Origin of the sequence: Corticicoccus populi, assembly GCF_042686195.1 — a bacterium.
Classification (GTDB): Bacteria; Bacillota; Bacilli; order Staphylococcales; family Salinicoccaceae; genus Corticicoccus; species Corticicoccus populi.
In genome coordinates this window covers 56,753-114,423 of the sequence record NZ_JBHUOQ010000003.1, presented here as the reverse complement: position 1 = coordinate 114,423, position 57,671 = coordinate 56,753, and the positions used below count along the sequence as shown (strand labels likewise).

The window sequence follows — 57,671 nt, the reverse complement described above, 5'->3', positions numbered from 1 at the left end:
TTATTAATATCACACATTATAAATCATTTGAGAATAAACACCAACTGTCTGATATTCCCGGCATACTTCTGCTCAGATAAACAGAAAAACAGGCTTCCCCGAAGCGGGGCATACCTGATACTTGAATGATTATATTCATTTACTTCACAGTTTTACAGCTTCCCTCATCTCAGACAGTTCAATTGAACGGCCTTTAGAAAGACGGGACTCCTCAGCTGCAAAGGCCATTAAATGACTCTGCAGGGATTTTTCGATGGATGAATCCATTTCTTCACCGCTGTCCAAAGCCTTGATGAAGCCTCTCATTAAACGGTAGTCCCCGCCGCCGTGGCCGCCGACAGGTGACGGGAGCTTAATAATTTTTTCATGTCCGCTCAGGAAGTCATAAATACTTAATGTGTTGTCAGACATATTGCCTCTGATTTCACCTTTTGTCCCCATGATCTGGCAGATTCTTGTCTGTTCTCTTGTGAATCCGCACATACTGAACGTTGCGGTTGCGCCGCCCTCAAACTCCATATTGACTACCTGATGATCCACAACATTATTGTCATGACGGTATACACATTTACCGTAATCTGTATTCCACAATGCTTCAATAATTTCTTCATCTGTTGTTTCATTGGTGAACTTCCCGGCCCAGCCGCGTCCTTCCCCGAGATAATATCTGCCGGCATGGTACGGACAGCTGTCCGCTGCGGGGCAGCCTTCCAGACAGCGCTTCGGTGCACCTTCCGGTGCATTTTCTTCGTTGAAATGCATCAATGACCCGAAAGATGATACACGTTCACACTTTTTATCAAGGATGAAACTGATAATATCCATGTCATGGCAGGATTTCTGAAGAATCATCGGACTCGATTTTTCTTTATTTCCCCAGTTTCCTCTTACGAAACTGTGTGACATGTGCATGAATTCGACATTCTCATTCAGCTGCACACTCGCGACATCACCGATTTCGCCGCTGTCGATAATCTTTTTAATGGTACTCCAGAATTCAGTATACCGGAGCACATGACATACCGTGATACTGACACCGTTCGCTTCTGCCTTGTCTGCGATTTCAACACATTCCTTAACGTCCGGTGATATCGGTTTTTCGAGCAGGATGTCATAGCCTGCTTCAATGGCCTGAATTACCGGTGCATAGTGCATTTTATCAAGTGTCGTGATAATCGCGGCATCCGCAATTTTCCCTTTTGACAATAACGCTTCATAAGATTCTGCCGCATTTTCATCTTCAATACCGTGGACCTTCTGCATATCTTTTCTGATATACGGATTCGGCTCCGCAACGCCGACAATCGACATTTCAAGCGGATTATTTTCAGCAAACCGGCCGTATACCTTCCGCCCGCGGTCGCCCGCTCCAATGATAATCGCTGTTTTCATAATCTTTCTCCCCCTCGATGAATCTATTATATGCCGCTTCCGTCTGCAGGTGATGCGGTCCGTTCAACAACACTCATCACTTCTCTGATATTTTCGACACCTTTTGTCTCTACCCATTTTTTCGCTGCTTCTTTTCCTTCATTTAAAAATACAGCTGCAGCATCCTTCCAGATCGCTCTGCCGCCGAGAATACCGTTAAAGGAAGATCCCGACTCAGCCGCAAACTTTAATGTGTCGATAAACAGCCCGGTTTCAACACCCGCACTCAGGAAAATAAATGGAACATCCCCAGCCGTACTCTGTGCTTTAAAGAATTCCGCCGCTTCTTCTTTTGAATATACAGCGTCTCCGTCCACACCGAAACCTTCGACATACTTCATGTTTACAGGAACTTCGACCTTCAGCACATCCACATGATATTCAGGCTTTGCATATTCTTTCATCGCACCAATGACTTTCCCCGGCTTCACTGCAGCGTATTCCCTGCCTTTATCATCGGAAATTTCTGCATCATACGTCAGTATCTCAAGGAAATACGGAATATCTTCACCTTTACATTCCGAACCTACCCGGCTGATAAATGCTTTTTTCTCATCATTTACTGCATCCGCTTCATCCACATCGATATATACGAGCAGTTTTACTGCATCTGCACCCGCTTCTTTCAAGCCTCTTACTGACCACTGATTCAGTAAATCCGGTCTTCTGCCGGGTTCCGTTTTATCATACCCGGTTTTCTCATAGGCAAGAAGCACGCCGCACGATTCATCACGCACCTTTGCTGCCGGCAGTCCGTATTCCGGGTCCAGCAGTATTGAAGATGCATGTGCAGTTAAATTTTCCGATACAATACTTTTGAAAGATTCGATGTCTTCGTCCTTAATATCCTCATCCATCATTCGTCTGAGCGCCCCCCGCTGATCAATGGCAAGCGCTGTAATAATTCCTTTGTCATTGGTTAACCTGCTGATGTCTTTCATACTTTCCGTACACTCACTTTCTTAAGTAAATTATGATAATCATTTATATCTATATATCCTGTCGTTTCCTGAACCGCATTTGCTGTCCCTGCAGCCGCCATCGACTGCAGTGCCTGAGTCAGACCGCCCGCTGAATACCCGTGAATAAAGCCCGCCACCGATGCATCACCGGAGCCGACAGTGTTTTTCACTTCCTCCTGCGGAACACTCACCTTAAAACGCCCTGAACTGTTAAAACACTCCAACCCGTCCGCTCCAAGGCTCACTATTAAATGTTCTACGCCATGTGGTCGAACCGGTTCATCTCTGAACAATGCCGCCGCTTCTTCACGGTTTGGTTTAATCATAAATATTTCTATATCTTCTTTTAATACTTCCTTTAAAATATCTGCGTTCACATCCACAATGACTTTAATCTTTTTATCATTCAGCCGCCGGATAATATCGCCGTAAATACTGACGGGAATCCCTGCTGCGAGGCTGCCTGAAATCACAGCAAAGTCAATATCATCATACTGTTCAATCTTTCTAAGCAGTACTTCAGCATATTCAAAAGGAACAGTGTCACTTTCTTCAAGCAGTTCTGTATGACTGCCGCCGGACGCGATATTAATACAGTTACGGGTGTTCATCGGTACGTCGACAAAATCCCTGGTAATGCCGCTTTCTTCAAGCAGCGACTTAATAAACTCTCCATTCGGACCGCCGAGAAAGCCGGTCGCTGTAACGTTTAAACCGAGTATATCTGCAACATTCGATACATTCAGTCCTTTACCCCCGGCAGTCTTTGACACTTTGGCCACACGGTGGACATTTCCAATTTCAAAAGTATCTGTACAATATAAAATATCGACCGATGGATTCAATGTCACCGTTAAAATTTTATTTGTCATAGTCATACAGTGTCACGCCTTCAACTACTCTGTTGATAAAGCCGTCAGGACTCGGTTCGTCCGGATTAATTGATAATTGGTGGGACTTCATACATGCCAGAAGTTGGCCGAACAGTAAATATATCAGTGACAGTTCAAATCCTGAATATTCGGTCCCCGTCTCAAGCACCCTGCAGTTTTCATTTAAATCATCAGGAAGCAGAGATTTTGACGGTGTAATAATCACTTTATAATAATGATTAAATGCTGTAACCTCACTCGTGATATCCCGTTCATACTGATGAATATATGACTGATCTGTCTTCGAGTAGAGCTGGATAAACAACGCCCCTTCAGTCAACGCTGCTTTCGGACCGTGTCTGAATCCGAGGGTTGTTTCCCGGCTGACATCGATTCTGCCGCCGGTCAATTCATTCATTTTCAATGAAGTTTCCCGGGTCATCTCTGAATTCACACCGGTACCGACATAAAATATTTTCTTAAAGTCATCTTTTAATACTTCAGCCGCAAAGGTTTCTACTTTTGAAAAAGTCTCTTTAAGGTCATTGGTGAATGAACCGCTGAGCTCTGTATCAAACAGTGATGCCGCCGCAATCAGCATAGTAGAGAAACTGCTTGTCATTGCGAGAGAGCGGTCATTTGTTTCCTCTGGAAGAATGATTTTGACTGCCTCCCCCTCATACCGTGCAAGGTAGCCGTCTTTATTATTAGTCACAAATACGTGAGAAATATCTGCTGAAAGCTGGTCGGCAAGTGTTACTGTGCCTTTCGTTTCCGGGCTGTTACCGGAACGGGCAAAAGAGAATAATATAATATTATCTCCGTCCTTAAAATATTCTTCCGGTTCAGTCACAATATCTGTCGTCGCTGCAGCGTGGAAGGAAATATCCCCGGACGTCTTTAACATCCGTGACAGAATATCCCCGACATATGCCGAAGTCCCTGCACCTGAAAAATAGATTTTCAAATTTCCTTTTTTCTTTTTCTCCGAAACAAGTGCTTTAAATTTTTCTTTTACATCTGCTGCCTGGACAGCTTCAGGCCAGAATGTCTGCTGCTGCATGATTTCTTTATACGTATACGTGTCATATAAGTTCATCCTTTTAATCCTCCAGTGGTAATGTTGTTATAACCAGTATACTATAAATAAAAGTAGAACTAAATAAGCTCTACTGTATACTTATATTTATCTCCTGCTACAATGCTTCTTGTATACTCGATAATGTGCCCGTCCGCATATGCAAAACGCTGAATATACATCGCAATATCATCTATTTCTCTTTTAAGAAGACCCGCTTCCTCTTTATACACCTTTGTTGCTTTCAAAGTTTCATAGGACTTATCAATTTCAATACCGTATTCCCTTTTCAAAGTCTGATACAAAGACACTTTGCTGAAATTAAACCGGTCCATCTCCGGAGCAATGGCTGCCGGGATATAGCTGTACTCCAAAATGAGCGGTACACCGTCCGCCGATCGGAGCCTCGACAGTTTATATACCGCCGTATTGAGCGGCAGTGCCATCTTTTCATGCAGATATTCATCCACATGAACCAGCTCAATATCCAGCATTTTAGTCGTCGGGATCTCACCGCTCTTTTCAATTTCATCTTTGAAACTGTATAAATTATCAAGCAGCTGATTATACTGTGACGGCAGCACATAGGTCCCGACACCGTGCTTCCTGACAATGACCCGCTGATCCTGCAGCAGTTCAAGCGCCTGACGGATGGTGATGCGGCTCGCCTGAAATGCATTACATAAATCCCGTTCCGACGGCAGCCGGTCCCCTTCCTGATATGTACCATTATCAATCTGCCGTCTGATTTCCCGGGCTACTTTTGCATATAAATGAACACCGTCTTTCATGATGTCACCTCCAATTGGTTATTACCAGTTAAAGTTTAATAATTAACACTATTATACCAATTATCAGTACGCTGTAAAAATTAAAAAGTGACAATACTGTATTAAATTCTTTACAGCATTGTCACAATAATACTTAATGGTTAATCTGTGCATTAAACAGCATATCATTTTTCTCTGTAATCGCATATCCTTTTGAAAATATTCTGCGAAGTGTACGGTTAATGGCATTTTTAGGATAGCGTCCTTTGTAATTCGTCTTTTTCGCCCAGGTAAATGTATCTGTAAACTGGGGATGATTTTTATCTTTCAGTATTTCATACTTTTCTTCAAATTCAGTAATACTGCCGAGTCCCTCAATGACAATTGGTCCGCTGTACTCCACAACTTCCGGAATACTCTCTTCAACTGCCGCATAACCCATCAGCTCCACACGGTGCTTCCACTCACTGTTATAATCATAAAGATAAGTAATCTCCCCCTCTGTAGTCAAGAACATATCCACCTGTGTCATGCTGGCCTCAAGGAGCTGTTTCGACGTTACTACATCATCACTGCTGTATACTCTGACTTCATGATCATTCATTATGAATTTTGCCGGCGCTTTAGACTCCCAGCCGAATACATTTTGAATAATAATATGAAATTCATAGAAGTTTAACCGTGTCGGAATCAGTATTTCCCTGTAAATCGGCTCAATCGTTCCGACAAGCGTCACTTTTATCCGGAGCGCATTATAGCCTTCCTCCAGATATTTGCTGCCTGTTTCACGCATTTTACTTCTGCGTCTCGCTTCAATTTCCGTGAAGTTTGTTTCCCTGATAGTCTTCAGTACCTCATAAGGTGTCACACCAAAACTGTTTTCAAGTCTGATGACCAGTCCGGAATTAAATAAATCCTCATTCAAATCAGCGCCGTTATAAAGCGGAATATCATTTTCAGCATGTATTTTAATCAGTTGATAATTTTCATCCGATAATTGAATCAAAAGACGCGCCACCACACTCGTATTCGTCAGACTTTCAGATGCACCTTTTACAAATGCTTCTTTATGCAGTGCACTCGGTACATACGACAGTGCTTTTGATATATCTTTCAATTGATTAATCCTTACACTCCTGAGCAGCTCTTCAATCGGCAGTTCTGCATAGGATAAGAGAATCTCTCTTTTAACAGGACCAATACTGTCCGACCAGTCCATCAACTGATTATTTTTATTCAATTCTTTGACCAGATTTCTGACCGTACTTTCAAGGATAACCCCCCGGCCGTTTCCTGCTTCAATCAACAGCCAGTATTTAATCAGAAACGGATAGCTATTTAAATCATAAGGTACCGTGTAATATCCTTCTTTTGAAGGAAGCGATTTCAAATGATTGAGCAGCTCTGTCTCTTCTGCCGATAACTCTTCAACTGCCCATGATAAAAAGTACGGGTTTTCCATATCTCTTTTTCTATACAATGTGAATTCATCGACAGAATGGTAATTACGGCCTTGTTCCCGGCATATTTTCTCAAGTGCATCTGCAGTGATAAATTGACTATAGAAATGATTAACCTCCATAAAACCCCCTACTTTCCTCATTGTATTCCGCTTAATAATAATTTACCATAAAATCTGTATATTCTCTACAAACTATTGAAAATTTTCAGTATATTTAAATACTTATCGAATTTCCAATATTTTTAATAACTGTCACCTTTCTTTCAGAAATTAATTTCTGTCACTCAGTTTTCCGGTTCAGATGATATAATGTTCTAGACAAATAGAGAGAGGATAATAAATATGAACTCAGGATATACTTCGGAAAAAGAAATACAGGTACTTTATGCAGATACAGATATGATGGGTGTCATTTACCACGGCAGCTATATTAAATGGCTCGAGCTCGGCCGGATGCAGTTAATCGAAGATGTCGGATATGATTATATTGCTATGGAAAGAGAAGGATATTTTGCGCCGGTTTATAATGTGAATATCACTTATAAAAAATCACTGCGTTACGGAGACAGAGCTTTCGTCAAAACATGGGTGGCTGAAAACACCGGTATGAAAACGATATACGGCTTTCAAATAGTTAACGGTGACGGGGAATTATGTACAGAAGGTACGACCACTCATATTGTTGTAAAGAAAGTAAATGATGAATTTAAACCTGTCGCGTTCAAACGAACATTCCCGGAATGGTTCCAAAAATACGAACAGATCAAAATTAAATAATTTAAATATTCATATAAAATAGAATTTTTAATTGCTGATACAGGATTACGGTGTATAATTATAATCAGGTGATGTATAATGACAAATAAAAATTCTAGATCTACAGACAACGGTACTAAAGAATTCAGTGTTTTTTCCGCTTTAATACCATTATTTATTATGATTTCCGCAATGATGGTGGCAATTATTATTTTAGAAGCAGATCCTCACGTACCATTAATTCTCGGAACAATCACAGGAATCATCGTCGCACTTGTTCACGGCTTTAAATGGAAAGAGACAGAGGAAATGTTGTATAAGGGTATTACACTCGCCCTGCCTGCGATTGTAATCATTATGCTCGTCGGTCTCGTAATCGGCTCATGGATCGGCGGCGGCGTAGTTGCCACAATGATTTATTATGGATTAATGATTATTGATCCGACGTATTTTCTGCTCACTATCTGTATTATTTGTTCTATCGTATCTCTTGCGATCGGCAGCTCCTGGTCCACCATGGCAACCGTCGGTGTTGCCGGCATGGGTATCGGAATGAGCATGGGAATTAATCCCGCAATTATTGCAGGGGCGGTCATTTCCGGATCATACTTCGGTGATAAAATGTCACCGTTGTCCGACACGACTAACCTCGCGGCCGGTTTAACGCATACAGATTTGTTTGAACATATCAGACATATGCTGTATACAACGATACCCGGACTGATTATTGCTTTAACGGTTTTCTTTTTCATCGGCAGAAGTTCAGCAGCAGCAGGTGCTTCACCAGAAGAGATTTCTTCTATGATGACAGCTATGCAGGAGAACTTTGTAATTACACCCTGGCTGCTTCTCGTACCACTCGCTGTTATCTTATGTATCGTAATTAAGTTCCCGGCACTTCCGGCACTCGGCATCGGTATTACTCTCGGTTTTCTCGCCCAGATTTTCATCCAGGGCGGCAGCACGGCAGAAGCTATGTCGACATTAATGGACGGCTTTGTAATCGAGACCACCAATGAAATGGTTAACAGCTTATTTAATGCCGGAGGCTTAATGAGCATGATGTATACTGTATCACTGACCATTGTGGCAATGACATTTGCCGGAGTACTTGAATATTCAGGTATGCTGAAAGCATTAATGAACCAAATTTTAAAAATTGCTAAAGGTACATTCGGTCTTATCAGCGCAACGGTTCTGTCAGCCATTGCTACCAACGCGACGTGTTCAGAACAGTATATTTCCATCGTTGTGCCCTCGCGTATGTATTTAAGAAGTTTCATTGAAAACAATCTTCATACTAAAAACCTGTCACGTTCACTGGAAGACGGCGGGACACTTACTTCCGTATTCTTCGCATGGAACACATGCGGTGTATTTATCTACGGCACCCTCGGTGTCGCGGTTTGGGAGTATGCACCGTATGCCGTACTGAACTACTCTGTACCGGTCATTGCACTTATACTTGCTGCAACCGGTATCGGTATTCAAAAAACAACTGATGCTGAAAAGAAAGCACTGCTTGATGAAATTTACAATGACGAAACAAAGACAGCAGCAGAGTAAATTAAATGATAAAGCCTGTGTGACTGGTGAAATTCACTGCCGGAAATACAGGTTTTTTTATGTCTGAATCATTCTGCCGCCCGCTGCCATGTATAAAACTATCGGCATCATCTGACAACAAAAAGCGTATTTCAAGTGATCACTTGAAATACGCTTTTTCTGATATTACTTATATTATACCCTGCATTCTTAAAATAATTTCTGCAATGATTGCTGAACCCAGGTATGTACCGATGATGACAAACATACCAATGATGATTGTCTTCCATCCGAGTTTCGCAAAATCGGTCCACGAACGGCCGATTGAAATTCCAGCATAGGCAAGGATTGGTGTCGCGATTGCAAGTACATTAACATGTGATGTCCATTCGACAATTTTTTCCTGTCCCGGAACACCAGGGAGGGTGATGACAAGGGCGATGATACCAACATATGCGATACTCGGCAGTTTTTTGAAGCCTATCGCCTTATGAAGAATTAATCCAACTAAGCTTAATGCGATTAACACAAGTATTCCCGGCACTGCATCAAGCGGCATCACTTCATACCCGAGCCAGTTACCGATGATGACCATAAAACCGACAATGATAAATAATAATACCCATTCCTGTATACTTTTCAACATCGTCATTCCACCCCTTTACCGGCTTTTTTATTTCTGAACTTATCCAGTATCTCATACAGTTTCACTGTCAGCGGAAGTCCAACAAGGATACTCATATACAAACCTGTAACTGTTGTCAAAAGGTTACTCGCCCCTGAAAATGCAGTAATTGTATCTGCCATTTCAGGAAACCCTGCAACAAGCGGTCCAAGTGCAGCTGCCGTCATACTTCCGCTGCCGACGCCTGTCGCCATCGCAAATGCATACGGATGGATTGGTGTCACAGTGGCAAAAAAGCCTGACGCAAGTCCGATAAAAATAGATCCGAACACCGTACCAAAAATATAAATAGCCATCACACCGCGTCCCTCAGGTGATGATAAGCCGTATTTATCTGTAATTAAAGCCAGGTTCCCTTCACGTCCGATTGAATGCGTCATACCAATCGCTTCTCTTTTTAAACCGAGCATGACCGCAATCGGAAGGGCAACAAGTATTGTTCCAAGATTCCCAAGCTCCTGTAATACCAGTGCCGGTCCCGCTTCAAGAATAATACCGATTTCAGGTCCTGCCTGTACACCGAATTTCGCAATCAGCAATGTTACGGATATAAACACCAGCGGCTCTGCGTTCAATGACTGTTTCTCTGAAATGATCGGTGTAAAATATAAAATAATACCAATCACCACTGCATATAACATTGGTAATAATAAAATAACACCGGGTCCTACCTGTATTTGAAAGGTGCCTATATATTCTGTCAGTGCTACAATCCCAAGTACGATGATATGCAGCCGCCAGTCCTTCCATAATTTCGGTATCTGCTCTGCCATACTGTCATCCCCTTAAACTTTATGATTTCATGAATCATTATTATTATTATCAGAAAACTGATTCTTATAATATATCACAATAATCAGATAACTAAAGTGTTTTTTTAAATTTCTTTTATTAAAACGTTTTCTTTATTACATGGTGAATGACAGAACTGTCCAAACCGCCGAAGCCCTGCCGGGCACAGGATTCTACCAGATGATTCACTTCATCACTGAGGGCATCCCCTAAAGCTCCGCTGTCCTTAAGTCTTTTATACAACCCTGTGTCTTTTTTTAAATTGTCCAAAGAAAATTTCACATTGTCATATGATTCATCAAGCATATTAACGCCGAACACATCCATCACTTTCGATGCTGCCGAGCCGTTTTGAAATATACCGGCAAGCGTCCTCTCATCCACACCATTTTCTCTGCCGACAGCAAGTGCTTCACCGATAAGAGAAACAATACCGGCGACAACCATGTTATTGCACAACTTCGCCACCTGCCCCGAGCCGCTCTCACCTACGTACTGAATATTTTTCCCGATCACATCCAGAACCGTCTTTACTTCTTCAAACTGTGCTTCATCACCGCCTGCCATTACAGTCAGCTCCCCGCGTACAGCACCTTCCGGACCACCGCTTAAAGGACAGTCAAAAAAATGAACATCTTTTGCCGCTGCCGCCTGGTGCATTTCCCGAGTGTACTCCACATCATTCGTACTCATATCAAGAATAAAGCTTCCCCGCTTCATATGATCAATCAGTCCATCCTCCCCGGCAACAATCGTCCGAATTAACTCCGGCGATGCCAGTGAAAGTATGACAAAGTCAGACACACCTGCAAGTTCCTGAATGGACACTGCCCCTTTGGCACCTTTTTCTTTCAGCGCCTCAACAGCTGATGCATTAATGTCATAGACATAGACAGTGTCTTTATTTTTCAAATAGTTTCCGGCTATTCCGCTGCCCATCAGACCACAGCCGATAATTCCTATATTCCCCATTCCATAACACTCCCTATGCTTTAATATAGACTGTTTTATAATCCGTCCAAAAATCAAGTGCTGTTGAACCCTGCTCTCTCGGACCGAGGCTCGAGGCTTTTTTGCCGCCGAACGGATACTGATTCTCAAAATAGTTTGAAGGAATGTTAACATGTGTGACACCTGTTTCAATACGTTTAACAAAGTCCATCGCCTTATTCAAATCATTCGTGTAAATAGTGGAAGACAGACCGAACGCACTGTCGTTTGCCGTCTCCAGTGCTTCTTCGTAGGAATCCACAACAATGACCGCAATGACCGGCGCAAATATTTCTTCTTTAAAAATATTCATATCACGCGTCACACCTGTCAGTACTGTCGGTGCGACAAAATAACCTTTGTCCCTGCCGTCACTTAACAGCTGCTCCCCGCCGCAGGCAATAACAGCCCCTTCTTCCTTTGCAGACTGGATGGAGTTCAAATATAAATTCAGCTGGTTTTCATCAATATACGCTCCGTTATCCGCATCTTCATCAAAACCGTCCGCCACTTTAAGACTCTCCGCACGTTTAGTCAGTTTTTCAATTACTTCTTCTGCAATGGAACGGAGGATAATCAGGCGGCTCGTACCGGTACAGCGCTGACCGTTATCCATAAACCCGCTCACGACAAGATTTTCCACAGTCTCATCCAAATCCGCATCTTCAAGTACTATAGACGCATTTTTTCCGCCCATTTCCGCCTGTACTTTACCACCGCGGCCGTGAACCGCCCTGCCGAGTGCGAGACCAACTTCAGTTGACCCTGTAAAAGACACCGCCTTAATTTTCGGATGATCTCCAATCAACTTACCGATAATACTTCCGGAACCTGTGACCATGTTAATCACGCCTTTAGGTACGCCGGCCTTCTCAAACAGCTCAATAATTTTCACACTGATCAGTGAGGTGTTGCTCGCCGGTTTGAAAAGAACCGTATTTCCGGCCGTAATGGCAGGTGCAATTTTCCAGATCCCAATACCGAGCGGGAAATTATAAGGTGCAATCACACCGACAGTGCCTAAAGGCTCTCTGACTGTATAGGCAAAAATGTCCGCATCCTGAGACGGCACCGTTTCTCCCTTCAACCGTGTTGCTTCACCGCTGAACTGTTCCATGGCCTCAATCGTTTTATTTACTTCACCGAGTGCACTTTTATATGTTTTGCCGACTTCCTTAGTGATGATTTCTGCAAGTTCACCTTTGTTTTCTTCAAGCAGCTGAATCAGTTTAAATAAAACCTTCCCGCGTTTCGGTGCAGGTACCATGGACCATGATTTAAATGCCTGCTCACATACTTCAACTGCTTCTTCTACATCTTCAGCAGAAGAATATTGAAATTCACCGAGCACTTCATTTTTATCCGCCGGATTGATACTTGTATATGTCTTTCCTGACTTTGATTCTGTCCATTCTCCGTCGATATAATTATAATATGTTTTTGTCATATATATCCCTCCATTCAGTAATTATAATATTCTAAAAATTCAAAGTAAATAAAAGTCCTGACTCACACAAAGAAGCTCTGCACTTTACAGCAGAGCTTCTTACTTTTATTTTACGATTCTGTTTTTGCGGTCAATTCACCGGCAGTCTGTACCCGCTTCAGCTTAATCGCTGTAAAAATTAATATAAAGCTCAACACTGCACAAGCTGCCGTCATGTAAATGACACCGTTCCAGCCGGAATAATTCCAAAATACACCACCGAGTGTTGCGATGACTGCAGATCCGCTGTAATAAAAGAATAAATACAGCGAGGATGCCTGGGCCTTATGACCGTCTGCATTCTCTCCGACGAGCCCGCTCACAATTGAATGTGACAGGAAGAAGCCGTATGTGAAGAGACACATCCCAATGATAATGGCAGCCATATTCGGTATGAACAGCAGTATAATTCCGAGACTTAAAATACCGAGACCTGTATAAATCGATTTAACCTTACCGAGCCGCGTCACAATGGTGCCTGTCAACGCCGAACTCACTGTTCCGATGAGCAGAATCAGGAATATCCAGCTGACTAATGACTGGCTGAGACTGTACGGAGCTCCCAGCAGGACAAATGTGACATAACTGAAAAGTGCCATGTTGATTCCCAGTAACAAAAAGCCGATGCCGTATAAACACAGCAGAACAGGATTTTTCAAGTGATGAATTAAATAGCCGGCAAGTGCTTTAATATTCAATTCTTCTGCAGTGAAATGTCTCGACGGTCTCAGACTTTTGATGAATACGATTGTCGCAGCCATGCTGATCAGACCGATGACGAGAACTGCCGCCTGCCAGTTAATCATGTCACCGAGAATTCCGGATAATACACGACCGAAAACAGCACCAAGGGAGTTACCGCTGATATACAGACCCATCGCCAGTGCGAGACTCCGCGGATGAATTTCCTCACTGATATATGCCATGGCAATCGAAGGAACTCCGGCAAGTGCCACACCCTGAAGCGCCCTCAACACGAGCAGACTTTCAAAATTCGGACTGAATGCAGTCAAAATACAGAGTACAGACGCAGCAACCATTGAAATAATCATGATATTCTTTCTGCCGAGTGCCTCTGACAATGAGCCGAATATCAGCATGCTGAGTGCAAGAGTCAATGTGGTTAATGTCAGTGAGAGACTGGATACTGATGCATCAACATTATATTTTTCAACAAAGATAGGGAGCAGTGGCTGGGCTGCATACAGAATGGCAAATGTGTTAAAACCCGCTGCAAAGAATGCAAAGGCAGTACGTCTGAATTCCGGTGTTCCACGTTCTATATAATCCTGATACATTATAATGATTCTCCTCATTTATATTGCTTTTAATGGTAGCATCCGCTTATCATTAAGTAAAATGCATTATTTTTATATTATTCATGCATTAAACGCATAAAGGAGATGATTCATTGTGGATATTCAACAATTAAAGTATTTTAAAACCGTGGCGGAAATCGGACATATTACAAAAGCAAGCGAAAAATTGTCTATATCCCAGTCCGCCTTGAGCCGTTCTATTTCAAATTTGGAACATGAACTCGGTGTCCCTTTATTCTCAAGAAAAAACAGGCGGATAGAGCTGAATGCTTTTGGTAAAGTAATGCTCTTCAGAACGAATAATATGCTGTCCGAGCTTGCACAGGGGGAACGTGAAATTTCAGAAATGCTTGACCCGAACACCGGAAGCACCTCATTCGGCTTCCTTCACACTCTTGCCACAAGCCATATTCCTGAAATCATCTCAGAATTCCAAAAACAATTCCCGGATATTGAACTTCAGTTAAAGCAGGGACCTTCCCACTACATCAGCAGATTAATCGCAAAAGAAGAGGTGGATCTGGCACTCATCTCACCGATTAATCTTGAAAAATCTGTTGTATGGCAGAAGCTGTGGGAAGAACCTATGTATCTCGTGGTCCCAAAAGATCATAAGCTTTCAAAACGGCGTTCCGTAAAAATTAATGAACTGCAGGAAGAAAAATTTATTATGTTGAAAGAAGGATTTTCATTAAGAGAGATTTCCAACCGCTTATTTGAGCAGGCTGGAATACAGCCTGAAATTACATTCGAGGGAGAGGAATTGAATACTATCGCAGGATTAATTTCAGTCGGACTCGGCATTTCCATTATGCCTGAGATTAAAGAGATAGAAACAAACGGCCTTGTGACCATTCAGATTGAGGATGACAACAGCTTAAGAATGATCGGCCTCGGATGGAAGGAAAACCACTATCTTTCCCCGGCATCACGAAGATTTAAAGAATTTTTGATGTCCTTGAATGTAGAGAATTATTAAAGGTAAAGAAGCGTACCGTGAAAGCAGCACGCTTCTTTATCATTATATGTTATTTTTAAAACGGCCAGATCATTGGAACCACTATGACACAAATAATCAGCTGTATGACAAGGAACGGAAATCCGCACTTGATATAATCCATAAATGTATAGTTACCGGGACCGTATATCATAGTATTCGGAGGTGTTCCGATCGGAGATGCATAGGCAGCAGATGCTCCGACTGCTACAGTCATCATCACGGCTTTCGGATCTGCACCGATACTCACTGCAAGCACAAGACCGATCGGCGCCATCAGAGCTGCCGCTGCTGTATTGGACATTACCGACGTCAGTAATGCTGTAATACAGAATATAATACCTGTCAGTACATACGGACTGGCGTCACCACCGACTATCCCCAGTACAGAATCTGCAATCATGTTTGCAGCACCTGTTTCACCGAGTGCAGTAGCCATCGGCATCATTGCCGCTACTAAAATAATCGTAGAGAGGTCCAGTGAACGGTAAGCCTGTTTTTCTGTCATTGTTCTTGTGACTACCAGTACTACAGCCCCCATGATGGAAACGACATGAAGCGGTACACCAATCTGTTCCTCAAAAACCATAAAGATGATTGCAATAATGAGGACAGCTACTGACATGAATTGTTTAACAGGCGTGTGATTTTCGTTTTTTTCTTCATTTTCAATTTTACTAAGATCCAAATCACCAATCATTGTCCCGCCTTCACGGTCGGGAATTAATTTATAACCGATGGTCATCATATAAATAATACCGACAATCGTCAACGGTATACCGATATAAGCAAACTCAAAAAACCCGAATACCGGTACATTTTCATTTTCCATGACACCCTGCACCGCAAGGTTTCCATTTGTACCGACAAGTGTAATCATTCCTCCAAGAGCAGTTGCATAAGCCAGCGGCATCAATAATTTGGAACTTGAGAAACCGCTTGATGCAGCAATCATTATAACAATCGGCATCAGCACTGCTGTAGTACTTGTGTTGGACAGGAATGCAGAAAGACCGGCACCAATTAACATAATTGCAAGCAGCAGCTGTTTCTCGGTCTTGGCGAATTTTGTAATTAATTGACCGATTTTTTTCGCTACACCTGTTTCAAATAAAGATGCGCCGATAACAAACATCCCTGTTATCAGAATGACAACATTATTTGTAAATCCAGAGAATATTGTTTCTGCATCAACAACGCCGGTAATATACAGCAATAGCGCAGATAAAAGCGCCGTTACTGCTACAGGCAGTTTTTCCGTTAAAAATAATATTGCAGCCAGTAACAGAATAAGCAGTGTGATAACTGCTGGTGACATAGACATCACTCCTCAAATTTTATCGTTTACCCCATTTTTTCTCTACACGTTCAACATACTCGGAGCATAAACCAACATATTCTTTTGGATTTAAATGATTTCTTATTTCTTCATTTGACAAGTGTTCGGTAATTTTTGAATTCTCAAGAGCTACATCAACTAAATGTCTATCACTTTCAAAAGCCTCCATAGATGCCTCATACACAATATCGTGTGCCACCTGTCTGCCGACATGTTCACCAAGCTTTAACATTAAATTCTCCGATACTATTAGTCCTTTAAGAAGATTTAAGTTTTTTTCCATATTATCTTCATGAACAATAAACCGCTCCAAAATGCCCTGCATCTGTTCCAAAGCACCGCTTGTTAAAATAGAAATCTGTGGAATATACGACCATTCAGTTGTCCAGAATGTCATATCACGCTCATGTTCCTGAATCATCGCATCAAAACCGAGAGAGGCGCTCCGTTGAACCACTCTGACCAAACCAACCACATACTCGCAGATCATCGGATTTCTTTTATGCGGCATTGTACTGCTGCCGATCTGTCCATCCTTGAACCCTTCTTCAATTTCACCTATTTCTGATTTCTGCAGATTAATAATCTCATTGGCAATCTTACCTACAGTTCCTGCAATCATCGCCAGAGTGCTTGAATACTCTGCAAAACCATCTCTTTGTACATGCCATGTAATGACAGGCTGCTTCAATCCGAGATTCTTACTGAAAAATTCCTGAACTTTCAAACCGTCATTCCCAATAGATGCAAGCGTACCTGCCGCACCACTGAAAGAGCTCATCAAATACCTGTCTGCACCGGTTTCCAACCGTTCAATATGCCTGCCGATTTCATCTGCCCAAATTGCGATCTTATATCCCAGTGTGACTGGGAGTGCATGCTGGCCGTGAGTCCGTCCTGCCATTATCGTATTCTTATATTTTTCTGCATGATTTAACAATGTCGTTAAAAAACGTTTTAACTGTTTTAATAAAATACTGTGTGCTTCTTTAATCTGCAGGACAACCGCAGTATCCATAATGTCCTGGGTCGTTGCACCCCAGTGAATATATCCGCCTTCTCTCCCTCCGACAGCTTCTGTAAACTGTCTGATTTGAACAATCAGAGGATGCGTTGTATCCACAATCCCCTCACGGATAAGTGTTTTGTCAAACAACTCATAATCAGCTTTTTCCGTAATTTTTTCTGCTGCATCCTTCGGTATGAGCCCCGCCTCTGCTTCTGCCTGTGCAAGAGCAGACCATGAATCGAGCCATTTCTGCATTAAAGACTCATCAGAAAAAACTGAACGCATTTCTTCCGAGACAAATATTCCCCTGTAAATATCCGAATCAATGACACTTGATATCATAAAATCATCCTCCTATTCAGGAAATCGTTTTCCTTTAAAATAAAAATAAATAAGGAAATCGTTTTCCTTTGTGTATTTACACTTTAAAGCGTTTTCATTTATTTGTCAAATGTATTTTGAAAAAAACACATATTATTTATATAATTATATAAAGTGAAAAGATTGGTGGAATGTAAAAATGACTACAATTAAAGATGTGGCAAAAAGAGCCGGCGTGCACCCTACAGTCGTCTCCAGAGTGCTGAATAAAGACCAGACATTAAAAATTAAAGATTCCACACGTGAAAGAATTTTGGAAACTGTTAAGGAATTAAATTATTTCCCAAACCGCTCTGCTCAAAATCTCAAACGCAATGAAACAAAAATGCTCGGTATGGTAATTCCCGATTTTGCCAATCCCGTTTATTCCGAAATTATCCACGGGGCAGAAGACCAGGCAGCAAAAGAAGGATATAACTTAATGGTCTACAGTATGAAACAAAAAGGAACCGAACATAATAAATTTTCTCATTTAATTGAAGGCAGGACCGACGGGCTGCTGATTGCCATCTCGGAATCTGAAGATCAGGAAATAGTCGAATTACAAGAATCAAAGAAACCTTTTCTGCTGATTAACAGAATGATCCCGGGCATTAATCACTACGTTGTACTTGATGATGAATTTGCCGGAAAGTTAGCCACTGATCATCTAATCCAGCTCGGTCACAGAAAAATAGCTCATATTACTGGTCCGTTTGATACAGGGACAGGTAAAACCCGTTTTAACGGTTATAAACAGGCAATGCATTCGAATGAACTCGAAATCCTTAACGACTATGTTCAGGAAAGTTCCTACAGTATAGAAAGCGGCTACTCGGCAATGAAAAAGCTGCTTGCTTTAAAAGAACCGCCGACTGCAGTATTTGCAGGGAGCATCCTTGCAGCACTCGGTGCGATGCGGGCAGCATATGAGGCAGGAAGAACAATTCCAAATGATTTTTCTCTGGTGAGTATCCATGATGTGCCTTTTGCCGACGCACTGCAGCCCCCTCTGACAACCATAAAGATGCCTTTGTATGAGATGGGGCAGGAAGCAGTCAAAAACCTGGTCCAGCTTATTAAAAAAGATACCCAGTCCACCCACCTGACAATTAATGGTGCCGAACTGATTAAACGGAACAGTACTGCAGAGCTGCTGTCAGAGAAGTAAATATAAAAACAGACTGAGTACGACGGATTTATTTACCGTACTCAGTCTGCTTTTCTTAATAACTATGCTACTCTGCCACTTCATCAAAGTAGTAGTGTTCAAATCTAATCGCTTCTTTTTTATTAAAATCATACTTTCTCAGAGCATCTGCACTTTGAAGGTATGCATCCAGTGAGTCTGACAACATTAAATTTACAGGTGCTTTTTCGGGATCTTTTTCCTGATAGAGTACGACAAACTTTTCTTTTGCCTTCGCATACCCAATTTCAAATGCTGTCCCTGCATCTACAAATTTTTCTTCATAATCATGCACTGCGACAATAGCATCACACCACTCGACATGCTTAATATCATTATTATATACTGCCTCACGCCATTCATCAGAACCATGCTTCAAATGTTCAACCTGTTGCGTTCTTGGGGAGAATACTTCAGTCACTGTCGGATTTTCCGCCAATGCTTCCTCCACTCGTTTCACTCTTTCCACCTGTTCCTGATCAAAAAAAGGACTGCCTAAATAAATTTTCAATGTAATCACCTTTCCTAACGAATTTCTTCAGTATAAAGTTAATGATACTACATATCCCCTGCACTCCGAAATCCTATTTCTCCATGGTTTTCGCCATAATCGTACCGATTAGAAGTGCCCACACCGGTGCACTCACATAAAATATCGTCACACCGGATATTGAAATAATGAATGTAAATACTGCACTCATCATGTATTTCGGGTCTGAGAAGCTTGTTTTTAGGGTGGAGCCGAACACACCGAGCAGAACAAAACCGACAAGTATTGCCGTCAAGCTGTCAGGGAGGTCTAAAAGCAGCGGGACAATCGCCCATGCAAAAATACCTGCGATGAGAAGGATTCCGCTGCAGACTACAGCTGCGACATACCTTTTATCTTTATCCCCCGCTTCTTCATCCGACGCTATAATTGTCATCATTCCGGCTGCATTGGCAGACTGTCCGCCAAAGAAAGCAGCTGCGATTGAAGCAATTCCAGTTGCCGTCAGCATACGGTTCGTCGGCACTTCATATTCCTGTCTCTCGAGTGCACCGACAGCAGGTGTAATGTCATTGCTCAAAATAAGTATGGCAAGCGGGATTGATATGGACAAGGCGCCGATCAGTGAGAATGACGGGATCTCAAACACAGGCATAACTGCCTCTGTCCCTATACTCACACTTCCCCAGTCACTTAAAATAATGAATAACACAAGGCTCGTTATTACCGCACCAAGCATCGGTGGTATCCTTAAGTCCCATTTTATCAACATGAAAAATACAATTAATGCCGGGATGCCAATCATCGGCAGTTCCTGCACCGCCGGAATAAGACCGACGACATATGTAGTAATAATCCCTGCCAGCATGGCAGACAGTATCTCTTTTGGTATCCAGCTCATCACTTTTTTGAAAGCCCCTGATATTCCAAATAATAAAATAATCAGTCCGGTAATAATATATGCCCCGACCAGTTCCGGCAGTGTAAAGTGTGGTGTTACTGTCACTAAAAATGCTGCGCCTGTGATAGAGTGCGCCCCGACAACCGGTATTCTGTAATACATTGACATCACAATACCGAGAACAGCACCGAAAAACAGTACTGCATATGCCCAGGAAATTGTTTCAGCGTATGAAAATCCGCCGGCCGAAGCTGCTTCAATCACCATAATTGTCGGGCCGAAAATCCCAAGTGTACCCGCAATGATTCCGCTTGATATATTTTTCCTGCTGCTGTCTTTAATCAGATTTCTATCTGTACTGTACTTCATATAACTACCTTCATTCGTTAAATTCTGTAACCGGATATGACTTATTAAATATCTGTGCGAGCCTTTTATTAATCGCACGTTTCGGGTAGCGGGTTCTGTAGTTCAGACTGTGTGCTTTCTGATAAATTGGAATATATGACCCATGTCCGGGGTCATTAAGCACGTTTAACACATACCCGAGTTGATCTATACCGCCAATATTATCCACCGGTACCGGTCCGCTGTAGGCAGTAATCTGCGGCATTTTCCGGTCAATATTAATCAACCGCTTCAATGACACGTTCACACTGTAACCGGCACCCGGATTATACTCATAAACGAGCCGTCCGGAGTTGTCAAAAACCGCATCAATCTGAGTGTAACTCGCAATCATAGAACGGAACTCTCCGCTGTTCCGGGCTTCAAACTCCGTACTGTATATACGAATATTTTCTGCATCAAAATAAGAATCTGAATTAATTTTCCACCCCATGGCTTCTTTAATGACACGTTCGAATTCATAAAAATTCATGCCTGTCGGCATGTAGACTTCCCGGATAATATCACTGTCTTCAAAAGGGATCTTAAGTTCCAGATGGTAGGCATTGTAATCATCGACATGAAGATGCATTTCATGTGCTCTTTCCTGATCCAGTTTCTTAAAATCTATTTTTTTCAAAGTGTTCAATACATCCTCATGCATCGCCAGATAATCCCTCGACACTTCCACCAGAAGACCCGTCTTTTTCGCAGCAGCCCAGCGCGAATGCTTTCTGTAAATATTCAAGCTGTTTTTCACATGACTGCAGATGACCTGATATTCGTTTTCTTCAATCGTTAAAAGTGCACGCTTTAAATATTCAGGATTGGTTAAAAGCGGTGTTAACTGCTTAATATAATCTTCTTTGTAGCGGCCGTCCGGCTTCACATTCAGTCTGGACAGTATTTTTCTAAGCTCTGTAAACTTAAAATTATTATAAAACCAGTATATCGGCCCCGTATAAATCTCCTTAAGCTGTGACAGCTCATACTCTGGCAGTGCATCTTCACCTTTAACATACATATCTTGAACCGGCAGAATTCCGGAGGCGGCAGAAGCCTGATATAAGGCGCTGACGATATCACTGTGAATCATGCCGGCATTGTTCTCATCCTCTAAAATGAACTGCGCATCAACCAGTGCCGCATATGATTCAACATTGTAGTTTACCCTGTACAACATTTCATCATCCGGTGTACTTTGATATAAGTTCTTAATCAATTTAGTTTCGGTGACTGACATATGCCGGGCAATATTAAAAAGCCGGGATTCATCACTGATTTCCTGCATTTTGAAATCAATAAACGATTCCTGACTGTCAAAAGACGCTGCATTGATTAAATTCGCCCTGACAATTTCATGCTCTAATGTATAGCGTTCAAAAAATGTTCTTAAATCCATATGCCACCTCATGAAATTTCTCTAATATTTATCTTCAGTTTACACTAAAATATGCCTCAAACTAAAGGGATCACGGATAAAATGATAAAAAGACGTTCTTATTTAATAAAGAACGCCTCTGACTCAATTATTTAGATAAAATAATTGAGTCTATATTTTTTGGGAAACGATTAAAATTATACGGTGCACCGTCTTCTGTCACAATAATGCCGTCTTCAATTCTCACACCGCCGTATCCGGCCTGGTATATCCCGGGTTCAATTGTAATCACGTGCCCCGCCTGAAGTGGTGTTTTATTCTGATGGTCCAGTGACGGCTGCTCGTGGAGACCGATACCGATGCCGTGACCGATTCGGTGGGTGAAGTACTCTCCGTACCCTGCATTTTCAATAATATCCCTTGCGGAATTATCCAGTTTTCTCATTTCTGTTCCGGCAGTACTGACCTCAATACTTGCGATATTCGCCTCCAGAACAGTCTCATAAATCTTCCGCTGTTCTGTTGTCGGTTCCCCGATAATAAAAGTCCGTGTCATATCAGAAACATAGCGGTCTTTTGTGATGACACCGCAGTCAATCAGGAGAAAATCTCCTTCTTTTACTGTCGTATCCCCTGACACACCATGCGGCAGTGCGGAGTTTTCACCGGTCAAAACAAGCGGACCGAATGATACATCGACTGCACCGTAAGATTTAAACTGCGTCACGAGATACTCGGAAATTTCTTTTTCCGACTTTCCAATAACACCCCATTCAGTTAAATCAAACAGTGCCTTTTCAGTAATATCCACTGCTTCCTGAAGTTTTTCACGGTCTTCGTCATTTTTAATTCCGCGTAGGGCATTCAGTTCATCATCCGCACGATGAATACCTTCCGGATTGAAGTGATCCAGCAGACTTAAGTACCGGTCATACGTAAGATGGCTGCCTTCCACCGCAACTGACTTTTTACTGTTGAATACGTCAAAAATCAAACTGAATGGATTATCGCCGTCTTTATGGGGCAGGTGATGTGTTACAGTCGCTGACTGATTAACGACTTCCTGATCCAGCGCAGGGAACACCAGTGTTGTTTCCCTTGTATCAGTGTCTGCGATCAACACAAGGAGTCGCTCATGAGGATTTATGAAACATCCTGTAAAATAAAAAATATTCACCGGGTCCGTAATAAATACAATATCCGTATCCACAGTGTTTGAGAGTTTCTCTATTCTGTTTTCAAATTTATTTGCCATTTCTAGTACATCCTTTCATTAATGTGCTCTTAATCAACAATATCAATAAATTCTCATTTTTTCATTCTTGTGATACGATTGAAAGCGAATATATAAAGGTGAACGAGTGGATATCCCATGAAATACATACTTCATAACTTTAAAAAACTGCATACCAATTTCGATGACGGTTTCTCTCTTCCCCCGTTTATGTCTGTATCACTGTTGATGATATATTCTATCATTCTCGGGGCATTCGGTTATTTAGTAGGGATCGATTTGTTCAGCTATGAGATATACGCTTTCGACCATATTTTTCAAAGTCTGGTCATCCAGTCACTGATACTGCTGATTTTTATCAACTCAAATATTATCATTCTTTATTTTTTCATCAAATTTTTCAGAAAAAGAACCGTGTCTATAATTACAATATACTCCTATTACGCGCTTTTCGGTACAGTCATTTTTACTGTCGCTGTACTGCTTTATTTCACGGTTATCGGCGGCCACTATATCGCAGATATCCCGATTGGTCCGCTCAGAATCATGTTCGGAATATCCATTATCATTATACTGACACTTACAAACCTGTATCCGGCAATACTGTTGTTCCTGACATTAAAAAAGGAACCGATTGATGTATTCTGGCCGATTATTTTATGTGTGCTCATCATACATGCGATGACCTTTTTATTATTCCGGGTCTGGGATACAGTCGATATCTTACTCTTATGGCTGTAGCCGTAATGATTTAAACCGCCGCCTCACCGGCGGTTTTTTATTTACTGAATGTCCCTTTAACTATTGTGCTCCCGTACTGCTTTAATACCTCACCGCCTGCGATTACTGTATCCAGCTGATAGTCAGAATCAAACAGTAATACATCCGCATCATACATAGGAGAGACTCTGCCCTTATCCGGAAGCTGCAGCACTTCTGCTGTGTTCACGGTCACTGTTTTCAGTATCGTTTCAAAAGGCACTGCGCCTTCCTTCCACATTTCAACCACACCTATTAAAAGTGTTTCAGGCTTCGCCACATCAAGATGGGACAGAGAGCCGTCACTGTTGAACACCGGCAGACTTCCGTTGCCGTCTGAGGACAGCGTTAATAAATCCATGCTTCCGCCATCATTTATGAACTCCCTGACATCTTCCATAATGTTTTCTCCCACCGTCATATCTACAGTGACACCACGGCCCGTTAGTGCCGCACTTTCTGTAATTAAATTCCTTGTCCGGTTAACATGTGTCGGATAAATATTGGACGGCGGCAGATCATAGTTGTCCAGCAGCTCAAAAAGCTGACTCAATCCTTTCTTTCCGCCGCCGGTATGAAAATGAGTGACGCCCGCTTTACCGCTCGTCATGCCGCCGACACGAGTTTCAGCAACCACTTTCGACAGTTCCTCAGTTGTCGGCTGGCTTGAGCGGTGGTCACTGACTGCAACTTCCGCAGTACCGATAACCGTATCTATAAAATAAATATCTTTCTCAATCGACCCTGTAATCGTCGGTACCGGGAGCTGATAGTTTCCCGTATACATCAATGCTGTCATACCTTCTTTAGTCAATGCCTTAGTCTTTGCGTACAGCGACTCCAGATGCCTGCTTGATTTATCTGTGCCAAGAAGTCCGACAGCCGTCGTGATACCTGCATTCACAAAATCAGTAATATGTGTCTCGGGTGTTCTTGTGTGATATCCACCCTCACCGCCGCCGCCGATGAGATGTACGTGCGGGTCAATGAAGCCGGGGGTTAAAATTTTTCCTTCCCCCGCTATAATGTTTACCGGTATATTTAATTTTAAATACTGTTCTACATCTATTTCCCGGGAAATATCAACCACTTTACCGCCGACAATTAAGACATCATTAATTCCCTTATCTTCCGGATTAAATACATGTGCATCTGTAATTAAAATAATCATACGTCACTCTTCTCCAGTCTGTCTTCAAACCACCCTGTTAAATGCTTGAGACGCTCAATTCTAAGGTTCGGTTTCCCGGTTCTCGATAAATTGTGGTCGGCGTCAGGGAATCTGACGAGACGGGTATTCTTCTTCTGGTATTTAAGCGCAATATAAAGCTGTTCCGCCTGTTCCACCGGACAGCGGAAGTCACGTTCACTGTGTAAAATCAGCAGCGGTGTCTGAATTTCATCGACATATTTAATCGGTGAATGATGCCATAATTTTTCGATATCGCTGAATTCCGCCTGAATCTGCCAATCCGTAAAATAATAGCCGATATCAGATACACCTCTGAAGCTGACCCAGTTACATATACTTCTTTGTGTGACTGCTGCTTTAAAACGGTTGGTGTGCCCGACAATCCAGTTTGTCATGAAGCCGCCGTATGAACCGCCTGTCACACCTAGGTTATCTGTATCAATCCAGTCATATCTGCCTGTGACATAATCCACCCCGGCCATAATATCCTTATAATCTCCGTTGCCGTAATCCCCGCGCACCGCGTCGACAAACGCCTGTGAGTAACTATGCGATCCTCTCGGATTCACATAAAGCACCGCATATCCAAGACCTGAAAGCACCTGCATTTCATGGAAAAAGCTGTTCGCATAAAATGCATGCGGCCCGCCGTGAATATTTGTAATCATGGGATATTTCATATCTTTTTTAAAGCCCGACGGCTTCATAAACCAGCCGTGGACTGTCGTACCGTCTGTACTTTCATACGCAATACTTTCCGGACTGACAAGTTCAGTCTCCTCCACATAAAACTTATTGTGGGCAGTCAGTGCCGTCACTTCATGTGTCCGGAGATCCACTTTAAAGAGCTCGCCTGGGTGAGTCGGTGTTGAAACAGTAATATATGCATGCATCTCAACAGCATCAAGCCCGTAAATATAATGACGGCCCTTGTATACTTCCGTCACTCCGCCTGAAATATCTCCTTTATATAGGTTGACGCTCCCGTCTTCCGACAGGATGAATAAAAATTCTTCTTCGGAAATCCATTTTGTCGGGTTCAGTTCAGCAGACTGCTGGGTATCCTGTGCCACATAGTCACCGACCGGCTTATCCAGGTGCCCTGTTAAATTCTTTTTCCCGCCGGTTTCAATATCGTACAGATATACTGTACCGTGTGTGGCATTTTCAAATTCCCGGCTGTGCTCTGTGAGGAGCAGCTTTTTATCGTCCGGCGATACATCCACGTGCGCAACATATCCGCCTTCTGTCGGAATCTGCTCGGGGTCTCTGTCTCCGGATTGTATATAGAGTTCAGCTGAAAAATTAAAATCGGAATCCTCACTTTTATCCGTCGAATAAATATAAGTATCCTCGCCAATCACCGCTTCCAGCGCATAATTTTCTCTGCCTTCAAATAATACATCCGTTTCTCTGTTTTTTAAGTTGATGACTTTCACCGACTGATACTTTTCTTTTAAAAGACCTGCACTGTCCGCCTTATATTTCATCCGATCGATGACTACAGGTTCAGGTCTGTCATCTTCAGTGTCTTCTTTTTTCTCAGGTTCACTGGATACATGGTAGTAAATTTTACTGCCGTCATTTGAAAAGAACGCACTGTTCACACCGTCTTCTTCATGTGTTAACTGTTCACGCTCGCCGCCTGCAGCACGCAGAAGAAATATCTGCTGTTTGTCATTTTCTCCTTTTGAGATAAATAAAGTCACATCACCGTCTCTGGAATGATCGACATTACTGATACGCTCGTTTTTGTAGGTCAGTTGAACCGACTCATGCTGATTATATTTGTAAAGGTGTGTGGTGTAATCATTCTTCTCCTCATCAATCTGAGTCATCAGATAGGTCACCGCTTCAGAGTTCGGGACAGCTTTCGGAGAAGCTGTTGATTTAATTTTAAATATATCTTTGATGTCTGCTTTAGTCACAAAAAATTCCCCCTTAGTTTTGTTATTAGTTTAACACTAAGGCGGAAAATTTTCTTTAGAGACACTTATTAAATTTTGATTATTCAAACACACATGCTGCGAGCTGCTCCATCCCCTCATCGATACGGGGGCCGGGCCGGGATAATGTATCCGGGTCCAAAGCACATTGATGTTCACGGTCTTTCATACTTAAATGCTCTGATGATGTAAACTGATTGACATCCGCTTCCAGCTGTCCGGCATCATAACCGTCAATAATCGACACGACATAATCCGGATCTCTGTCTACAAGTCCCTCTGCACTGACCTGGCTGAAACCTTCAATATCCGTAAATATATTTTCCGCACCGATTGTATTGATGACATCATCGATAAACGTATTTTCCCCTGCGGTGAAAACATCCGGGTACGGTGAGATCTGCACAAACACACTCACCGGTGATTCATCCTCATATGTACGCACTGTATCATCGATACTTTCTTGAAGCTCTCTGTTCACTTCTTCTGCTTCTTCCGGCAGGCTGAGCACTTCACCGATATCAGTGACAGTACCGTATATCTCTTCAATGCTCTCTGCATCTTCCACATAGATGATTTCTGCCCCTGTTGCTTTTTCTATATCAGAAAGTACCCCTTCATGCATGTCTCTGCTTGTTTCATGGGAAAAGATATGTGTCGGTTCAAGATCCAGAACCTGCTCGGCATCAAATTCAAATGAATCAATTTTCGCAATGTCTTCATCTTCCACAAGCGGTTTTGGATATGTATCTACTGATGAGATGCCGACAATATATTCTGATACACCGAGGGCATCCAGTATTTCAGTATTACTCGGCATCAGTGAAATAATCCGCATATCCTTATGTACAGAAGATGACTCTGTATAATCTACAGAGCCATCTTCCAAACTGCCGCTCAAATCAGAATCAGACGATGTTGGTGTCTGCTGTTCTGAATTTGAGTCATCATTATTCTGGTTCCCCATCAGTCCGCAGCCCGAAAGGCTGACAGCAAGAACAATGAGGAGTAATCCTCTAAAAAGACGTTTCATAAATAATTCTCCTGACTGATTTACATTTTTTCAGGTGCGGAAACACCAATGATGCCGAGCGCATTTTCAAGTGTCTGACGTACACTTTCAATCAACAGCAAGTATGCTTTCACTTTTTCTATATCATCGCTCAGCACCTTATCACGATTGTAAAATTTATGGAACGCACTTGCAAGTTCCTGAATGTAATTCGCAACACGCTGTGTTGCACGGTATTCTGCAGCACTTTTAATCATATTAGGGAACTGAGCCATTTTTTTAATTAAATCGAGTGCCTGTTCATTCGTAATGACTGATAAATCCGCAGATGTATCAAGTGTATGACCGAGGCTGTCCGCCTGGCGCAGAATACTGCAGATTCTGGCATGCGCATACTGTGCATAGTAGACCGGGTTATCGCTTGATTCAGATTTCGCAAGATCCATATCAAAGTCAAAGTGTGTATCCGCACTTCTCATCGCAAGGAAGTAACGGCATGCATCCGCCCCAATAGTATCAATCAGCTCTCTCAATGTAACTGCTTTACCGGTACGTTTACTCATCTTCACTTCTTCACCGTTTTCAATCAGACGGACCATCTGCATAATCTGTATTTCAAGCATATCGGGATCTTCGCCGAGGGCGCCGAGGGATCCTTTTAAACGTTTAATATAACCGTGGTGATCGGCACCGAACATATCAATCAGTCTGTCGAAGCCGCGCTCCACTTTATCGTAATGATATGCGATATCCGGCATTAAATACGTGTACGTATCATCGCTCTTACGCAGCACACGGTCTTTATCGTCACCGAAATCTGTCGTACGGAGCCATAATGCACCGTCTTGTTCAAAGGTATAGCCGTTCGCCGTCATCTTAGACAGCGCCGCTTCCACCTCGCCTTTTGTATAAAGAGATGTCTCACTGAACCAGTTATCGAACTTCACATTGAAATCACTTAAATCTTTTTTCAGCTTTGCCATTTCATACTCAACACCGAGTGTTCTGAACGTTTCAATACGCTCTTCTTCCGGCTGCTCCAAAAGTTCAGGTGATTTTGCAGCAAGATCTGCACCGATTTCTTTAATGTCTTTACCCATATATCCATCTTCAGGCATTTCAAACGGTTTTCCGAGCGCCTCCTGATAACGTGCATCAATCGACAGTGCCAGGTTATGAATCTGGTTCCCCGCATCATTAATATAATATTCACGCGTCACATCATACCCTGCAAAGTCCATGACATTCGCGAGCGTGTCACCGACACTCGCATTCCTCGCATGCCCGATATGAAGATCTCCTGTCGGATTGGCACTGACGAATTCTATTAATACTTTTTCACTCTCTGCTCTCTCGGTACGTCCGAAATTCTCCTTTTCCTGAAGCACTTTTAAAATGACTTCTGTAAGTGAAGATTCGTCCACTTTAAAGTTAATAAAACCCGGCCCCGCAATAGAAATTTCTTTAATGTCAGCAGCATTTCTGTCAATCGCCTCAGTCAGTATTTCTGCGATTTCTCTTGGATTTCTTTTCGCCTGTTTAGTCAGCACCATCGCAATATTGGTTGAAAAATCACCATTCTCTTTATCTTTCGGCACCTCTACCTTTACATCCGGAACCGTTTCAACAAGTCCTGTTCTTTCAACAGCTGCCGCTATTTCTGACTGTAATTTCTGCTTTAAATCCATAATCTATCCTACCTTCTGTAATTGATATTTATATTCTCCGAGGATATCCCCGCCGTCAAAAAGTGTATATTCGATACAAATGTTGTCATCCTGTATGTCAATTTTATCCGTCTCTATCTGATAGTGATGCTTTCCTGCCGGAGACTCATAAAAAGTATCCGTCCGCACACCCTCAGCAAAATAAAAGTTCATATTAATAATGCCCCGCCGCTGGATTTTTGCATAATCTTCCCCAAGCCGGAGGACCACATTGATTTCATATTCATCAAGCGTTTCTTTATATGTCAGATACCGGTCACGCCGTACGATTTCCGTCACTTCCACACGTTGTTTAAAAATGTCTGTTTCACCATTTAAATCCGCCTGCTGACTCAAATTATATTGAGATATTTTCTTTTCCATTTTATCACCCGCAATCAGCTAAATTATAACATAATACAGCGTCACGGTCTTAGCTTTAAACATAAAAAACAGGCAGGGTGTCCCCTGCCTGAAGTGTCCCAGTTATATTTCTATAACTATATTCATTTTATATTTCATTTGAATAATCTGCAATCATCTTTTTACAAAGACACAAAAAAGACACAACTCAATCAGTAACTTTTTAATACATTTTGCAGTTCCCGGGAATTATTCCACATCTCCGGATTATGATTCATTAAAAACTGTTTCAGTGACGCTAAACTTTCATCATCAACACCGTCCAGCTGAATCAGTCCTTTCATCGACTTATCCATCATGTTCACATGTTCATGCATCAATTTGTAACCGCGCTTTTTCGACTTGTTGACCATTTCATAACAGGATGTCACACCGTGATACACAGGTCCTGTTTCCGTCCGTTCAACTGTGACCCAGACCAGCCAGTACTCTTTACTGCCTTCGCCTTCCGCTTCACTTTTATCCGTGACCCACTTCACACGTTTTTCAACGTCCGCCCTTGCGTGCAGGCCGCCGATATCGATAAACACTTCCTGTGTATCAATATCCACATAAACCGGCGCCACATTTTCAAGACTGATTGCACCGAGATTCTGCCCTCTGTGTCCGTCGAGCGGATCATTTTTTATAATATTAAACTGGAAACCCGGTTTTTTATTTTCTGTCTCATCTGCCATTTTTATCACTCCTATGCCAATTCATTTAATAAATTAATGAGTTCGCTTTTCACATTTAAATCTTCAATCTCCAATATTTTATCTTTCGGATAATAAAGTTTCGATTCAATTCTTTTAACTCCTGTAATCGATTGAATAATCGCCGACTGGCTGCTGATTTCCTTCAATCTGCCGTCAGCCTTCACAAGGTGTATCGGACGCCTGTTATTCATCATTCCCGGACGGTCGTAATCATACGGCATATCCGAAAAAGAGTCACTGAAGAAATAATAATCGGGATCAATGCCTGCCTTTATAAACAGTTCCCGGATTTCATTTTCAGTAATCACGGACCCGTCAAAAGGCAGATACTTAAACAGCTCACGGTTAACAAAACGATTCGATAAATCAGACAATACCTCATCTTCTTCATGAATCCATTCCTGAAGATAAAAATTAACCACCATTTCATCCAGTCTCAAATAATCGGCGACTGTGATATTCTCCTGAAAAAACGGTATAAAATATTTCGGGAACTGCTTGAATGCGTAGCCCTTTTCAAATAAATACTTCGCCCGTTTCAGCGCCAGGTTTAAAAGTACCTCACCGCCTCTGCTGACCGGGTGAAAGTAAATCTGCCAATACATCTGGTAACGGCTCATCAAATAGTCCTCGACCGCATGCATGCCGCTTTCCTTAATGACGATTTCATCTTTCGACGGACGCATCACCCTGAGCACCCTTTCCATATCAAAAGTGCCGTAGCTGACACCCGTATAAAAGGCGTCCCTCTGGAGATAGTCCATCCGGTCCGCATCAATCTGACTTGAAATCATACTGATGACAAGCTTATTTTCATGGGTTTTATTAATGACTGAAGCCACTTCCTCCGGAAACTCCGGTGATACTCTGGACAGCACTTTATTCACATCCGTATCGCCCAGTATAATCTCCCGCGTAAACGCTTCATGGTCTGTATGGAATATCTTTTCGAAACAGTGGGAAAACGGGCCGTGACCAAGGTCATGGAGAAGTGCTGCCGAAAGTGCCAGGAGACGGTTGCCGTGGTCCCATTCTTCATACTCTTCAAAGTTCGCGACCATACGTCTGACTATCTCATAAACACCAAGCGAATGGTTAAAACGCGAATGCTCGGCCGAATGAAATGCCAGATACAATGTACCAAGTTGTTTAATACGGCGCAGTCTCTGGAATTCTTTTGTCTTAATTAAGTCCCAGATGACCTGGTCTCTCACATGAATGTAACGATGCACCGGGTCTTTAAACACTTTTTCTTCAACCAGCTGCTTATCCCGGTAGCTGCTCTCAACTTCCATAACCGCCGCCTCCTTTTCAAACATCATTTTATCATATTCCCCTGATATGCTTTAATTTAAACGGCTTATGTCAGACATTTCCGAAACGGTCGCCTATGCAGGACGCCGTTCCTTTCTGCCGTATACAAAATAATATATCACCATGGATATCCCGATGGACACAACGAGCCATTGATACAGTCCGCCGTAGCCGGCATAAGGCACAATATATCCAAGTAAAAACGGCCCGAAGCCGAGTCCTGTCTCAAGCATGATAAAGTACGTCGACGTTGCGAGACCGACATTTTTTCTGTCCGCAATCTTCACGCAGACTGCCTGTGACACCGATTGATGATTGCCGAAACCGAGACCGATTAATACCGCCGATAATAAAAGCACTGTGCCTGTTGATGCCTGTCCGAGAACAAGAAAACCCACCGCCATCAGAATAAAGGCCGGATACAGTACAATATTGGCACCACGAACATCGAGCAGCTTGCCTGTCATAGGACGCGTCAAAAGAATCGTGACGGAATAGACAATGAAGAACACACTCGCAGCCGTCACAAGATCTCTTTCCTGTGCAAACACATTTAAAAACGACAGTACCGCAGAATACGCAAAGCCCATAAACAATATTGAACTGCCGAGCGGCAGGACATCTTTATCAATCATGACAAATTTCGTCTTCCGTCTCTTCTCCCCGCTCAGGAAGTTATTCACCTTAATCATAGGGAGGAGTGCACTCATCAACAGCACTAATATGCCGACACCCAAAAGCATCGTGTGAAAACTGATTGTCTCAAGGAGCAGAAATGACAAAAACGGTCCGATTGCTGCACCGATCACCATACTTAAACTGAAATAACTGATGCCTTCTCCGCGTCTTTCCTCAGGCAGCGATATTGTTGCGAGTGTATTCATCGCTGTACTGACTACACCGGTTGCGATGCCGTTCAAAAGCCTTACCGCTACCAGTAAATACAGACCGCCGTCTATAAAGTACAGTATGTATGTCGCAAAAAATAACACAGTGCCGACATACATTAATTTTTTTGCTCCGATACGGTTCACCTGGTAACCCGACAAGGCACGTCCTATGAGCACACCGACTATGAAAATACTTGCCACAAGCCCTGCAGTACTCGGTGCAATACCATATTCATCTATAGCCACACTGCCGACTGTCACCAGAGTGGAATACATTGAAAACATAACAATAAAATGAAATGCAAATATGATAATGAACTCAAGCGTCCATATTTTACTCTTACCATGACTCCGCGCCATACTTCATTCCCCTTCCGGCACTTAAACGCTGTATATTTATTACTTAGGGTAACTAATTACAAAATATTTATTCTCAAGAAAAAAGATTCCATTCCTGAAAACAGGGATAAAATCTTTCTCCATAATATTATATCATTTTAATTCATTGAATACCTGAGCATTTAGAGCGTCAAATCTTCATCTATGCCGCCCCGGATTGAAGCGTTGCGCTTCTTCATATTTTTCAAGGATTTTTCATACCTCTCCTGCTCATCCTCAGAAAAATCCGTCAGCATAGTGATATCCCCTTGAATAACATTCATCATTTTTTCAAGGACATCCTCCACCGTCCACGTCTTATTTAAAAGCGTGTTCAGTGATGCCATATCCGATGGATGAATGTCGGGATAGGAAAATTTTGTCTCACTGTCTTTTTTAGCATAATGATAGAAGTCGCGCATAATACTTGCACGCTCACTGCCGCTTCCACTGACACACAAGTAAATCTGGACTGCCGCGCCGCCCTTGATGCGTCTTTGGGAAATACCTGCGAACTTCTGTCCGCCGATACTTAAATCGTAACTTCCGGGACAGTAGCTGTGCACAATTTCATATGCTTCGATGTCCGATTCCGGCAGTGCACACCTGACCATCTCAAGCATCATATCATAGCCGTCATCAATCATCGGAGAATCTTCCTTTGATATCACAAGGGAAACATTCAATACACCCTCATCAAGCACCACACCGAGACCGCCTGAGTTTCTGACAATATAATCAAACCCGCTGTCATCCAGATACTTTAAGCCGTCCTTCAAATAAGGAAGCCTTGCATCATGCAGACCGAGAATAACATACGGATGGTGTACCCATGCACGAAGTTTAGGTACACCATCTTTTGTTACTTTTTCCTGCAGCACATCATCTATCGCAAATGAGTGATATGGGTGCGGCGTTTGATGGACAGGGATGTACTCCCAGTCCTTTGAAAATATATTATGCATTTTTCTCTGATAATGCCTGCGTTGCAGTGAAGAGTGCCAGATTGAACACTTCATCTGTCGTACAGCCGCGGGATAAGTCATTCACAGGCTTGTTCAGACCTTGAAGAATCGGTCCGTACGCTTCGAACCCGCCAAGACGCTGAGCAATTTTATAACCGATATTTCCTGCTTCAAGTGTCGGGAAGATAAATACATTCGCATCTCCCTTAATCTCTGAATCCGGTGCTTTTTTCTCTGCCACACTTGGTACAAATGCAGCATCAAATTGAAACTCACCGTCAATCGGCACTTCAGGATACTTTTCTTTCGCATACTGTGCAGCCAGTCTGACACGTTCTGTTTCTTCAGTTTTAGCCGAGCCTTTTGTAGAAAAGCTGAGCATCGCAACACGGGGCTCCATGTTAAAATCAATCGCTGTTTTCGCAGTTTCCACTGCCACTTCCGCAAGTTCTTCTGCATTCAGCACAGGGTTGATTGCGCAGTCACCCATCACATACAGTTCATCATCACGAAGCATGAAGAATACACCGCTTGTTCTGGACACACCCGGTTTCGTTTTAATAATCTGCAGTGCCGGACGTACTGTATTCGGGGTAGAATGTACAGCGCCGGATACGAGACCATCCGCTTTACCTGTATACACAAGCATTGTTCCAAAATAATTCACATCATTTAAAATGTCGTCTGCCTGCTCTGCTGTCACTTTCCCTTTACGCCGTGCAACGAACTCATCCACAAGTTCCTGTTTGTCACTGCATGATTCAGGGTTAATGATTTCAAGTCCTTCTAAGTTGAGTCCCTCGTTTTGTGCTAATTGTTCAATCTCACTTTTATCACCCAGAACTATGGGGTGGACATACGTTGTATTGTTTAATTCGACTGCCGCATTCAGGATACGTGCATCCGTACCTTCCGGTAGTACGATTTTAACGTTCTGCCCTTCCAGGTTTGCCTTAAGGCTGTTCAAAAATTGACTCATAATATCCTCCTTGATATCGCGATATACGTGCTTATTATAACTGTTTTGTCACATTATTTCACCCCTATTCACTTTTAAAACGTTTTCTTATCAAGTAGAATAGTACTGTAGATAATTTTTATTGAAAGAGGGTTACAAAAAATGAGTGAAGCAGTAAATACATTAGACGGCTGGTACAGTCTGCACTTATTATACAAAGTGGACTGGGCATCTTTTAAATTACTTGAAGACAGTGAAAAAGATGTGCTCATCAATGAGCTGAAAGGTTTTTTAGCCCGTGAAGAGGAAGTTCATCAAAAAAATGAAGGCAGCTACGCCTTTTACAACATCACCGGCCAGAAAGCAGACCTGATTTTGTGGATGCTGCGTCCGACAATCGATGAACTGAATGCACTTGAACTGGAATTCAACAAGCTGAAAGTTGCCGACTTCCTGATTCCTGCGTATTCATATGTATCCATTGTTGAATTAAGTTCCTATCTTGCCAAAGGTTCCGACGGCGATCCGTATGAGAACCCGTTCGTCCGTGCAAGACTGTATCCTGAAGTACCAAAATCAAAATATATCTGTTTCTATCCAATGGATAAAAAACGCGACCTCGATGATAACTGGTATATGCTTTCCATGGAAGAACGCAGTAAATTAATGTATGACCACAGTAAAATCGGCCGTTCCTATGCCGGGAAAATCAAGCAGTTTATCACAGGGTCCCAAGGCCTCGATGAGTATGAGTGGGGTGTCACTTTATTCTCAGATGATATGCTTGAGTTTAAAAACATCATTTACGAGATGAGATTTGACGAAGTATCTGCACGCTACGGCGTTTTCGGGGATTTCTACGTCGGTGTTCACCTGCCGGATGAATCTCTTGATGCATTCTTTAAATAAAATGCTTTATACGTTTAATTTATCTCTATATCGGTTATAATTAATCAACTTCGAATCGTATGGATTTTGTGGGGGTGGTTGTTTATGGGTAAATTACTGAAACGCGCTGCAGTTATTCTTGCACCGATTATTTTAAAGAAAGTATTAAACCGCTACAGCGGGAAAAAGAAATAAAATGGAACCCGTCTTAACCGGCGGGTTTCTTTACAGTTTCTGAAAATGGAAGAGGCGTTTATAATTATGTTTTCAAAAAATAAGCAGAAACGGATGATACTGATATTTACCGGTTCGGCATCCGCACTGGTCGGTGTCGCACTCCTTGTTACGGGTGTTGTTTTTATCAGTGATACAGGAGATTTGTTCGGCTATTTAATGCTTCTTCTCGGCCTGTTTATCATGTGGATTTCTTTCAGGGAATTTAAAGAATACCATCAGTTGAAGCGGGAATTTGAAAAAGAGAAAAAATAGCCTTTAAATATTGAGAATACTCCTTTAAAAAGAAGCCCTTCCGCTTACGGAAAGGGCTTCTTTGTCTGTTGTTTATAATTTCACCGGTATTCTGCGTGTTAATTTATAATTCAGCATAATCAGCAGTGCTGTGATGATTATGAATCCTGAGAAGTGCACTATACCGCCTTCCATATTGAATGTTTCAATTAAAATCTCACATCCAACAATAATCAGAGCCGCTGCGATCATTAAGAACCCTGCTTTCGCACTTTTGTAAAAACCCATTCCAATCACACATCCAAGCATCGCACCTAAATAAGAAACAAGCACGGCCGATACAACTGTACTGACAGAAGGCATGCCGCCGGTAAATATATCATACGGAATCACATCAAAAATATATGTGATGGCAAGTGATGTCACATTTAGTATCAGTACGATAAACAACATGGTGAGTGTAATGACTTTGAAATACATTTTTCTTGTGATTCCCATCTTAAACATCCATTCAAAATAGAGGAATACACTAAGGATACCTGCGACAAACATAAATACTCTGTTTGCGGTCATAATCATTTCCATAAATGATGAATCAGTGATTTCAGGCTCATTCAAAAAAAGGGCGAGCGGCACGATAATGACCGCAAATACAGGCAGATACCACAATATCCACACACTGATTTCTTTCGTCAAATCCATAGTGGCTGATTTCAATTTATTCATGATCTTCCTCCCTCTCTGTTATATGAATAAACAGCTCCTGTAATTTAATCGGTGAAAATTCCAGGTCATCTCCATCATAATCCGCAGTTCCAAGAACCATATCAGAGCGTGTCGGACCGAGTGTTTCAGAAGCAAGTACTGTCATATTTTTTGTAAATGCATTCACTCGTTCAACAGACCCCGTCACCCGGACACCCTTTGAAAGGAGTGTGTCGATATCTTCATGCAGCAGCACTGCTCCCTGGTCAATAATAATGACATCGTCAAAAAGATAATCCATCTCTGAAACAATGTGTGTCGACAGAATGATAATTCCTGCTTTATGTTCTTTCATGCTGAGTACTTCTTTATAAAAATATTCGCGTGCCGGTGCATCCATCCCGCTTGTCACTTCATCAAAAATGGTAATCTCTGCGCCCGTCGCAAGTCCAGTCACTGCGTTCACGGCTGCCTGCTGTCCTTTCGATAATTCACCGATAACTTTCTTTTTATCAATCCGGAATCCCTTCAGCAGCTTATCAGAGTAGTCCATATCGTAATTCGGCTTATATCTTGCGTAGTCACCGATAATCTCTTCTACTGTTTCAGTAAACTCGCTGTAATCATATTCATAGCTGAACTGGACTTCGTCCGCCATTTCATCATTTTCAAAAGGGACTTTACCGTCAATCGTCACCGCCCCTGCCGAGCTTTCCCGGAAAGATGCAATCAGTGACAGCAGCGTCGTTTTCCCTGCACCGTTCCGGCCGAGAAGACCGTATATTTTCCCGTCCTCTAGACTCAAGTTAATATCTTTTAAAATACTGTTTCTCTTTATATCCAGATTCACATTTTCTATTTTTAAATGTGTCATGCCGTTCACTTCCTTTCTTCCTCAATCATTCGGTCTATATCAGATTTCGTCAGTTTCAATTTTTCCGCTTCATCCATCATCGGTTTCAAGTATTGTTTGACGAATCCTTCTTTTCTTCTTTCTATCAGCTTTTCTCTTGCATCTTCAGCAACAAACATACCGACACCTCTTTTCTTGTATATTATTCCGTCTTCTACAAGTTGATTAACACCTTTCGATACTGTCAGATGATTCACTTTATAAAATTGAACAATCTCATTGGTTGAAGGTATCTTATCATCTGTCTGTAAAGTGCCTTCAATAATCTGGTCACTGATCCAGCGCGTAATCTGTTCAAATATCGGTTCCCGGTCATTTAATTTTCCGCTCACATGTCTCTCCTCCTTTCAATATTTCTATTATGGCTATATAGTTATGTATATAAGTATATATCATGATGTGTATTTTGTAAAGATAAAAAACGCAGCGGGTATTTCCGCTGCGTTCAACCATTCATATACTTATCACTGTTTCACTTCTTAAGTTTTCCGGCCGCCTTATAACCGAGGATATTTACAGGATCCTTCGGAGATGAATAAGGTGGTGCATATCCGAGCTCCAGCTCTGAAAGTTCGCTGACTTTCATCTTTGCATGAATTGCCGTCGACAGTACAGCGAGTCTTTTATCCGCACCATCAAACCCGACTGCCTGTGCACCGTACATCATACCGTCCGCTGGATTAAACAAAACTTTCAGCCATAGTTTTTCAGCTCCCGGATAATACCCGGCATGTGATTTTGCTTCCACCTCTACAGAATCATATTCCAAATGAAGCGCATCGAGCTGGTCGCTGTTGTGTCCTGCCGCTCCGATGGTTAAATCAAAGAGTTTTATCACAGCCGTACCGAGCACCCCTTTATAAGTTTCAGTACTGCCGTTCAAATGACCGGAAAGGATGTAGGCCTGACGGTGGGCAGGAGGTGCAAGTGCAATATTCACCGGTGCACCGGTGACATAATTCCCTGTCTCTACAACATCGCCAAGTGCATAAATATCAGGGTCTGACGTCTGCATGCAGTCATTCACCTTAATCCCGCCTGTCTCACCAATTTCAAGCCCTGCTTCTTCAGCAAGACTCACGTTAGGCTGAATACCGACCGACATAATATTCAAATCAGATTTTATTTCTGTACCACTCTTTAAGTGAACGATTTTTCCATCTTCTGAAAATTTATTGACACCGTCATCCAGATGCACCGTGACACCTTTTTCTTTTAAATGTTCCGGCACCGGTGTCGACATATCTTCATCCACCGGCCTGAAAATACGATTAGAACGGTTGATCATCGTACACTGAATACCCAGACTGTGAAGATTCTCAAGCATCTCAAGACCGACAAATCCGGCGCCTGTAACAGTCGCTGTTTTCGGCTGATGTGTTCTGATGTATTCATTGATTTTATCCATATCCGGAATAGTATGCAGTAAAAAAGTCCGGCTGTTTTCGACTCCCGGGATATCCGGGAACGCGGCAGAAGCACCCGGTGACAAAATCAGAACATCATAACTTTCCATGTAAGTTCTCTCATCATTCCTGCACTCCACACATTTTCCGGCACGGTCTATTGAAATCACTTCAGTCCCTGAGCGGACATTTACATTATAATTTTCACTGAATTTTTCCTCCGGGAATAAAAGACTGTCTCTGTCATCAATGAATGTTCCGATATGATACGGCATGCCGCAGTTTGAAAAAGAAATGTGACGCCCTTTATCAAAAAGAACAATTTCAGATGTTTTATCAAACCGTCTCAGCTGGGAGGCTGCGGTTGCCCCGCCGCCGACACCGCCGACAATTACTATTTTTTTCGTCATCAATATGGCTCCTCTGTATTTATTTATATATCAAATATCATTTATCAATACCCTATACACTGTTTCCGGGCACTTCAAACACATCTCATCATTATCCCATTCCATTATAAGTCTTAAGTCGTATTATTGAATATCTGACGAATTTAATTTAAGATATATTTGATTTTCAGCAGTGAAACGCATAGGATATAATATAAGAAGGATATGAGAAACAAACAGATAAGGAGGAATACTATGGCATTTGTAATTACCCAGCCGTGTATCGGCGAAAAAGCAGGCGACTGTGTAGACGTATGTCCGGTCGACTGTATAGAAGAAGGTGAGGATCAGTACTATATTGATCCTGAAATTTGTATCGACTGTGGTGCATGTATCGTTGTTTGTCCGGTCGATGCGATTGTTGAAGAACATGATATGACACCTGACGACGAATCATTTTTAGATAAGGCCAAGAAATTTTACGGTCTGCAGCAATAAATATAGAGGCCGGGTTCCGAAATCGGAACCCGGCTTTCTTTTACAATTTGATAAATCCAATAATCACAAGTACCCATGCAGTAAGGAACAACACGCCGCCGATTGGTGTCACTGCACCGAGTATCGATACACCTGACAGTGCAAGTACATATAAAGAACCGCTGAAAAATACGATACCTGCAAACATCAGCCACCCTGCAATGTTAAGCATTGATGCATCAGTAATGTGCATCAGGATACCGACTGCAAATAATCCAAGAGCATGAAACATCTGGTATTGTACCCCTGTTTCCCATACCTCCAAATAATGGTCGCTGATTTTCCCTTCCAGCCCGTGCGCACCGAACGCACCGAGCGCTACTGCGATAAATGCATTTACTGCACCTAATATAATAAAAATCTTCATTTTAACATTTACTCCTGTCTCTATTAAAAATCAAAAATACTGTCTCCGTTGCCGAAGCCGTCATCGGTCGTTTTTCTCTCTCCGCCCAATGAATTTTTTCCTGCCTGTGCTTTCTTTTGCGGCTTACCGCCCATTAACTCAAGCATTCTCTGATCATTGCTGCTGATATCCTTTTCAGACATCCGGGCTGTACTGACACTGTCCGGACTCTCCTTCAAAAGATTCAAAAGTCTTTCAGCAGCATAGATGTGCCTGTCCGTCTCCGCGCCTGCTGCAGATTCTATAAGGGCAATCTCCTGTTTCAACTGAGTGATTATTTTTTCTTTCACTGTTTTTCACTCCAATCAATACTGCCTCTCCCCGAGGCATTCAAGTATTCATTTGTTCTGCTGAACGGTTTTGACCCGAAAAAACCGCGATAGGCGGACAGCGGACTCGGATGCACAGATTTTATAATAAAGTGCTTATCTGTATCAATCAGTTTTGCTTTCGTCTGTGCAGGCTTCCCCCAGAGTATAAATACAACATTCGACAAATGATCCGATACTGCCTCAATCACATTATCTGTAAAACGTTCCCAGCCGAGCCCCCGGTGGGAGTTCGCCTGATAAGCATCCACCGTCAATACTGTATTGAGCAGCAGCACACCTTCTTCCGCCCAGTCTGTCAAACTGCCTGACGTACGCACAATATTTAAGTCATCCTTCAGTTCTTTATAGATGTTCATTAATGACGGTGGTATTTTGACACCGTCATTAACAGAGAAGGACAGACCGTGAGCCTGATTATCCCCGTGATAGGGGTCCTGCCCGATAATAACCACTTTTACATTTTCAAAAGGCGTCAGTTCAAACGCAGAGTATATTTCATTTCTCGGCGGAAAAACTCTGCCGTCCTCATACCTCTTTGTCAGCTCGTCATTAAGACTGCTGAAATCATGCTGATTTTTAATTGTACGGAATACTTCATTCCATTCCATAAATATCACCTCGGTCTAAATACCTATTATATCATTCAAACAAGCACGGCTCTAGAAATAGTGTGACCAATATAGTAAAATATGCTTATTACTATTTTTGGAGGAATGAATGAAGATGGGACTTAAAAAGACGCTAACAATCGCAGGTTCGGATACAAGCGGCGGTGCAGGAATCGCTGCAGATTTAAAAACATTCCAGGAACATGAAACGTACGGATATACAGCACTCACAACAATCGTGACAATGGATCCTGAAACATGGTCCCACGGTGTGAATCCGCTGCCTATAGAAGTCGTTAAAGATCAGATTGCCACTGCGCTCTCTATACAGCCGGATGCTGTAAAAACAGGAATGCTGCCGTCAGAAGAAGTGACGGAACTGGCAAAAGAAGCTTTCCTCAACAGCTCAGCAGAACATTTTGTAGTTGACCCTGTAATGGTGTGTAAAGGTGACGATGAAGTATTAAATCCGGGACTTGTCGATGCAATGATTGAACATTTAATCCCGAATGCAACATTCGTAACACCAAATCTTTTCGAAGCAGGACAGCTTGCAAAAGTATCTACTCCTAAAACACTTGATGAAATGAAAGAAGCTGCCCGCCTGATTCATAAGAGAGGCGCAGATAACGTTGTTATTAAAGGCGGATCCGGTATTGAGGGAGATAAGGCTGTGGATGTTTATTTTGACGGTGAGTCCTTCCACTTACTGACAAGCGATAAAATTGATGCATCCTACAATCACGGTGCAGGATGTACATTTGCAGCAGCGATTACAGCGAATCTTGCGAACGGGCAGTCCCCGCTTGAAGCTGCGCAGAATGCAAAAGCATTTGTAACATCTGCGATTAAAAACGGCTGGAAGATGAACGAATTTGTCGGTGTTGTCAGACACGGTGCTTACAACAGCGTAGAACAGATCGAAGTTAAAGACGAAGAAATATAATTCTTAAAGGGACACAGGGTGTCCCTTTAAGTGATTAATGATTTTATTTTAGGAGTGTGTACCGCTATGGAAAAAATCAGTCCCGAAAAAGTCCAGGAGATTTTGAACGGCTATCAGAACAAGAAAGTATATATACATGTTGAAATCACAAGCGGTATGTATGCCAGTCACTTAGATTCTAACGTATTTAATGCCGGTACTTTCCTGAGAAATATTCAAGTTGAATTCACTCAGGGCGCCCTCCGCGGCGGTGAGAACGGTGAATACCGTGTCGGCCTCAAATTAAGTAACGGCGGCTGGATTTATGTACTCGGTTTAACAGATTATGAAGTGAATGAAAATAATGAATTTATCATGCACGGCTTCAATCACGAAGGCCGTCTTGCAAGTGCACTGGAAATATCTTCGAAAGAATTTTTTAAATAGGAGGAAACATCTATGGAACAAGAAAATCATGTCCTTGTCATTTTTCCGCACCCCGATGATGAAGCGTTCGGTGTGAGCGGCACATTAATGAAGTACAGAGACATGGGGGTGCCTGTAACATATGCATGCCTGACATTCGGTGACATGGGGCGCAATTTAGGTTATCCTCCATTTGCAACACGCGAATCACTTCATAAAATACGAAAAAAAGAAGTTGAAAAAAGTGCTGAAGTGATGGGAGTCGAAGACCTCAGGTTACTCGGCTACCGCGACAAAACTCTGGAGTTTGAAGCACCCGGCCATTTAAAAAATGTCATGTCCGGTTTAATTGAAGAAATTAATCCATCACGGATTATCACTTTCTACCCGGGCTACTCAGTACATCCCGATCATGAGGCAACGGCATATGCTGTTGTTGATGCTGTGAAGGAAATCCCTGCTGAAAAACGTCCGTCACTCCAGCTTGTCGCTTTCAGCAATCAGACACTTGAAGATTTAGGAGAACCGGATATCATTGTTGATATTTCAGGTTATGAAGAACGAAAAAAAGAAGTCATGGCTGCACATATCTCACAAACCGGACCACTCCTTGAGACACTTGCTTCTGAAACTGTAGAGGGAGACGAAGCCCACAGTACATGGATGACTTCCGAACATTTCTACAGCTACGATATCAAATAAGGAGAACATTATGGAAGAATTAGATTTAACGACACGAGAAGGTCGTTTTAAACATTTCGGCTCTGTTGATCCAATTGAAGGAAAAAAACCAAAAGAGAAAAAAGATATGGCTGACCTTCAAAGTACAAAAAAAGATTTCCTGTTCCCAGTGGAATCTGTCGGCATCAATAATTTAAGCTATCCTGTAGTAATCGGCGGCTTCCAGTCTGTCGGCACATTCGAAATTGCCACCAGCTTGAATCAGGATGAAAAAGGTATTAACATGAGCCGCCTGCTTGAGAGTCTGGAAACAGAAAACAATCAGGGTGTCTCCCTTGATTTCAATACACTTTCCAATATCCTGTCACGTTTAAGAACACGCATGCAGCAGGAGTCGGCGGAAATTACTGCTGAAGGTAAATGGTATTTCGTAAAACCAAGTCCGGGCACACACATCAACGGCATGGCACATGCAGATGTTAAGTATTCCATGTCTGTTTCAAGTGAAGGCATTACAAGAAAACAGCTCGGTATGACGGCAATGGTAACGACACTCTGCCCATGCTCAAAAGAAATCAGCGAGTACAGCGCCCACAACCAGCGCGGTTATGTAAAAGTTCTGCTCGATACAGATCCCGATAAAGTTGTTCCTGAAAATCATAAAGAACAGTTATACGAACTACTTGAAGTAAATGCCTCAAGTCAGCTCTACCCGGTACTCAAACGTACAGATGAAAAAATAGTTACAGAGCGTGCTTATGAAAATCCAAGGTTTGTGGAAGACTTAATCCGTCTGATTGCATACGATTTAGTTGAACTCGACTGGGTCACAGGATTTGAAATCGAATGCCGCAATGAAGAAAGCATTCACCAGCACGATGCGTTCAGCCGCATGCGGTATACAAAATAATATAGAGAGCAGACACGTTCTTTTAATATAAGAAACGTGCCTGCTCTTTTTTATGGTATAAGTGTTGAATGACTCTCTTTATTTTAAAGTACAGCATCATTCACAAAACTGACTGACTCCGATACATGTAAAAAACCATTCAAAATTCCAAACGGCACAGTCACTCCAAAAGAAAAAACAGAAATTCACGTCAGAACGTCAATCTCTGTTTACTCACATCTATTATATTATGAAAACTCACCATCAAGGGCGCGTTCTATTGCTCTTGCCACACCTTCGTTCTGGTTGGTTTCTGTTACAACGTCCGCAATCGCCTTTGTCTCAGAAGAGCCATTACCCATAGCCACTGAAACTCCTGCTTTTTTCAGCATTGAAATATCATTCAAATTATCGCCGACAGCCATGACATCCTTCATATCAATGTCCAGAACATCCGCCATAGTTTCGAGTGCAATACCTTTTTGTGCTGTTTCATGTGTCAGTTCAATATTACCCGGTGATGATGCAGACACAGCAAGATTACCGATATCATATAAATAATTTTTAGCTCTGACAAGCTTCGCTTTACTCGTAGATGCACCTAAAAATTTCAGTACCAGCTCGTCTTCACGGTTAAATAATTCTCTATAATCTTCAATTTCAATCATGGACTTTCTTGCAACACGTTCTTCCATACGCTGGCGAATCAGCGCTTCATTTGCATGACCGCCGTTCTGATGTGCGAGGTCCAGAAATATTTCCATATCACGCTCTAAGTCTGTCGTATAAATGGCACGATCTGTATATACTTGATAAAACACATCCTCCGCCTTGAACACACTGGAAATCTCATTATTCAGGCTTCTATTTAATGATGCTGTCGCAATCACTTCGTGCTGTTCGTTTCTTACCTGTGCACCATTTAAACAGATGTACGGCAGTTTCAGCCCGTACTGCTTGATGGCAGCATGTGCCTCATAAAATGCACGCCCTGTCGCAATCACCACTTGAACGCCTTCTGAAAGCGCGCGTTTGATTGCTTTTTGTGTCCTGTCGGTAATCTCATGTTCGGATGTCAGAAGAGTGCCATCCATATCAAGTGCTATCATCTTAACCATTTTTATTATAAAACTCCCTTATGTCCTATCTTTTCTATCATTCTATCAAAAAGCCGGCGATTAAACCTCTTTTTTGCGCTTTTTTCGTAAATTTCTGAAGAATAAAGTCAGCCGCTCACCACATTCATCACCAAGTACACCGGATGTGACCAATGCCCTGTGATTGAACTTCGGCTCATCGAGCAGACGCATCAGGCTGTCGACAGTCCCGCCCTTTTTGTCAGGTGCACCGTAAACCACGTGTGGAATACGGCTCATAATAATCGCACCGGAACACATCACACAAGGTTCAAGAGTAACATAAAGAATGCAGGACTCCAATCTGAACGAACCAAGGTACCTGCTCGCCTCTTGAATCGCCAGAACTTCCGCATGTGTTACCGGATTCTGCGACGTTTCCCTCAAGTTATGCGCCCTGGCAATCACTTCACCGTCTTTTACAATAACCGCACCGATCGGCACCTCTCCGAGAGCCTCTGCTTTACCCGCTTCTTCCAGAGCCATTCTCATAAATTTTTCATGCATACACTTCACCTATTTATCTTCAAATATCAAACGATTGTCCCGGATCATATCTTCAATACTGTCCACAATCAAGTCGGCCCCGTCCAAGTCCTCTTTTTTAGAAGTTCCGCTCAAAACTCCGACAGTAAACATACCCTCGTCATAACCGAGCATTGTATCTGCCGCATTATCACCCACCATCACAAGGTCGGAAATTTCCAGTCCGTGACGCGCCATCAGCTGATCCAACACTCTGATATCCGGCTTGCAGTATTCACTGTCACCGCCGGCAACCACATCCGTTATCAGTACGCCGAGGTTAAATTTTTCAATAAAGGCCTCTGTACTTTTTCTTGAGTCACTTGTAACGATGACATTTTTATATCCCAGCCTGTGAAAAGCTTCCATCGTTTCTTTCGCACCGGCTATCAGCCGCATATGTGCATATATAAAATCAAAATTCTCTTCATAATGTTTCTTCGCCCATTCACTGCCGCTTTCTGCATACCGTTCAAAAGTCGCATGGATTTCGCTTCCCGTTCCACTTGCAACAACAGAGTTCGCCTGAATCACACCGTCCACTACACCAAGTGATTTTTCAAGAGATTCTTTTTCATGATGTTTATCAAAAGTTTCAACAAAATTATCTACACACTTTCTGGCATAAGGTCCCCACACTTTTCCGTAATCAAGCAGTGTACCGTCTTTATCCAATAAAATCATTTTCATCTTTGTCCACTCCTTAGAAAAATAAGAAGGCAGAGCCTCCTTATACTTTCTGTCCAACAGCTGTTAACATCACTTCTGTCATTCTTTTTAAATTATATTCAGGGTCAAATCCCCACTGCTCTGAGGCTGCGCTGACATCAATCGCATCCGGCCATGTTTCAGCAATTCCCTGTCTCACTTCATCCACATTATACTTCAATTCAAAATCCGGTATATGTTTTTTTATTTCCGCAGCAATCATTTCCGGTTCAATGCTCATTCCTGATACATTAAATGCATTACGGTCGGTTAATGTATCACCAGGTGCATTCATCAGCTTAATAATCGCATTAATCGCATCATCCATATACATCATGTCCATATATGTGCCCTCGGCAATATATGATGTATAACAGCCTTTTCTGACCGCTTCAAAATAAATTTCCACTGCATAGTCTGTAGTACCGCCGCCAGGCTCCTTAACATGTGAAATCAGTCCGGGGAATCTGACACTGCGTGTATCCACACCGAATTTTGTGAAATAATAGTCGCACAATAATTCTCCTGACACCTTATTGACACCGTACATTGTTGTCGGTCTCTGAATCGTCGTCTGCGGTGTATTCTGCTTCGGCGTTTCCGGTCCGAAAGCACCGATTGAACTCGGTGTGAAAAACTGAAGGTTCAGCTTTCTCGCTGTCTCAAGTGCATTCACCAGTCCCCCCATATTAATATCCCATGCGAGCTGTGGATGAATTTCGGCCGTTGCACTGAGAAGTGCCGCCATATGCATTATCGTATCTGCTTTGAAAGTTCTGCATATATCCATCATGTCTTCAAAATTTCTGACATCAAGACGTTCAAATGGTTTTCCTGCGAGCGGCCCCGTTTCAGGTATATTTATATCCGTTGCAAGAACATTTTCGTCTCCATACATTTCTCTCAATTTAATGGTGAGCTCGGTCCCGATCTGTCCGAGCGCACCTGTTATTATAATTCGCTCCATCATTTTACCCCTTATGAAATTACATTAAGTTCTCTGCCGACTTTTTCATAAATACTGAGTGCCTCATCAAGCATTTCCTTAGTGTGGGATGCAGTCGGCATATTTCTGACACGGCCTGTCCCTCTCGCTACAGTTGGAAATACAATTGATTTGGCATAGACGCCCTCTTCCATTAAGCGGCGGGAGAATGTCTGAGTCGTTTTTTCATCGCCGATGATACATGGTGTAATCGGTGTTTCTGAACTGCCGATATTGAACCCGAGTGATTTCAGGCCGTCTTTTAAATAATTCCCGTTCTCCCACAGTCTGTCATGAAGTTCCGTTGACGCCATCAGCATATTTACCGCTTCAGTAATGGCACGGGTATCTCCCGGAGTCAATGCTGTTGAGAATAAAAACGGTCTCGCCGCCACTTTCAAATAATCAATTAAATCCTGTGTCCCGGCTACATAACCGCCGACCACACCAATTGCTTTTGACAACGTACCCATTTGGAGGTCAATGTCTTTTTCAAGGCCGAAATGCTTCACAGTACCAGCACCTTTGCCCATAACACCGGAACCGTGCGCATCATCAACATAAGTAATTAAATCAAATTCTTTTGCGATTTCTACAATTTCAGGGAGTTTCGCAACATCGCCGTCCATTGAAAAGACACCGTCCGTGATATACATCACTTTTTTATACAAGCCGGATTCCACTGCTTCTTTTGCTTTTTTACGAAGATCATCCATATCTGAATGATTCACGCGGATAATTTTAGCCCGGGATAAACGACAACCGTCAATAATGGATGCATGATTTAACTCGTCTGATAAAATCGCATCTTCTTTGTTCATCACTGCCTGGATTGCCGCCATATTACAGTTAAAGCCGGATTGAAAAGCAACCGCTGCTTCCGTGCCCTTAAATCGTGCCAGTGTTTCTTCCAGCTCAACATGCAGATCAAGCGTTCCGTTAATTGTACGGACAGCACCCGCACCCACACCGTGTGAATCAACCGCAGACTTCGCAACTTCTTTCAGCTTCTCATTCGTTGCAAGACCGAGATAATTATTAGATGACAAATTAATCAGTTCCTGCCCCTCAACATTAATCACGGCACCATTGGCACCGCTGACTACGTTGATTTCATTATACAGCCCGTTATCTTTCAAATCGTTTAAATTTGATTTTAAAAACTCATCTAAAATTTTAGACATTGTAACCTCTCCTCTCCCCATAATTCTATCATATTTAAGCGCTTCCTTTTATAAATATCAACTAGTTTAATTGTTTCAAATTTTTGCAAAACTATTTATATAATAATGAAATTTTGATACAATTAAGCAATATATTTAACTGGAGGGAACAGTCTATGACAATATCAGATTTAGCACATTCCAAACTCTCCCGGATGATAGAAGTACGACGTTACTTACACATGCACCCGGAAGTATCATTTGAAGAAAAAGAAACATACCAGTATATTTTAAATCAATTATCCAACTATCCTGATGTGAAAATCCGGGAAAATGTCGGCGGCGGCGGGATTCTTGCAACAGTCGGCACAGGCAGCCCCCATATCGCAATACGGGCGGATTTTGATGCACTCCCTATACAGGATGAAAAGGATGTACCTTATAAATCAACAGTTCCCGGCGTCATGCACGCATGTGGACATGACGGACACACAAGTACACTGCTCGCACTCTTAGACCTCGTCATCCAGCAAAAAGATGAACTGAAAGGCAGTATATCCTTTATATTTCAGTTTGCTGAAGAAGTACAGCCAGGAGGTGCAGTTTCAATGGTTGAGGACAATGTTCTGGACGGTATTGATAAAGTATACGGCCAGCATTACTGGAGCCAGTATAATACCCATGAAATACACGCCAAAGCAGGTCCGATTATCGCAAGCCCGGATATGTTTGTAATTACCATTAATGGTGTCGGCGGCCACGCTGCACATCCGCATAACTCTGTAGATCCGGTCGTCATTGCGAGCGAAATCATTACCAACCTTCAGACCGTTGTGTCGAGACAGGTCGGCCCGCTTGAAAATGCAGTAGTAACTTTCGGCCAGGTAAAAGCCGGCACAGCCTTCAATGTCATTCCTGATAAGGCAGAGCTTGTCGGTACAGTACGGACCTTCAAACAGGAAATTAAAGAAGAAATCCGTGATATTTTCGAACGTGAAGTAAAACTGACATGTGAAAAACGCGGTGCCACATCGGATTTATATTATAACTTCGGCTACCCGGCAGTCATTAATCATGAAGATGAAGCTTCAGTGATTGAAGAAGCCGCAAAATCCCTCGGCCTTCATTATGAAGATACACGTCCGTTGATGATTGGTGAAGATTTTTCTTATTATATTAATGAAAAGCCCGGGGCATTTTTCTTAACAGGCTCGGGCAATCCGGATAAGCAGTCAACAGTTGTGCATCACCATCCTAAATTTGATCTGGATGAAGATGCGATGACATCTGCCTTGTCAATGTTCATGAAAATACTTGAAATCGAACAGGTGATTAAATGGAAACAAACTTCATAGAAAAAGAAACAGAAAAACATTTTAATGAGATGGTGCGTCTGCGCCGTCACTTTCATATGCATCCGGAACTTTCATTTCAGGAAGTTCAGACACCCGCATATATTGCAGAATATTTACGGGATATCGGTATTGATTCAGTTGAAGAAGGTGTGGGGGGCAGAGGTGTTGTCGGGCGCCTGATTATAGATGAATCGCTCCCTTCTGTCGCACTTCGGGCAGATTTCGATGCTTTGCCGATTCATGATCAAAAAGATGTCCCTTACCGCTCTACAGTACCTGGTGTGATGCATGCATGCGGACATGATGCGCATACTGCTGTCGTATTAACTGCAGCAAAAATCCTGAGTGAAAATAGAGATCAGCTTAAAGGAAATGTTGTTTTCATTTTCCAGCACGCCGAAGAAGTCGATCCCGGTGGTGCCATTCAAATGATTAAAGACGGCTGCCTGGATAATGTCGATGCTATATTCGGCCAGCATGTCTCAACCAATCTGGATATCGGCACCATCGGTTATAAAGTCGGGACATCGACAGGTATGCCTGATGATTTCACCGTCACCATTAAAGGGCGCGGCGGACATGCATCTAAACCCGATGTGACCATTGACCCGATTGCAGCAGCTGTCTCGTTCTGTAACCAGCTGCAGTATACTGTCACAAGAAAATCAAAACCAATGGAGCCTGTTGTTCTTTCAATTACAATGTTTAACGGCGGACATCAGCACAACGTTATTCCCGATACAGTCACTGTCGGAGGTACCATCCGTACATTTAACCATGAGACGCAGGCTGTCATGATCCGCGAACTTAAAAAATGTCTGGAAGGCCTCGTCACTATCACAGGTATCTCATATGACCTCGATTATATGAAAGGATATCCGCCTGTCGTAAATGATGAAGAGAAGACAAATATTGTCGTTGATGCTGCTGAAAATATATCTTCAGTAAGGTCCATTAAATCCCTCGAGGCAGATCTCGGCGGTGAAGATTTCTCCTATTATCTGCAGCGTGTACCGGGCACCTTTTATTATACAGGGGTTAGAAATTCAAGTTTTAAAGCGGACTATCCACACCATCATTCAATGTTTGATATTGATGAAAAAGGTCTGATTAACGCATTATCCGTAATGCTTTTATCAGTCAGTAAATTTTTTGACTCCAGGGAGGAAGAATAGATGAATATTTCACAGGAAATCGAATCACGCTACAGTGAAATGATTGATATCAGAAGATATATGCACCAGCATCCGGAACTTTCATTCCATGAAAATAACACTAAAGAATATATATATAAGCAAATTAAAGATCTCGGGTTTGATATTAAACGTGATGTCGGCGGCAATGGCCTTACTGCCAGACTCCAGGTTAATGATGATTATCCGACAATCGCACTCCGTGCAGATTTTGATGCACTGCCTCTCGAGGACGGTAAAGATGTCCCTTATAAATCAAAAACTCCGGGTGTGATGCATGCATGCGGCCACGATGCCCATACAGCAATGCTGATTACGACAGCCCGTATAATGGCAGAACACAAGGATGAACTGCCCGTCAATGTTGTGTTCCTTCATCAGCATGCGGAAGAGAAGATTCCGGGCGGTGCCAAAAGTATGGTTGAAGCGGGTGCCCTTGACGGTGTAGATTATGTATACGGTATTCACGTTTCCAGTGCATATCCGGTCGGTATGCTGTCTTACAGCTATGGCTATAAGCATGCAGGTGCAGACTCATTTACTATTAAAGTACAGGGTTCCGGCGGTCATGGTGCTGCACCCCATGAATCAATTGATCCGGTCGTTGCATCGGCATCACTGATTCAACAGCTCCAGACGATTACTTCCCGTTCAATCGATCCGTTGAAATCAGCAGTTGTGACTGCTGGAATGTTTAATGCAGGCGTTGCATTTAATGTCATTCCGGACTCAGCCGAAATCAGCGGCACCGTCAGAACATTTGAAAAAGGTGTAAAAGATATTGTGGTCAGTCGTCTAAACGGGATATTAAAAGGAATCGAGTCCAGTTTTAATGTGACGTGTACACTCGATTATCAGGACGGTTATCCGCCTGTACTGAATGATTCAAATGAAATGAAACGCATTCTAAAATGTCAGCAGGACAACCAGTATGTTAAGGAACTTAATGAAGTGGAACCTTCCATGGGAGGGGAAGACTTTGCATACTTCCTCCAGGAAAAGCCTGGTGCATTTTATAACATTGGAACTCAAAATAAAGAAACAGGTGCTGACTATCCGCACCATCATCCATTGTTCGACATTGATGAAGAAGGCATGAAAGCAGGCGTTGAATCTTTTCTGAAGCTTGCATTAAACTTTAATAAATAACGTGAAAAACTCTGCACAAATTGTGCAGAGTTTTTAAATAATATCTAAATTATTTAATGATTTCAGTAACAACGCCTGATCCTACAGTACGTCCACCCTCACGGATAGAGAAACGAGTACCGTCTTCAATAGCGATTGGAGAAATAAGCTCAACAGTCATTTCTACGTTATCGCCAGGCATTACCATTTCAGTACCTTCTGGAAGATTAACTACACCAGTTACGTCAGTTGTACGGAAGTAGAACTGCGGACGGTAGTTAGTGAAGAATGGAGTATGACGTCCACCTTCGTCTTTTGAAAGTACATAAACTTCAGCTTTGAAGTTAGTGTGTGGAGTGATTGATCCAGGAGCAGCAAGTACTTGTCCACGCTGGATGTCTTCACGGGATACACCACGAAGTAAAGCACCAATGTTGTCGCCAGCTTCAGCATAATCAAGAAGCTTACGGAACATTTCTACACCAGTAACTGTAGTCTTACCAGACTCTTCTTGTAAACCGATGATTTCAACTTCGTCACCAACTTTGATTTGTCCACGGTCAACACGACCAGTAGCAACTGTACCACGGCCAGTGATTGAGAATACGTCCTCAACAGGCATCATGAATGGTTTGTCAGAGTCACGCTCTGGAGTTGGGATATAGTCATCTACAGCTTGCATAAGTTCAAGAATTTTTTCTTCATATGCAGCATCGCCTTCAAGAGCTTTAAGAGCAGAACCAGAGATTACTGGAAGGTCATCTCCAGGGAAGTCGTATTCAGAAAGAAGTTCACGTACTTCCATTTCTACTAATTCAAGAAGTTCTTCGTCGTCTACCATGTCAACTTTGTTTAAGAATACAACAAGTGCAGGTACACCAACGTTACGTGATAACAGAATGTGCTCACGAGTTTGTGGCATTGGACCATCTGCAGCAGATACTACAAGAATCGCTCCGTCCATTTGTGCAGCACCAGTGATCATGTTTTTAACATAGTCAGCGTGACCTGGGCAGTCAACGTGCGCATAGTGACGAGATTCAGTTTCATACTCGATGTGAGAAGTGTTGATAGTGATTCCACGCTCTTTTTCTTCCGGCGCGTTATCAATCATGTCATAACTTTGTGCAGTACCTGAACCGTGTTTAGAAAGAACAGTTGCGATAGCAGCAGTTAAAGTAGTTTTACCGTGGTCAACGTGACCAATTGTACCAATATTGGCATGTGTTTTGGAACGGTCGAATTTTTCTTTAGCCATTTTGAAATACCTCTCCTTATATAAAGAAATTAATTATTTTATAATACTTGGGCGGGAACACCCGCCCAAGGTGGTTCATAATCATATATAAATGATTTTCCAATAAAAATCAAGTAAATACCTGTTATTTATTCGCCTTTGTTTTTCTTGATGATTTCTTCAGCGACTGATTTAGGTACTTCTTCATAATGATCGAAAGTCATAGTGTAAGTTCCGCGTCCCTGCGTATTTGAACGTAGAGATGTTGCGTAACCAAACATTTCTGAAAGTGGAACGAAAGCATCAACAACTTGTGCATTACCACGAGCGCCCATGCCGTCTACACGTCCACGACGACTTGTTACGTCGCCCATGATATCGCCCATGTACTCTTCCGGCATTACGATTTCTACTTTCATCATTGGTTCAAGAATTACAGGCTGACATACTTTTGCAGCTTCTTTAAGTGCAATAGATGCAGCAACTTTGAAGGCCATCTCAGATGAATCGACATCGTGGTATGAACCATCAAATAATCTTGCTTTAATATCGACCATTGGATATCCGGCAAGAACACCGTTTTCCAATGAATCTTTAAGACCAGCTTCTACGGAAGGAATGTATTCACGAGGAACTACACCACCGACAATTCCGTTTTCGAATTCGAAACCGGCACCTTGTTCATTTGGTGTGAATTCAATGTGTACATCACCATACTGACCGCGTCCACCGGACTGACGGCTGAATTTACCTTGAACAGAAGCTGACTGCTTGAATGTTTCACGGTAAGATACCATTGGCGCACCAACGTTACATTCAACTTTGAATTCACGTTTCATACGGTCAACAAGTACATCCAGGTGTAATTCACCCATACCGCCGATAACAACCTGTCCAGTTTCATTATCAGTATGTGCAGTGAAAGTTGGATCTTCCTCCTGCAGCTTCACAAGTGCTGTAGTCATCTTATCCTGGTCACCTTTTGATTTAGGTTCAACAGATAAGTGGATAACCGGTTCAGGGAATTCCATTGATTCAAGAATAACCTGAGTTTTCTCGTCACAAAGTGTATCACCTGTACCTGTATCTTTAAGACCAACAGCAGCAGCGATGTCCCCAGCGTAAACTGTAGGGATTTCTTCACGTGAGTTCGCATGCATCTGCAGAATACGACCAACACGTTCACGCTTGTCTTTAGTTGTGTTTCTAATGTATGACCCAGAGTTTAAAGTACCTGAGTACACACGGAAGAATGTCAATTTACCAACAAACGGGTCAGTCATAACTTTAAATGCAAGTGCCGCGAACGGCGCATCATCTGCAGGTTTTGCAATGATTTCTTCATCTTCGTTATCTTTAACATGACCAACAATTGGTTTAACATCAAGTGGAGATGGCAGATAATCAATTACAGCATCAAGAAGTAATTGAACACCTTTGTTTTTAAAGGCTGTACCACACATTACCGGGTAAAATTCAACGTCACAAGTTGCCTGACGGATAGCCGTCTTCAACTCTTCAATAGAAATTTCTTCCCCGCCAAGGTATTTCTCCATGATATCTTCATTAACATCTGCAAGACCTTCAATCAGAGATTCTCTGAATTGTTCAGCCTTGTCTTGATATTCAGCAGGAATATCGCCTTTTTCGTAATCCTGACCCAAATCATCCTTGTAGTGCCAAGCTTTCATTTCAAGAAGGTCAATAATACCTTCGAATTCATCTTCAGCACCAATTGGTAATTGAATCGGATGTGCATTTGCCTGTAAGCGTTCGTTAATTGTTCCAACAGAGTATTCAAAGTCAGCACCGATTTTATCCATCTTGTTGACGAATACAACACGTGGTACACCGTAAGTTGTTGCCTGTCTCCAAACAGTTTCTGTTTGAGGTTCAACACCTGACTGTGCATCAAGTACTGTCACTGCTCCATCCAATACACGAAGTGAACGTTCAACTTCAACTGTGAAGTCTACGTGACCCGGTGTATCGATGATGTTTACACGATGACCTTCCCACTCGGCTGTTGTCGCAGCAGAAGTAATCGTGATACCACGTTCCTGCTCCTGCTCCATCCAGTCCATCTGTGAAGCACCTTCATGTGTTTCACCAAGTTTGTGGATACGGCCTGTGTAATAAAGAATACGTTCAGTCGTCGTAGTTTTACCAGCATCAATGTGAGCCATGATACCGATGTTACGCGTGTTTTCTAATGAAAATGGTCTTGCCATGAGTATTCTTTTCTCCTTCCAAAAATGGATTGAAATTTATAGCTGTCAGAGGCTTTCGATTACCAGCGGTAGTGAGCGAACGCTCTGTTAGCTTCTGCCATTTTATGCGTATCTTCGCGTTTCTTAACTGCACCACCAGTGTTATTGGCAGCATCAAGAATTTCATTTGCAAGTCTTTCTTCCATTGTCTTCTCTCCACGCAGACGTGCGTAGTTTACAAGCCAACGAAGACCTAGAGTTGTACGACGCTCAGGACGTACTTCTACAGGTACCTGGTAGTTTGAACCACCAACACGACGTGCTTTTACTTCAAGAACAGGCATAATGTTATCGATTGCTTCTTCGAACACTTCGATAGCATCTCTGCCGGAACGTTCCTGTACTAAATCAAATGCAGAGTAAAGAATTCTTTGGGATGTACCGCGCTTCCCGTCGATCATCATTTTGTTGATCAGTTTAGTCACAAGTTTAGAGTTGTGAATCGGATCTGGCAATACGTCTCTTTTTGCTACTGGACCTTTACGAGGCATTAGTCATCCTCCTTTCAGAAATTAATAGTTTTGTGAATTTAACGCTTATTTTTTATCTTTAGGTCTCTTAGTACCGTAAAGTGAACGTCCTTGTCTGCGGCTGTCAACACCTGAAGTATCAAGCGCACCACGAACAATATGGTAACGAACACCTGGTAAGTCTTTTACACGTCCGCCACGGATAAGAACAACACTGTGCTCTTGAAGGTTGTGGCCGATACCAGGGATATA

The 57,671-nt window shown here is 42.4% G+C and carries 58 protein-coding genes (1 of these 58 cut by a window edge); 15 read left to right on the top strand and 43 right to left on the bottom strand.

Going from position 1 to position 57,671, the window contains the following annotated elements; genetic code table 11:
• Positions 1-144: 144 nt before the first annotated feature.
• From ACFSX4_RS08860 to ACFSX4_RS08835, 6 genes are all read right to left on the bottom strand, one after another.
• A complete protein-coding gene (locus tag ACFSX4_RS08860) occupies positions 145-1,392 on the bottom strand; it encodes a Gfo/Idh/MocA family protein (RefSeq protein WP_377773728.1) in 1,248 nt (415 codons plus the stop codon).
• A 26-nt stretch (positions 1,393-1,418) separates the two neighbouring features.
• Positions 1,419-2,372, bottom strand: coding sequence for a tagatose 1,6-diphosphate aldolase (locus ACFSX4_RS08855; RefSeq protein WP_377773726.1), 954 nt, complete (start codon positions 2,370-2,372; stop codon positions 1,419-1,421).
• Entirely contained in the window at positions 2,369-3,271 is a 903-nt protein-coding gene (locus ACFSX4_RS08850; RefSeq protein WP_377773724.1) for a 1-phosphofructokinase family hexose kinase, read from the bottom strand. The genes ACFSX4_RS08855 and ACFSX4_RS08850 overlap by 4 nt, the downstream gene beginning before the upstream one ends.
• Complete coding sequence (locus ACFSX4_RS08845) at positions 3,255-4,364, bottom strand: SIS domain-containing protein (protein ID WP_377773722.1); 1,110 nt, start codon at positions 4,362-4,364, stop codon at positions 3,255-3,257. Before ACFSX4_RS08845 ends, ACFSX4_RS08850 begins: the two co-directional genes overlap by 17 nt.
• Before the next feature lie 59 nt (positions 4,365-4,423).
• A complete protein-coding gene (locus tag ACFSX4_RS08840; protein ID WP_377773720.1) occupies positions 4,424-5,134 on the bottom strand; it encodes a GntR family transcriptional regulator in 711 nt (236 codons plus the stop codon).
• 133 nt (positions 5,135-5,267) lie between these two features.
• Positions 5,268-6,695 carry a plasmid pRiA4b ORF-3 family protein gene (locus ACFSX4_RS08835; protein WP_377773718.1) on the bottom strand — a complete coding sequence of 476 codons (1,428 nt, stop codon included), beginning with the start codon at positions 6,693-6,695 and terminating at the stop codon, positions 5,268-5,270.
• 222 nt (positions 6,696-6,917) lie between these two features.
• Between ACFSX4_RS08835 and ACFSX4_RS08830 the strand changes: the two genes are divergently transcribed.
• Positions 6,918-7,352, top strand: a complete 435-nt coding sequence (locus tag ACFSX4_RS08830; protein WP_377773716.1) for an acyl-CoA thioesterase — start codon at positions 6,918-6,920, stop codon at positions 7,350-7,352.
• Between the two features lie 78 nt (positions 7,353-7,430).
• The gene (nhaC, locus tag ACFSX4_RS08825; protein WP_377773714.1) at positions 7,431-8,897 is read left to right on the top strand and encodes a Na+/H+ antiporter NhaC; all 1,467 of its coding nucleotides are present in this window, start codon (positions 7,431-7,433) and stop codon (positions 8,895-8,897) included.
• A gap of 169 nt (positions 8,898-9,066) precedes the next feature.
• Here the strand turns inward: nhaC and ACFSX4_RS08820 are convergent, their stop codons facing one another.
• The 5 genes from ACFSX4_RS08820 to ACFSX4_RS08800 form a co-directional block, all read right to left on the bottom strand.
• Complete coding sequence (locus ACFSX4_RS08820) at positions 9,067-9,522, bottom strand: hypothetical protein (protein WP_377773712.1); 456 nt, start codon at positions 9,520-9,522, stop codon at positions 9,067-9,069.
• A gap of 2 nt (positions 9,523-9,524) precedes the next feature.
• Positions 9,525-10,334 (bottom strand): DUF3100 domain-containing protein, encoded by an 810-nt coding sequence (locus ACFSX4_RS08815; protein ID WP_377773710.1) that lies wholly within the window; start codon positions 10,332-10,334, stop codon positions 9,525-9,527.
• A gap of 118 nt (positions 10,335-10,452) precedes the next feature.
• Positions 10,453-11,325, bottom strand: coding sequence for an NAD(P)-dependent oxidoreductase (locus tag ACFSX4_RS08810; RefSeq protein ID WP_377773708.1), 873 nt, complete (start codon positions 11,323-11,325; stop codon positions 10,453-10,455).
• A gap of 13 nt (positions 11,326-11,338) precedes the next feature.
• Positions 11,339-12,790 (bottom strand): aldehyde dehydrogenase family protein, encoded by a 1,452-nt coding sequence (locus ACFSX4_RS08805; RefSeq protein ID WP_377773706.1) that lies wholly within the window; start codon positions 12,788-12,790, stop codon positions 11,339-11,341.
• 110 nt (positions 12,791-12,900) lie between these two features.
• Positions 12,901-14,127 (bottom strand): MFS transporter, encoded by a 1,227-nt coding sequence (locus ACFSX4_RS08800; protein ID WP_377773704.1) that lies wholly within the window; start codon positions 14,125-14,127, stop codon positions 12,901-12,903.
• 115 nt (positions 14,128-14,242) lie between these two features.
• Between ACFSX4_RS08800 and ACFSX4_RS08795 the strand changes: the two genes are divergently transcribed.
• Positions 14,243-15,127: a LysR family transcriptional regulator gene (locus ACFSX4_RS08795; protein ID WP_377773702.1), complete on the top strand. Its 885-nt coding sequence runs from the start codon at positions 14,243-14,245 to the stop codon at positions 15,125-15,127.
• Positions 15,128-15,182: 55 nt separating this feature from the next.
• Here ACFSX4_RS08795 and ACFSX4_RS08790 read toward each other — a convergent pair whose 3' ends face one another.
• Together ACFSX4_RS08790 and purB are read right to left on the bottom strand one after the other, a co-directional pair.
• Positions 15,183-16,463, bottom strand: a complete 1,281-nt coding sequence (locus ACFSX4_RS08790) for an SLC13 family permease (protein WP_377773700.1) — start codon at positions 16,461-16,463, stop codon at positions 15,183-15,185.
• 19 nt (positions 16,464-16,482) lie between these two features.
• Complete coding sequence (gene purB, locus ACFSX4_RS08785; protein WP_377773698.1) at positions 16,483-17,835, bottom strand: adenylosuccinate lyase; 1,353 nt, start codon at positions 17,833-17,835, stop codon at positions 16,483-16,485.
• A gap of 178 nt (positions 17,836-18,013) precedes the next feature.
• On the opposite strand from purB, the gene ACFSX4_RS08780 reads away from it, so the two are divergent.
• The gene (locus ACFSX4_RS08780) at positions 18,014-19,024 is read left to right on the top strand and encodes a LacI family DNA-binding transcriptional regulator (protein ID WP_377773696.1); all 1,011 of its coding nucleotides are present in this window, start codon (positions 18,014-18,016) and stop codon (positions 19,022-19,024) included.
• 67 nt (positions 19,025-19,091) lie between these two features.
• Here the strand turns inward: ACFSX4_RS08780 and ACFSX4_RS08775 are convergent, their stop codons facing one another.
• From ACFSX4_RS08775 to ACFSX4_RS08760, 4 genes are all read right to left on the bottom strand, one after another.
• Entirely contained in the window at positions 19,092-19,553 is a 462-nt protein-coding gene (locus tag ACFSX4_RS08775; protein ID WP_377773694.1) for a nucleoside 2-deoxyribosyltransferase, read from the bottom strand.
• 73 nt (positions 19,554-19,626) lie between these two features.
• On the bottom strand, positions 19,627-20,802 hold the full coding sequence (locus tag ACFSX4_RS08770) for a benzoate/H(+) symporter BenE family transporter (RefSeq protein ID WP_377773692.1): 1,176 nt from the start codon (positions 20,800-20,802) through the stop codon (positions 19,627-19,629).
• Positions 20,803-20,812: 10 nt separating this feature from the next.
• A complete protein-coding gene (locus ACFSX4_RS08765) occupies positions 20,813-22,222 on the bottom strand; it encodes an IS1096 element passenger TnpR family protein (protein ID WP_377773690.1) in 1,410 nt (469 codons plus the stop codon).
• 127 nt (positions 22,223-22,349) lie between these two features.
• Positions 22,350-23,456, bottom strand: coding sequence for a M24 family metallopeptidase (locus tag ACFSX4_RS08760; RefSeq protein WP_377773688.1), 1,107 nt, complete (start codon positions 23,454-23,456; stop codon positions 22,350-22,352).
• A gap of 117 nt (positions 23,457-23,573) precedes the next feature.
• Here ACFSX4_RS08760 and ACFSX4_RS08755 point away from each other — a divergent pair, with 117 nt between their 5' ends.
• Positions 23,574-24,176 (top strand): hypothetical protein, encoded by a 603-nt coding sequence (locus tag ACFSX4_RS08755; RefSeq protein WP_377773686.1) that lies wholly within the window; start codon positions 23,574-23,576, stop codon positions 24,174-24,176.
• A 37-nt stretch (positions 24,177-24,213) separates the two neighbouring features.
• Here ACFSX4_RS08755 and iadA read toward each other — a convergent pair whose 3' ends face one another.
• The 10 genes from iadA to pta all read right to left on the bottom strand — a co-directional run bounded on the left by iadA (position 24,214) and on the right by pta (position 35,697).
• Complete coding sequence (gene iadA, locus ACFSX4_RS08750) at positions 24,214-25,365, bottom strand: beta-aspartyl-peptidase (protein WP_377773684.1); 1,152 nt, start codon at positions 25,363-25,365, stop codon at positions 24,214-24,216.
• Complete coding sequence (locus ACFSX4_RS08745; RefSeq protein ID WP_377773682.1) at positions 25,362-27,314, bottom strand: prolyl oligopeptidase family serine peptidase; 1,953 nt, start codon at positions 27,312-27,314, stop codon at positions 25,362-25,364. The genes iadA and ACFSX4_RS08745 overlap by 4 nt, the downstream gene beginning before the upstream one ends.
• 79 nt (positions 27,315-27,393) lie before the next feature.
• Complete coding sequence (locus ACFSX4_RS08740) at positions 27,394-28,365, bottom strand: ABC transporter substrate-binding protein (protein WP_377773680.1); 972 nt, start codon at positions 28,363-28,365, stop codon at positions 27,394-27,396.
• Between the two features lie 20 nt (positions 28,366-28,385).
• Positions 28,386-30,032 (bottom strand): arginine--tRNA ligase, encoded by a 1,647-nt coding sequence (gene argS, locus ACFSX4_RS08735; RefSeq protein WP_377773678.1) that lies wholly within the window; start codon positions 30,030-30,032, stop codon positions 28,386-28,388.
• A 3-nt stretch (positions 30,033-30,035) separates the two neighbouring features.
• Positions 30,036-30,434: a DUF1934 family protein gene (locus tag ACFSX4_RS08730; RefSeq protein ID WP_377773676.1), complete on the bottom strand. Its 399-nt coding sequence runs from the start codon at positions 30,432-30,434 to the stop codon at positions 30,036-30,038.
• 191 nt (positions 30,435-30,625) lie between these two features.
• Positions 30,626-31,150, bottom strand: coding sequence for a YwhD family protein (locus ACFSX4_RS08725; protein ID WP_377773674.1), 525 nt, complete (start codon positions 31,148-31,150; stop codon positions 30,626-30,628).
• 11 nt (positions 31,151-31,161) lie between these two features.
• The gene (locus tag ACFSX4_RS08720) at positions 31,162-32,466 is read right to left on the bottom strand and encodes an HD domain-containing protein (protein ID WP_377774008.1); all 1,305 of its coding nucleotides are present in this window, start codon (positions 32,464-32,466) and stop codon (positions 31,162-31,164) included.
• Between the two features lie 93 nt (positions 32,467-32,559).
• Positions 32,560-33,735, bottom strand: a complete 1,176-nt coding sequence (locus tag ACFSX4_RS08715; RefSeq protein ID WP_377773672.1) for an MFS transporter — start codon at positions 33,733-33,735, stop codon at positions 32,560-32,562.
• A 161-nt stretch (positions 33,736-33,896) separates the two neighbouring features.
• Positions 33,897-34,718 carry a lipoate--protein ligase family protein gene (locus ACFSX4_RS08710; protein ID WP_377773670.1) on the bottom strand — a complete coding sequence of 274 codons (822 nt, stop codon included), beginning with the start codon at positions 34,716-34,718 and terminating at the stop codon, positions 33,897-33,899.
• Positions 34,711-35,697 (bottom strand): phosphate acetyltransferase, encoded by a 987-nt coding sequence (gene pta / locus ACFSX4_RS08705; RefSeq protein ID WP_377773668.1) that lies wholly within the window; start codon positions 35,695-35,697, stop codon positions 34,711-34,713. Before pta ends, ACFSX4_RS08710 begins: the two co-directional genes overlap by 8 nt.
• A gap of 141 nt (positions 35,698-35,838) precedes the next feature.
• Here pta and hemQ point away from each other — a divergent pair, with 141 nt between their 5' ends.
• Together hemQ and ACFSX4_RS08695 are read left to right on the top strand one after the other, a co-directional pair.
• Entirely contained in the window at positions 35,839-36,585 is a 747-nt protein-coding gene (gene hemQ, locus ACFSX4_RS08700; protein ID WP_377773666.1) for a hydrogen peroxide-dependent heme synthase, read from the top strand.
• Between the two features lie 240 nt (positions 36,586-36,825).
• A complete protein-coding gene (locus tag ACFSX4_RS08695) occupies positions 36,826-37,053 on the top strand; it encodes a hypothetical protein (RefSeq protein WP_377773664.1) in 228 nt (75 codons plus the stop codon).
• Positions 37,054-37,125: 72 nt separating this feature from the next.
• Here ACFSX4_RS08695 and ACFSX4_RS08690 read toward each other — a convergent pair whose 3' ends face one another.
• The 4 genes from ACFSX4_RS08690 to ACFSX4_RS08675 all read right to left on the bottom strand — a co-directional run bounded on the left by ACFSX4_RS08690 (position 37,126) and on the right by ACFSX4_RS08675 (position 40,466).
• Positions 37,126-37,758 (bottom strand): hypothetical protein, encoded by a 633-nt coding sequence (locus tag ACFSX4_RS08690; RefSeq protein ID WP_377773662.1) that lies wholly within the window; start codon positions 37,756-37,758, stop codon positions 37,126-37,128.
• Entirely contained in the window at positions 37,751-38,611 is an 861-nt protein-coding gene (locus ACFSX4_RS08685) for an ATP-binding cassette domain-containing protein (RefSeq protein WP_377773660.1), read from the bottom strand. Before ACFSX4_RS08685 ends, ACFSX4_RS08690 begins: the two co-directional genes overlap by 8 nt.
• 5 nt (positions 38,612-38,616) lie before the next feature.
• The gene (locus ACFSX4_RS08680; protein WP_377773658.1) at positions 38,617-38,982 is read right to left on the bottom strand and encodes a GntR family transcriptional regulator; all 366 of its coding nucleotides are present in this window, start codon (positions 38,980-38,982) and stop codon (positions 38,617-38,619) included.
• A 140-nt stretch (positions 38,983-39,122) separates the two neighbouring features.
• Positions 39,123-40,466 carry a CoA-disulfide reductase gene (locus ACFSX4_RS08675; protein WP_377773656.1) on the bottom strand — a complete coding sequence of 448 codons (1,344 nt, stop codon included), beginning with the start codon at positions 40,464-40,466 and terminating at the stop codon, positions 39,123-39,125.
• Between the two features lie 234 nt (positions 40,467-40,700).
• On the opposite strand from ACFSX4_RS08675, the gene ACFSX4_RS08670 reads away from it, so the two are divergent.
• Positions 40,701-40,943 carry a DUF362 domain-containing protein gene (locus ACFSX4_RS08670; protein WP_377773654.1) on the top strand — a complete coding sequence of 81 codons (243 nt, stop codon included), beginning with the start codon at positions 40,701-40,703 and terminating at the stop codon, positions 40,941-40,943.
• 40 nt (positions 40,944-40,983) lie between these two features.
• Here ACFSX4_RS08670 and ACFSX4_RS08665 read toward each other — a convergent pair whose 3' ends face one another.
• The 3 genes from ACFSX4_RS08665 to ACFSX4_RS08655 are packed head-to-tail and all read right to left on the bottom strand — an operon-like array spanning position 40,984 to position 42,328.
• A complete protein-coding gene (locus tag ACFSX4_RS08665) occupies positions 40,984-41,349 on the bottom strand; it encodes a DUF423 domain-containing protein (RefSeq protein ID WP_377773652.1) in 366 nt (121 codons plus the stop codon).
• A gap of 23 nt (positions 41,350-41,372) precedes the next feature.
• Positions 41,373-41,678 carry a DUF5327 family protein gene (locus ACFSX4_RS08660; protein ID WP_377773650.1) on the bottom strand — a complete coding sequence of 102 codons (306 nt, stop codon included), beginning with the start codon at positions 41,676-41,678 and terminating at the stop codon, positions 41,373-41,375.
• A complete protein-coding gene (locus ACFSX4_RS08655; protein ID WP_377773648.1) occupies positions 41,675-42,328 on the bottom strand; it encodes a uracil-DNA glycosylase in 654 nt (217 codons plus the stop codon). Before ACFSX4_RS08655 ends, ACFSX4_RS08660 begins: the two co-directional genes overlap by 4 nt.
• A 115-nt stretch (positions 42,329-42,443) precedes the next feature.
• On the opposite strand from ACFSX4_RS08655, the gene thiD reads away from it, so the two are divergent.
• From thiD to folE2, 4 genes are all read left to right on the top strand, one after another.
• Complete coding sequence (thiD, locus tag ACFSX4_RS08650) at positions 42,444-43,274, top strand: bifunctional hydroxymethylpyrimidine kinase/phosphomethylpyrimidine kinase (protein ID WP_377774006.1); 831 nt, start codon at positions 42,444-42,446, stop codon at positions 43,272-43,274.
• 66 nt (positions 43,275-43,340) lie between these two features.
• Positions 43,341-43,700 (top strand): DUF1806 family protein, encoded by a 360-nt coding sequence (locus ACFSX4_RS08645; protein ID WP_377773646.1) that lies wholly within the window; start codon positions 43,341-43,343, stop codon positions 43,698-43,700.
• Between the two features lie 12 nt (positions 43,701-43,712).
• Positions 43,713-44,381 carry a bacillithiol biosynthesis deacetylase BshB2 gene (bshB2, locus tag ACFSX4_RS08640; RefSeq protein WP_377773644.1) on the top strand — a complete coding sequence of 223 codons (669 nt, stop codon included), beginning with the start codon at positions 43,713-43,715 and terminating at the stop codon, positions 44,379-44,381.
• 10 nt (positions 44,382-44,391) lie between these two features.
• Positions 44,392-45,270, top strand: a complete 879-nt coding sequence (folE2, locus tag ACFSX4_RS08635; protein ID WP_377773642.1) for a GTP cyclohydrolase FolE2 — start codon at positions 44,392-44,394, stop codon at positions 45,268-45,270.
• A gap of 227 nt (positions 45,271-45,497) precedes the next feature.
• Here the strand turns inward: folE2 and ACFSX4_RS08630 are convergent, their stop codons facing one another.
• The 5 genes from ACFSX4_RS08630 to ACFSX4_RS08610 are packed head-to-tail and all read right to left on the bottom strand — an operon-like array spanning position 45,498 to position 49,787.
• Entirely contained in the window at positions 45,498-46,367 is an 870-nt protein-coding gene (locus ACFSX4_RS08630; RefSeq protein ID WP_377773640.1) for a Cof-type HAD-IIB family hydrolase, read from the bottom strand.
• A gap of 60 nt (positions 46,368-46,427) precedes the next feature.
• Positions 46,428-46,901: a tRNA adenosine(34) deaminase TadA gene (tadA, locus tag ACFSX4_RS08625; RefSeq protein ID WP_377773638.1), complete on the bottom strand. Its 474-nt coding sequence runs from the start codon at positions 46,899-46,901 to the stop codon at positions 46,428-46,430.
• Positions 46,902-47,600, bottom strand: coding sequence for an HAD family hydrolase (locus ACFSX4_RS08620; RefSeq protein WP_377773636.1), 699 nt, complete (start codon positions 47,598-47,600; stop codon positions 46,902-46,904).
• A gap of 40 nt (positions 47,601-47,640) precedes the next feature.
• Complete coding sequence (locus ACFSX4_RS08615; RefSeq protein ID WP_377773634.1) at positions 47,641-48,585, bottom strand: NAD-dependent epimerase/dehydratase family protein; 945 nt, start codon at positions 48,583-48,585, stop codon at positions 47,641-47,643.
• 11 nt (positions 48,586-48,596) lie between these two features.
• Positions 48,597-49,787, bottom strand: a complete 1,191-nt coding sequence (locus ACFSX4_RS08610) for a glycine C-acetyltransferase (protein WP_377773632.1) — start codon at positions 49,785-49,787, stop codon at positions 48,597-48,599.
• Between the two features lie 155 nt (positions 49,788-49,942).
• On the opposite strand from ACFSX4_RS08610, the gene ACFSX4_RS08605 reads away from it, so the two are divergent.
• The 3 genes from ACFSX4_RS08605 to ACFSX4_RS08595 are packed head-to-tail and all read left to right on the top strand — an operon-like array spanning position 49,943 to position 53,463.
• On the top strand, positions 49,943-51,121 hold the full coding sequence (locus ACFSX4_RS08605) for an amidohydrolase (RefSeq protein WP_377773630.1): 1,179 nt from the start codon (positions 49,943-49,945) through the stop codon (positions 51,119-51,121).
• Complete coding sequence (locus tag ACFSX4_RS08600) at positions 51,103-52,296, top strand: amidohydrolase (protein ID WP_377773628.1); 1,194 nt, start codon at positions 51,103-51,105, stop codon at positions 52,294-52,296. The genes ACFSX4_RS08605 and ACFSX4_RS08600 overlap by 19 nt, the downstream gene beginning before the upstream one ends.
• Positions 52,297-53,463, top strand: a complete 1,167-nt coding sequence (locus tag ACFSX4_RS08595) for an amidohydrolase (protein ID WP_377773627.1) — start codon at positions 52,297-52,299, stop codon at positions 53,461-53,463. It begins immediately after the preceding gene.
• Positions 53,464-53,512: 49 nt separating this feature from the next.
• Here the strand turns inward: ACFSX4_RS08595 and tuf are convergent, their stop codons facing one another.
• The 4 genes from tuf to rpsL form a co-directional block, all read right to left on the bottom strand.
• Complete coding sequence (gene tuf / locus ACFSX4_RS08590) at positions 53,513-54,700, bottom strand: elongation factor Tu (RefSeq protein ID WP_377773625.1); 1,188 nt, start codon at positions 54,698-54,700, stop codon at positions 53,513-53,515.
• Between the two features lie 128 nt (positions 54,701-54,828).
• Positions 54,829-56,910, bottom strand: a complete 2,082-nt coding sequence (fusA, locus tag ACFSX4_RS08585; RefSeq protein ID WP_377773623.1) for an elongation factor G — start codon at positions 56,908-56,910, stop codon at positions 54,829-54,831.
• Positions 56,911-56,969: 59 nt separating this feature from the next.
• A complete protein-coding gene (rpsG, locus tag ACFSX4_RS08580; RefSeq protein WP_377773621.1) occupies positions 56,970-57,440 on the bottom strand; it encodes a 30S ribosomal protein S7 in 471 nt (156 codons plus the stop codon).
• Positions 57,441-57,485: 45 nt separating this feature from the next.
• Positions 57,486-57,671, bottom strand: partial view of a 30S ribosomal protein S12 gene (rpsL, locus tag ACFSX4_RS08575; RefSeq protein ID WP_377773619.1) — the end only. 234 nt of this gene lie beyond the right edge of the window; only the last 186 of its 420 coding nucleotides appear in the window; the start codon falls outside the window, past its right edge; the stop codon is at positions 57,486-57,488.

Excerpts from the sequence above, each read along its gene's own strand:
- ACFSX4_RS08695 (WP_377773664.1), top strand. The coding sequence starts at position 36,826 with ATGTTTTCAAAAAATAAGCAGAAACGGATGATACTGATATTTACCGGT.
- ACFSX4_RS08665 (WP_377773652.1), bottom strand. The coding sequence starts at position 41,349 with ATGAAGATTTTTATTATATTAGGTGCAGTAAATGCATTTATCGCAGTA.
- ACFSX4_RS08740 (WP_377773680.1), bottom strand. The coding sequence starts at position 28,365 with ATGAAACGTCTTTTTAGAGGATTACTCCTCATTGTTCTTGCTGTCAGC.
- ACFSX4_RS08675 (WP_377773656.1), bottom strand. The coding sequence starts at position 40,466 with ATGACGAAAAAAATAGTAATTGTCGGCGGTGTCGGCGGCGGGGCAACC.
- ACFSX4_RS08780 (WP_377773696.1), top strand. The coding sequence starts at position 18,014 with ATGACTACAATTAAAGATGTGGCAAAAAGAGCCGGCGTGCACCCTACA.
- ACFSX4_RS08760 (WP_377773688.1), bottom strand. The coding sequence starts at position 23,456 with ATGGCAAATAAATTTGAAAACAGAATAGAGAAACTCTCAAACACTGTG.
- ACFSX4_RS08670 (WP_377773654.1), top strand. The coding sequence starts at position 40,701 with ATGGCATTTGTAATTACCCAGCCGTGTATCGGCGAAAAAGCAGGCGAC.
- iadA (WP_377773684.1), bottom strand. The coding sequence starts at position 25,365 with ATGATTATTTTAATTACAGATGCACATGTATTTAATCCGGAAGATAAG.
- ACFSX4_RS08595 (WP_377773627.1), top strand. The coding sequence starts at position 52,297 with ATGAATATTTCACAGGAAATCGAATCACGCTACAGTGAAATGATTGAT.
- ACFSX4_RS08810 (WP_377773708.1), bottom strand. The coding sequence starts at position 11,325 with ATGGGGAATATAGGAATTATCGGCTGTGGTCTGATGGGCAGCGGAATA.
- thiD (WP_377774006.1), top strand. The coding sequence starts at position 42,444 with ATGGGACTTAAAAAGACGCTAACAATCGCAGGTTCGGATACAAGCGGC.
- ACFSX4_RS08850 (WP_377773724.1), bottom strand. The coding sequence starts at position 3,271 with ATGACTATGACAAATAAAATTTTAACGGTGACATTGAATCCATCGGTC.
- ACFSX4_RS08755 (WP_377773686.1), top strand. The coding sequence starts at position 23,574 with ATGAAATACATACTTCATAACTTTAAAAAACTGCATACCAATTTCGAT.
- ACFSX4_RS08730 (WP_377773676.1), bottom strand. The coding sequence starts at position 30,434 with ATGGAAAAGAAAATATCTCAATATAATTTGAGTCAGCAGGCGGATTTA.
- ACFSX4_RS08820 (WP_377773712.1), bottom strand. The coding sequence starts at position 9,522 with ATGTTGAAAAGTATACAGGAATGGGTATTATTATTTATCATTGTCGGT.
- ACFSX4_RS08710 (WP_377773670.1), bottom strand. The coding sequence starts at position 34,718 with ATGCATAATATATTTTCAAAGGACTGGGAGTACATCCCTGTCCATCAA.
- ACFSX4_RS08610 (WP_377773632.1), bottom strand. The coding sequence starts at position 49,787 with ATGTCTAAAATTTTAGATGAGTTTTTAAAATCAAATTTAAACGATTTG.
- ACFSX4_RS08855 (WP_377773726.1), bottom strand. The coding sequence starts at position 2,372 with ATGAAAGACATCAGCAGGTTAACCAATGACAAAGGAATTATTACAGCG.
- ACFSX4_RS08815 (WP_377773710.1), bottom strand. The coding sequence starts at position 10,334 with ATGGCAGAGCAGATACCGAAATTATGGAAGGACTGGCGGCTGCATATC.
- ACFSX4_RS08645 (WP_377773646.1), top strand. The coding sequence starts at position 43,341 with ATGGAAAAAATCAGTCCCGAAAAAGTCCAGGAGATTTTGAACGGCTAT.
- hemQ (WP_377773666.1), top strand. The coding sequence starts at position 35,839 with ATGAGTGAAGCAGTAAATACATTAGACGGCTGGTACAGTCTGCACTTA.
- ACFSX4_RS08805 (WP_377773706.1), bottom strand. The coding sequence starts at position 12,790 with ATGACAAAAACATATTATAATTATATCGACGGAGAATGGACAGAATCA.
- ACFSX4_RS08715 (WP_377773672.1), bottom strand. The coding sequence starts at position 33,735 with ATGGCGCGGAGTCATGGTAAGAGTAAAATATGGACGCTTGAGTTCATT.
- ACFSX4_RS08835 (WP_377773718.1), bottom strand. The coding sequence starts at position 6,695 with ATGGAGGTTAATCATTTCTATAGTCAATTTATCACTGCAGATGCACTT.
- ACFSX4_RS08770 (WP_377773692.1), bottom strand. The coding sequence starts at position 20,802 with ATGAAGTACAGTACAGATAGAAATCTGATTAAAGACAGCAGCAGGAAA.
- bshB2 (WP_377773644.1), top strand. The coding sequence starts at position 43,713 with ATGGAACAAGAAAATCATGTCCTTGTCATTTTTCCGCACCCCGATGAT.
- tuf (WP_377773625.1), bottom strand. The coding sequence starts at position 54,700 with ATGGCTAAAGAAAAATTCGACCGTTCCAAAACACATGCCAATATTGGT.
- ACFSX4_RS08720 (WP_377774008.1), bottom strand. The coding sequence starts at position 32,466 with ATGGAAGTTGAGAGCAGCTACCGGGATAAGCAGCTGGTTGAAGAAAAA.
- ACFSX4_RS08845 (WP_377773722.1), bottom strand. The coding sequence starts at position 4,364 with ATGAACTTATATGACACGTATACGTATAAAGAAATCATGCAGCAGCAG.
- ACFSX4_RS08605 (WP_377773630.1), top strand. The coding sequence starts at position 49,943 with ATGACAATATCAGATTTAGCACATTCCAAACTCTCCCGGATGATAGAA.
- ACFSX4_RS08790 (WP_377773700.1), bottom strand. The coding sequence starts at position 16,463 with ATGTCACCAGCAGTTATCACACTGCTTATTCTGTTACTGGCTGCAATA.
- ACFSX4_RS08765 (WP_377773690.1), bottom strand. The coding sequence starts at position 22,222 with ATGGATTTAAGAACATTTTTTGAACGCTATACATTAGAGCATGAAATT.
- ACFSX4_RS08725 (WP_377773674.1), bottom strand. The coding sequence starts at position 31,150 with ATGGCAGATGAGACAGAAAATAAAAAACCGGGTTTCCAGTTTAATATT.
- rpsG (WP_377773621.1), bottom strand. The coding sequence starts at position 57,440 with ATGCCTCGTAAAGGTCCAGTAGCAAAAAGAGACGTATTGCCAGATCCG.
- nhaC (WP_377773714.1), top strand. The coding sequence starts at position 7,431 with ATGACAAATAAAAATTCTAGATCTACAGACAACGGTACTAAAGAATTC.
- ACFSX4_RS08600 (WP_377773628.1), top strand. The coding sequence starts at position 51,103 with ATGGAAACAAACTTCATAGAAAAAGAAACAGAAAAACATTTTAATGAG.
- ACFSX4_RS08615 (WP_377773634.1), bottom strand. The coding sequence starts at position 48,585 with ATGGAGCGAATTATAATAACAGGTGCGCTCGGACAGATCGGGACCGAG.
- purB (WP_377773698.1), bottom strand. The coding sequence starts at position 17,835 with ATGATATCAAGTGTCATTGATTCGGATATTTACAGGGGAATATTTGTC.
- argS (WP_377773678.1), bottom strand. The coding sequence starts at position 30,032 with ATGGATTTAAAGCAGAAATTACAGTCAGAAATAGCGGCAGCTGTTGAA.
- ACFSX4_RS08655 (WP_377773648.1), bottom strand. The coding sequence starts at position 42,328 with ATGGAATGGAATGAAGTATTCCGTACAATTAAAAATCAGCATGATTTC.
- pta (WP_377773668.1), bottom strand. The coding sequence starts at position 35,697 with ATGAGTCAATTTTTGAACAGCCTTAAGGCAAACCTGGAAGGGCAGAAC.
- ACFSX4_RS08830 (WP_377773716.1), top strand. The coding sequence starts at position 6,918 with ATGAACTCAGGATATACTTCGGAAAAAGAAATACAGGTACTTTATGCA.
- ACFSX4_RS08840 (WP_377773720.1), bottom strand. The coding sequence starts at position 5,134 with ATGAAAGACGGTGTTCATTTATATGCAAAAGTAGCCCGGGAAATCAGA.
- folE2 (WP_377773642.1), top strand. The coding sequence starts at position 44,392 with ATGGAAGAATTAGATTTAACGACACGAGAAGGTCGTTTTAAACATTTC.
- fusA (WP_377773623.1), bottom strand. The coding sequence starts at position 56,910 with ATGGCAAGACCATTTTCATTAGAAAACACGCGTAACATCGGTATCATG.
- ACFSX4_RS08630 (WP_377773640.1), bottom strand. The coding sequence starts at position 46,367 with ATGGTTAAGATGATAGCACTTGATATGGATGGCACTCTTCTGACATCC.
- ACFSX4_RS08685 (WP_377773660.1), bottom strand. The coding sequence starts at position 38,611 with ATGACACATTTAAAAATAGAAAATGTGAATCTGGATATAAAGAGAAAC.
- ACFSX4_RS08800 (WP_377773704.1), bottom strand. The coding sequence starts at position 14,127 with ATGTATCAGGATTATATAGAACGTGGAACACCGGAATTCAGACGTACT.
- ACFSX4_RS08860 (WP_377773728.1), bottom strand. The coding sequence starts at position 1,392 with ATGAAAACAGCGATTATCATTGGAGCGGGCGACCGCGGGCGGAAGGTA.
- ACFSX4_RS08690 (WP_377773662.1), bottom strand. The coding sequence starts at position 37,758 with ATGAATAAATTGAAATCAGCCACTATGGATTTGACGAAAGAAATCAGT.
- ACFSX4_RS08620 (WP_377773636.1), bottom strand. The coding sequence starts at position 47,600 with ATGAAAATGATTTTATTGGATAAAGACGGTACACTGCTTGATTACGGA.